Here is a 46,500-nt window from a genome sequence, read left to right as displayed (position 1 = left end):
TCGTCTGGTTTGCGTTTGGTTGTTTTGTTCTGACCTTTCTTTCTTTGTTCACTCTAAAACTAACAACAGAGCCCCCCAACCCCCGCGGGCCCCTCAGGGCCGCGGACACGCGGGCGCCAGCCCGCCAATAATGCTGTAGCCTCCCGGTGTCCCACTGCTGCCTAACTCCGAGGATTGACCCGGGTGGACTCCACCGAGCTTCGCATTGCCGCCGTGGTCCCCTGCCACAATGAAGAGGCCGCGGTCGCCAAGGTCGTCGCCGACCTCAAAGCCGCCGTGCCGGGGATCGTCGTCTACGTCTACGACAACCTGAGCACCGACCGCACCGCCGAATGTGCCCGCGAGGCCGGGGCGATCGTGCGCTACGAGAACACCAAGGGCAAGGGCAATGTCGTGCGCCGCGCCTTCGCCGATATCGAGGCCGACGTCTATCTGATGATCGACGGCGACGATACCTACGAGGCGTCGGCCGCTCCGCTGATGATCAAGACGCTGCTCGAGGGCCCCTACGACCACATTCTCGGCGTGCGCAAGCAGGACGACGCCGATGCCAGCGCCTACCGCAGCGGTCACGAGACCGGCAACAAGGTGCTCAACGGCGTGGTCGGCAAGGTCTTCGGCGAGAACGTCGAAGACATGCTGAGCGGATTCCGGGTGTTCTCGCGCCGGTTCGTGAAGAGCTTCCCCGCCGTGTCGCGGGAATTCGAGATCGAGACCGAGCTGACCGTGCATTCGCTGCACCTGCGCGTTCCGCAGACCTCGGTGTCCGTCGGTTTCCGTGACCGCCCCGCGGGCAGCGAATCCAAGCTGCGCACCTACCGCGACGGCACCAAGATCCTCGCGCTGATCCTCGGCCTTGCCCGCCACGAACGCCCCGTCGCGTTCTACGGCCTCTTCGGCACCCTGGCCTGGCTGATCTCGGTCATCCTGACCGTGCCGATCGTGATCGAGTTCTACAACACCCACGCGGTGCCGCGGTTCCCGACGCTGTTCCTTGCCTTCACACTGCTGCTGCTCGGCAGCCTCGCCTGGACCGCGGGCCTGATCCTCGACGGCATCCGCCGCTCGCGTCATGAGACGGCGCGACTGGTCTACCTGCGTTATTCGGCCGCCGGAGTGAGCGAGGACGTCGCGGCCGGAGAGCGTCGGTGACCACTTCCACCGAGCCGCAGACCACTGTCGAACTCAGCAAGACCCCCGCACGTAAAGATCGAGCGTTGGCGCCGGTGCGCACGCTGACCCAGCGGTTCGGCGCCGCGACGGTCGCGTTCGCGCTGATCGCGACCGTGTTCGGTGCCGTGTTCGCCGTGCTCACCCCCGCCTTCTGGGGCCACGACGAGATCACCCAGTTCGGCCGCGCCTACCAGGTCGCGCACGGCGGGGTGTTCCCGCAGCGCATCGTCGACGATCGCGGTGTGGCCTACGGCGGGCAGATTCCGGTCAGCGTCGACACGCTGATGGGCTACGCGTTCCGCGACTACAACGACAATCCCGACGAGCCCGACGCGATGGTGGCCGACCCCGGCGCCTACGACCGGCTCGGCTCGGCCGAGGTCTCCTCGGCGACGCGGCAGATGTGGTTCACCAACACGGCCGCCTACTCGCCGGTGCCGTATGTGCCCGCGGCCGTTGGTATCCGGCTGGGCGAGGCGCTCGGCCTCGATGTGGGTGGCATGTATTTGCTGTCCCGGTTCGCCGGGCTGGTGGCCTATCTGGCGGTTGTCGGATTCGGGCTCTACGCGCTGCGCGAGCGGCGTAGCCAGTGGCTGGTATTCACCGTCGCGGTGCTGCCGATCGCACTGTTCCAGGCGGGCACCGTCACCGCGGACACGCTCACCAACGCACTCGCCATCATGGTCTCGGCGCTGCTGCTGAAAGCGCTGTTCGTCGGAGATCGATTGCGCCCGGTGGAAACCGCCGCGCTGCTCGCCGCGACGATCGCGCTGCCGCTGAGTAAGCCGACCTATGTGCTGCTGGCGATGCTCGTTGTGGTGGTGCCGGCCGACCGCCTCGGTTTCGCCGGAAAGCTGAAATTCCTCCCGTGGGCATTCGCGGTGACGGGCGGAGTACTTTTTCTCGCCTGGACGAAGATCGCGGCGCCCACCGGCGAGGGCATGGGCCTGATGCGCCCACCGCACCAGTGGGGTCAGGTGCGCCCCGGCGATCAGCTGAAGGGAATCCTCAGCGACCCGGTGCAATTCGTGCACGTCTTCGGCGAGAGCATCGCGCTGCGCGATCATCGCTGGTTCAACCAGTTCTTCGGTGAACTCGGTTTCGCGTATGTGGACGTGCCCGCGATTTCGATGCTGGCGTGCCTGCTCGCCTTCGCGGTGAGTTTCGGCATCATCGACCGAATGAGCACTGCCACAGCCACTTTCCGCCGCACGCTGATCGTGGCACTGACGGTGCTCGCGAGTGTGGCGATGATCTACGTGACGCTGTACATGTCGTTCACGCCGGTCGATTTCTATCTCATCGACGGTGTGCAGGGCCGGTATTTCGTGCCGCTGGCGATCATGGGACTGGCCGTACTCGCCCGGATCGTGCCGCTGCGGCTGACGAATTCCGAGGGCGTAATTCCGACGCGCGGGACGGCGATCACTATCGCTTGCGCGTCTACCTTCGCGTTGATCGCCACCGCGGCAACGTATTACACCGTCGTCTGGGGATAATTCCCCAGACGACGGCGGGGATTACAGCGTCTTTTCGCCCGCGGCCGCGTAGGCGCGTTCGGTATCGGCCTTTTTCGGTCGCCACCAGTTCTCGTTGTCGCGGTACCAGGCGACGGTGTCGGCCAGGCCGGCACGGAAGTCGGCGTAGCGCGGTGACCAGCCCAGTTCCTCGCGCAGCAGGCTCGCATCGATGGCGTAGCGCTGGTCGTGGCCGGGACGGTCCGTCACGTGATCGAAGTCGGTGGGCTCGCGATCGAAAGCTTGCAGGATGAGCTGGACGACGGTCAGGTTATCGAGCTCGCCCTGCGCGCCGATGAGATAGGTCTGGCCGGTGCGGCCGCGCTCGAGAATGTCCCAGACCGCGCGATTGTGGTCGTCGACGTGAATCCAGTCGCGCACCTGATGGCCTGCGCCGTACAGACGCGGGCGCACACCGTCGATCAGATTGGTGATCTGGCGGGGGATGAATTTCTCCACATGCTGATACGGGCCGTAATTGTTCGAGCAGTTCGACAGGGTGGCGCGGACCCCGAAAGACCTGGTCCAGGCACGTACCAGCATGTCGCTGCCCGCTTTGGTCGCCGAATACGGGCTCGACGGGTTGTAGGCGGTGGATTCGGTGAAACCCGGCTCGTCGGGGGTGAGATCGCCGTACACCTCGTCGGTGGAGACGTGGTGGTAGCGCACATCGTGGCGGCGCACCGCTTGCAGCAGCGAGTAGGTGCCGACGATATTGGTCTGCACGAACGGCCATGGCTCGGCCAGGGAGTTGTCATTGTGGGATTCGGCCGCGAAATGCACGACCGCGTCCACCCCGCTGACCAGGTTGTCGACCAGATCGAGATCGGCGATATCGCCGTGCACGAATTCGATCCGGTCCGCGACCGGATCCAGCGATGCCCGGTTGCCCGCGTAAGTGAGCGCGTCGAGCACGGTCACTTGGACATCCGGGCGCGTGGCCACGGTCTGCTGGACGAAATTTGCACCGATGAACCCGGCCCCGCCGGTTACGAGCACTCGCACGCGGTCAACGATACGTGCATTCGGTGAGCCTTCAGAACGAAAGTGCCGCCGTTATGCGTTGCTGGAACGTCACTGACCTGTGACTCGGCATATATTTACACAGTGATCTCCATCACATTACCTGCAGGTAGGTTAAGACTCAGAGTTGGTTTTCCTGAGAAAAACCCCGGTCAACGCTCAGGTTTCTATCAGCGCACTGGCATCGGAGTATCAATGGTGAACAAAACTTGAACTAACAGTCACAGCAGGTTCACCTCTGGTTAGCTGCGGGAGCTTTTGATCTACGAGTCCCCTCCGCACGCTCCAAACTTGAGGTTCAACAAAAATGCTGATGAGGAAATTCGCCGCCACCTCGGCGCTGCTGATCGCTGCCATGGGCGTCACCGCCGGCACCGTCAACGCCGCGCCGGTCGAAGAGGCCGCCCCGATCAACTACACCGCCGAGGTTGTCGACGGTTCCAAGTCCGTCATCACCACCGACGCGGGCACGCTCGTCGCCGAAGACGGCCTGTTCAAGATCAAGGCCCCCAACGGCATCACCGTTGCCTCGACCGCCCTGACCTACCAGCTCGACGACTACCAGCTGCCGATCGCGGCCGAGATCTCGGGCAACACCGCCACGCTGACCCCCGTGGTCGACCCGGCCAAGGCCGTCTACAAGCCCGTCGCCCTGCCCTACGAGAACGTGGCGCCGTGGAAGACCGAGTACGAGCGTGAGCAGGCCGCCTGGAGCCGTCTGACCTCCACCATCTCCATGGGCGCCACTGTCGGCACCCTGGTCGGTGGCCTCACCGGTGCAGCCATCGGCTGCGTCGCCGGTGCGATCGCGGGCACCGTTGTGACCGCTGCGCTGGCCACCCTGTTCGGCGCGGGCCCGGTCGTGGCTTGCATCGCCGGTGCGGGCGCTGTCGGCTTCATCGGTGTGCTGATCGGCCAGATCTTCATCACCGGCCCGGTCGCGCTCGCCGCTGCCGTGCAGTACTTCACCACGATCAACCAGCCCTTCACCCCCCCGGCCAAGTAATTTCGCCGTAGGACAGAAGGAAAGCGGCCCCGGCCCGGAGAAATCCGAGCTGGGGCCGCTTCTTTCGTGTCGGAGGGTGGCTCGGTCGGCCGACCGTGATCAGGACCGCCCGAGCCGTTCTCAGGCCGTACGGGCGCGCTGGGCCGGTTCCACCGCGGCGCGAACGAATTTCGCCACCCGGCCGAGCGCCGAACGACTCTCCGGCATGCTCGGCAGGATGCTCATGAACGCGTGCACCTGCCCACGCCACAGCTCCAGGCTGTTGGGCACGCCCGCCGCGGTGAGGCGATGGACCATCAGTTCACAGTCGTAGCGCAGCAGTTCGTCCTCGGCGGCGATGAGCAGGACCGGGGGCAGCCCGCCCAGATCGGCATTGACCGGCGACAGCGCGGGATCGAGCGGACCTTCGTGCTCGGCACCGAGCCGCACGACCGCCTCCAGACCCGAGAGCGGGATATAAGCATCCCGGCTGACGTTCACATACCCCTGCTTCGCCCGATAGTCCAGATCGAGCAGCGGACTCAGCCCGACGAGGCCGGCAGGCAGCGGCAGACCGATATCCCGAGCCCGCAGCGCGGTCGCGAAGGTAAGGAACCCACCTGCCGAATCACCGGCGAACACGATGCGCGACGGATCGGCGCCGTGGCGCAGCAGCCAGCGGTAGGCGAGCACACAGTCGTCGATCGAGGTGTCGATCGATTCACCGGGCAGCTGCCGGTATTCGACATTGAGGACGGGCAGCCCGGTGCGCCTGGCCAGCCCGGCCACCACCGCGCGGTGCGTCTGCAATCCGCAGACCGCGAATCCGCCACCGTGCATGTACAACACCGCGCCGTGGCGCAGCGCGCGTGAGCCGCCCGCGGGCCGCACCATCTCCATCCGGAACCCGCCGAGCTGGATCTGCTCGCGTTCGATGCCGTGCGGTTCGGGCCGCAGCCGCGACAGCAGGTCGACCGCGACGGCGCCGACCGGAATGGTGGCCCGGTTGATGGGCACGGTGCGCAGCAGCGGTCCGATCAGGCCGAGGCAGGCGCCCATCAGGACACGGGAGGAGGTGCTGGTCCGGCCGGAGTTGACGACTATGCTCGGCTCCGGACTACTCGAGGTGCTGATCGGTGCCACGGGCGCGAGCCCACCCATCACGCCGGTGATCTTCGTGGTTACCATCGCGCACCTACCTCACAGCTGGCGCGTCGACCCCTGACCGGCGTAAACCCCCGGATCGGATGTCGGCGCTGACATCTAACACAGTGATGTTTCACACATCGACGCTCACATAATCAGATGAACGCCATGTCTGTACCGGTTATCGCCCGACACGCCAGGTCACGAAACGTTCGTGACCAATTCGTCGACGTGTCGGAACCTCCCCGTCTCCGCGGAGGACGGGACTGGCAGACTTGCCACCTATGCGCGGAATCATCTTGGCGGGCGGCACCGGCTCACGGTTGCACCCGATCACGCGCGGGGTGAGCAAGCAGCTCGTCCCGGTCTACGACAAACCCATGGTCTACTACCCGCTGTCCACCCTCATGCTGGCAGGGATCGACGACATTCTGGTGATCACCACGCCGGAGGACGCCGACGCGTTTTCCCGGTTGCTCGGCGACGGCAGCCAGTTCGGCGTCTCGATCAGCTACGTGGTGCAGCCCGAACCCGACGGCCTCGCGCGTGCCTTCGTACTCGGGGCCGACCACATCGGCACCGAACCGGCGGCGCTGGTCCTCGGCGACAATATCTTCCACGGACCCGGTCTCGGCACCAGCCTGGAACGCTTCCACGACATCGACGGCGGCGCGGTGTTCGCCTACTGGGTGAAGGACCCGACCGCCTACGGCGTGGTGGAGTTCGACCAGGGCCGCGCGGTCTCCATCGAGGAGAAGCCGAAGGTCCCGCGCTCGAACTACGCCATCCCCGGCCTCTACTTCTATGACAACGACGTGGTCGAGATCGCTCGCGAGCTGCGCCCGTCGGCGCGCGGGGAGTACGAGATCACCGATATCAACCGCGCCTACCTCGAACAGGACCGGCTCAGCGTCGACGTCCTGGCCCGCGGCACCGCCTGGCTCGACACCGGCACCTTCGATTCCCTGCTCGATGCCGCCAATTACGTGCGCACCATCGAGGAACGTCAGGGCCTCAAGATCGGCGTGCCGGAGGAAGTGGCGTGGCGACGCGGGCTGATCTCCGACGAACAGCTGTGCAAGCTCGCCGAACCGATGGTGCGCTCGGGCTACGGCCGCTACCTGCTCGACCTGATCGACCGCGGAAAAGACTGGTAACGCATGGAGTTTCGTGAACTGGCGATCCCCGGCGCCTGGGTGGTGACACCGCGCCTGCTCGGCGACGACCGCGGCATGTTCTGTGAGTCGTTCAAGGCCTCGGAGTTCGAGAAGGCCACCGGGCGCCCGTTCGAGCTGCACCAGGTGAACACCTCGGTCTCGGCGGCCGGGGTGCTGCGCGGGATCCACTACACCGACGATCCGCCCGGTCAGGCCAAGTATGTGACCTGTGTGCGCGGTGCGTTCCTTGACGTGGTGGTCGACCTGCGGCCGGGCTCGCCCACCTTCGGCCGGTGGGACAGCGTCCTGCTCGATGACGTATCGCGCCGCTCGGTGTTCCTGTCCGAGGGCCTCGGCCACGCCATCCTCTCGCTGGAGAACCGCTCGACGGTGACCTACCTGTGCTCGCTCGAGTACTCCCCCGAATTCGACAGGGACATGGACGCTTTCGATCCGCGCCTCGGTATCGCATGGCCGACCGAGGGCCGCGACGGTCGCCCGCTGACCTACGTTCGCTCGGCGAAGGACGAAGCAGCTCCCAAGTTCTCCGCCTGATTCACGTGAAACGCGCAACGGCACCACCTGTATGAGGTGGTGCCGTTGCGCGTTGTCCGATCAGGCGACGGGTTCGAGAACCTTCGCCTCGACAACCGGTGCGTCCACTGCCGGCTTGCGGAACCGGGGCAGGAACACCGTCAGCGCGACCAGTGCGCCGACGATGGTGACGCCCGCCGCGAACTCGAGGCCCGGCCGGTAGGTGTCGAGCATCTGCTGCGGGGTGGCGCCCGCACCGTGCCCACCGGAGGTGACGATGGCGGTGGTCACCGCGAGCACGATGGCCGCGCCGACCTGCATCGAGGTTTGCAGCACGCCTGCCGCCAGACCCTGCTCCTCGTCGTCGATACCGCTGGTTGCCTGCACATTGATGGCCGGGAACCCGACCCAGCCGATGCCGATCAGCAGGATGGCGGGCAGCAGCATGGTCCAGTAGTCGGGCGCGGTGTCCAGGCGCAGGAACAGCAGGTAGCCGATCGCCATCACGCTCATGGTGACCGCGATGACCGGTCCGGTACCGAATCGGTCGATCAGCTTCTCGGAGAAGAAGGCCGACCCGACGACCAGGATGCCGACCGGCAGCAGCGCCATCGCCAGCTTCAGCGCCGACCATTCCAGGGTGTCCTGCATGTACAGGGTCACGATGAACTGCCAGGAGAAGTAGGAACCGGCGACCGCGATGATGGCCAGGCTGGCTCGCACGAGCGAGGCCTTGCGCAGGATGCCGAGGCGAACCAGCGGGTGCTTCACGCGCTGCTCGGTGATGACGAACGCGGCGAACAGGGCGATCACGGCGACGAACGAACCGATGGTGCGACCCGAGGCCCAACCGACTTCCGGCGCGGTGACCACGGTGTAGACCAGCAACAACATGCCCGCCGTCGACAAGAGCGCGCCGAGTAGATCGTGTCCGCCCTCTTCGGCCTTACCGTCCTTGGGCACCAGCGCGAACGCGGCGATCAGCGCGGCGACGGCGATCGGGACGGGCAGCAGGAAGGTCCAGCGCCAGCCGACGCCGGTCATCAGGCCACCGAACAGCAGGCCCATGGAGTAGCCGCCCGCGCCGAAGACGGTGTAGATCGACAGCGCCTTGTTGCGCGCTTTTCCTTCGGCGAAGGTGGTGGTGATGATCGACAGACCGGTCGGCGCGGTGAACGCGGCGGCCAGGCCCTTGATGAAACGGGTGGCGATCAGCAGGGCGGGGTCGCTCACCAACCCGCCGACAAGTGATGCGACGGCGAACACCGCGAGGGCGATGAGGAAGACCTTGCGGCGTCCGAGCAGGTCGGCGGTGCGTCCGCCCAGCAGCAGCAGGCCGCCGTAACCGAGGATGTAGCCGCTGACGAGCCACTGCAGGGTGGAGGTGGACAGATCGAGTTCGGCGCCGATGGACGGCAGCGCGACGCCGATCATCGAAACGTCGAGGCCGTCGAGGAACAGGACGATGCACAGAGTGATCAGCATGCCCCAGAGCCGGAGGGGCCATCTGGTGGGATCGGTCGCCTGATCTGCGGCCGAAAGCGTTGCTGGCGAAGTCATGCGGAGGACATTACATGCGCACGCATTAATTGCCAACACATAAAATGCCGTTGCATGAACATGGGGTAACCACTACTATGGGGCCATGAACCCGGCCGTAACGTCAGCTCGGCGCACCGAAGCGCCCCCCGAGCTGGTCGGTCAGTGGCGTGAACTACTCGGCAGGCATGCCGCCGTGAGTTGCGCGCTGGAGAAGGCGCTCCAAAAGGACCACGAGATCGGCCTCAGCGAATTCGAAACGCTGGACCGACTGGTCGACGCGGCGTGTCAGAAGTACCGCATGACAGAGCTCGCCCAGGACATCTACCTGAGCCAGAGCGCGCTGTCGCGCGCTGTGGCCCGGCTGGAACGCGACGGCCTTGTCGAACGCAGCATGTGCGATCTCGACCGTCGCGCCATCTTCGTCCGACTCACCGACAAGGGCAGGGAGGTCTACGACCGAGCCCTGCCCACCCACCGTTCGGTGCTCGCCGGTTCGTGGGACAGTCCTACAACTTGCCCGTAGCCGCCGCGGTGATATCGGTGAAAGCACCGCGGTAGCGGTCGAATTCGACCGGTTTGTCCAGATAGGTGCTGCCCGCGAGGGTTTCCACGTAGACCACCGGCGGCTCCGGTCGATCCACCGAATCGTCGACCCCGAAATCCAGGATCACGAACCGGCCGGATTCGAGACCGGCGTGATAGCCGCAATCGCCGGGAACCACCTGGATGCGCACCGTTTCACGCTCGGCCAGCTCCCGTAATCGCGCGAGCTGGCCCGCGCGCACGCGGTCGTCACCGATGGAGCGGGTGAGCACCGACGCGGCCAGCACCACGTCCAGCCGCAACGGGGCGTCGGCCCTGGTGATCAGGGCCTGCCTGGCAGCCAAGACCCGCAGCCTGCGCTCCAGCGCTGCCTCGGTGAGCTCGGGAATCGTCTGCTCCAGCAGCGCCTTCGCGTAGTCCTCGGTCTGCAACAGGGCCGGGACCACGCCGTCCTCGTAGAGCGAGAGCCCCGACGCGGCTTCCTCGAGGCCGATGTAGACCTCGAATCCCTCCGCGATCACGTCGCCGTAGCTCGTCCACCAACCCCTTGCTTTGGTTTCGCGAGCCAAGGCGGCCAGCGGTTCGACCAGATCGGCCGGCGCGCCGTACACCTTGCACATGGCCTCGACATCGAGGCTGCGCAACGACGTCTGCCCCGTTTCGATCCGCCAGATCTTCGCTTCCGACCACTCCAGTTGCGCCGCCGCGGTTCTCGTTGTCATCCGCGCACGATTGCGCAGGTCACGCAAGTGCCTGCCCAGCTGCCTGCGCGGCATCGTGGAACCCGTGACGCCCTGTGGTGAAGCCATACTTCCCCCCTGTATCCGAACTCCGGTCTCCGGACAGAACTTTCGGAGACCGCCCTACGCAGCCGACATATCGTCGGATCTGCGTACGGATTGTTTCACAATGAATCGGACACTGCGCAAGACCTATTTTTTCTTGCGGAACCGCCAGAACTGCACCGCTCGAACGTCTTCGGAGAGCTGGTTCACCGGCTCGGCGACATCGGACAGGGCCTGGAACAGGCCATCTGCCAGTTCACTGATGTGTTCCACGCGACCGGCCAACCGGGCGGTGTTGTCGGCGAATTCGAGCATCAGCCGGACCGCGGCGGCGATGGTGAGCCCCAGCGGGACGGCCACCAGCGCGGCGAGCACGCCGAGGACGGCGGAAACCTTCCACATCAGCACCGTGAACGCCACGGGCAGGCCGACGCCGAAGGACGCGACACTCAATACATAGGCCAGCGGCAGCAATGTCCTGGTCGCGGGCCTGCGGAACTGGATATCGAGCAGGGAACGGGCCGCCTCGGCGGCCCACTGTTTGGCGGAACCGGTACTGCGGAACGGCTCTTCGAACCCCGCGTCGCGCGCCAAGTCCGCTTGGTGAGAACCTTCACGTGCTCGACCCGACCGCGTACCGTCGGCCTCTTTCCAAGAGAGCCAACGTGATTCGGCGTCGAATTCCTCGGCATCCTCGTCGTTCGACTCGGGGCTGCCCGGCGCTTCGGTCATAGCCCGAATCCTGCCCGCTTTCGCACCCTGTCGCCAACCCGGGCGGCACCTTACCTGCGATAGCGAAGGTTATCGGACTGAGACGAAGCAGACACTCACGAATATTTTTCGGTAACGGCGTAACGACTCGACTACCCCGCACCGATACGCCCATGAACGCAGGAACAGAGCTCTTCGGGGAATGGAGAACACAGTGCGCACGACGTTTCCGACCACCACTACGGCCGCCGACAAAGGTGCCGCCGCGCAGGAGTACGCCGCGCGTGGATGGACGGTTGCCGAAACAACCAACGGCCTGTGCTTGATCACCGATGACGAAGTCTCGGCCATCGAGATCGCCGGCGAGATGGCTGGTACGGTCCGTCGCTTCCTGCGTGCCAACAACCTGTCCGGCCCCGTGATCGAGATCCCGGGCGCGGAGCGTCGCGAGATCCACCTGGTCACCGGCGTCCGCAAGGCCGCCATGGCGATCGAGGCCATGCGCGAGGCAGGCGTGATCGTGTACACCGACGGTGCCAGCATCCCGCTGCCGCCGACCCAGCTTGCCGCGGGCTGCGCGTCCTGGGGCGTCGCGCCCACCGAGGCTCGCTGGATCCCGCCGGTCGTCGCCCTCGGTGCGGCCGTGCGCTCGGCGATGGCACGCAAGCAGAAGACCGGCAAGCGCGCCACGCTGACCCTGGCCAGCTGATCTGAACCAGCCGACACCCGCGATCCGCGACGCCTCCCCGACGTCGCAGCTCGCGGGTTTTCGGCGTTTCCGGCCATCGCCCGCCCGCGTGGGCGTAAGCATGAGTCATGGCTCCACGTTCGCTGTCCCAACGGTCCGCTTTGCGGACCTGCCCGCTGTGTGAGGCCGTCTGCGGTCTCACCGTCACCCTCGACGACGCCGACCGGGTGCTGTCGGTGCGCGGTGATCGCGACGACCCGTTCAGCAAGGGCTTCCTGTGCCCGAAGGGCGCCAGCTTCGGCAAGCTCGACGACGATCCCGACCTCGTCACCACCCCGCTGATCCGCGACGGTGACGGGTTCCGCGCCGCGGGCTGGGACGAGGCGTTCGACCTGATCGCGGCCGCGTTCGCCGAGATCCCCCGCGGCTCCGCGGCCGTGTACCTGGGCAATCCCAACGCGCACACCGTCGCGGGCGCGCTCTATCTGCCCGTCCTGATCCGCGCGCTGAGCACCCGCCACATCTACACCGCGAGCTCCGCCGATCAGATGCCGAAGCAGGTCGCGGCCGGGCTCATGTTCGGCGACCCGCTGACGGTGCCGGTCCCCGATCTCGACCGCACCGATTACCTGCTGATGCTCGGCGCCAATCCGCTCGAATCCAACGGGTCGCTGTGCACCGCGCCGGACTTCCCCGGCCGATTGAAGGCGCTGCGGGCTCGCGGGGGCAAGTTGGTCGTGGTCGATCCGCGAGAAACCAGAACCGCGGCGCTGGCCGACCAGCACCTGTTCATCCGGCCGGGCGCCGACGCCTACCTGCTGTTCGGGGTGGTGCACACCTTGTTCGACGAGGGTCTGACGGACGTGCGCGTCGACGTCGCCGGGCTCGACGAACTGCGCGCGGCCGCCCTCGACTTCCCGCCCGAGGCGGTGGCCGAGCGCACCGGCATTCCCGCCGACACCATCCGCACGCTGGCCCGCGAACTCGCCGCCGCGCCCACGTCGGCCGTCTACGCGCGGATCGGCACCTGCACCGCCGAGTTCGGCACGCTCACCCAGTGGCTGGTCGACGCGGTGAATGCCCTCACCGGCAACCTCGACTCCCCCGGCGGCGCCATGTTCGCCGACGCGGCGGCGGGCGGGGTGCAGCGCAGCAAGCCCTTCCGGCTCGGCCGATGGACCAGCCGGGTGCGCGAACTGCCAGAGTCCATGGGCGAGCTGCCCGTCGCCACCCTCGCCGACGAGATCGAAACCCCAGGTGAGGGTCAGATCAAGGCGCTGGTGACGGTGGCGGGCAACCCCGTGCTTTCCGCGCCGAGCGGTGCGCGACTGGACAAGGGCTTGGCCGGGCTGGAGTTCATGGTCAGCGTGGACAGGTACGTCAACGAGACCACCAGACACGCGAACGTGATCCTGCCGCCGCCGCGCTCGGTGCAGTCACCGCACTTCGATTTCGCGCTGCTGCAGTTCGCGGTGCGCAACTACGCGCGCTACTCGCCGCCGCTGGTCCCCCTGGGCGAGCGGCCATCGGAATCGGCCGTGGTGGCCCGCCTCGCGGCCGCGGTGAGTGGTCAGCCCCATGCCGGGACGGGCGCGGCGAGCCCGATCGCGATGGTCGACGAACTCGTCATCGCAGGCACACTGCACAAGGCCGACATGAGCGACCGCCGCGACGAGCTGACCGGCGCGGACACCACCGAACAGCGCCTCGACCTGATGCTCAAACTGGGCCCGTACGGTGCGTGGAACGGCGGCGACCTGAGCCTGAAAACCCTCATGGACAACCCGCACGGCCTCGACCTCGGCCCACTGCGACCCCGTCTGCCCGGTGTCCTGCGCACCGCCTCGAAGCGGGTGGAGTTGGCACCGCCGCAACTACTGGCCGACGTCACGCGCCTGCGCGCCGGACTGGCGAACGCCGCGCCCGCGATGGTGCTGATCGGACGACGTCAGCTGCGCTCCAACAACAGCTGGATGCACAACATCGCGGGCCTTGTCGGCGGTTCCAACCGCTGCACGCTGCAGGTCCACCCCGACGACGCGACCCGCCTCGGCCTCGGCGAACAGGCCGAGATCACCTCGGCGGCCGGCTCGCTGACGGTGCCGGTGGAGCTGACGCCGACGATCATGCCCGGCGTGGTGAGCCTGCCGCACGGCTGGGGCCACAGCGCGAGCACCACCCAGTCGGTCGCGCTGGCGCATGCCGGGGTGAATGCCAATGTGCTGACCGATGATTCGGTGGTCGACGAGGTCAGCGGCACCGCCGTGTTCAACGGCGTACCGGTGACGGTAGTTCCGGCCTGATCAGTCCTGACCTGGAAACCGTTGCGCAAACTCGGCTTTCATCCCATTCGCAACAATGGACACGCCCCGATGTCAGTGAGAGTCCCCTAGACTGAGTGAGATTGCGGTCACAGCGGGGGTTTCGTCTAGAAGCCCGCATCAACCGGTACGGCTAGCAGAGGGGGCCCGATGCCCGAAAATTTCGTCGGCAGCGACGGAGAACACGAGCTACAGGACACGTTGGGCACCTCGGACAGGGCCGAGCGCTTCTACGACGACCAGGTGATCGACTATCTGAACCCCACGATGGTGGATTTCGTCGCCCGGATGGACATGGCCTTCATCGCCACCTCCGATTCGCACGGCGAATGTGACTCCAGCTTCCGGGCCGGACCCCCCGGATTTCTGCACGTGATCGACGATCGCACGATTGCGTACCCCGAGTACCGAGGTAACGGGGTGATGGCCAGTCTGGGCAATATCCTCGAGAACCCGCACGTCGGGATCCTGATGATCGACTTCGTTCGCGACCTCATCGGCCTGCACATCAACGGGAAAGCCCGCATGGTCGCCGACGGCGAGCTACGCGACACCGTCACCGACCTGCCGTCGGCCGAGCGGGGTAAATCCTCGCAGGTATGGGTCGTCGTCGATGTCGAAGAGGCCTATATCCACTGCCGCAAGCACATTCCGCAGATGGTGCCGGTCGCGCGGGATCAGCGCGAATGGGGCACCGACAACGTACGAGCCAAAGGTGGCGACTACTTCGGTGTCAAAGCGGGCAAACGAGCCCCGGCCATCGCCGAGGCCAGCTGACCTATTTGATCTTGAAGATCACCACACGCTGCACGATGAAGTTGATGACGGTTGCGGTGCCCTGCGCGATCACGAAGGCGAGGGGCTGGCGCCACCACTCCTCGGGCAGCGAGAAGAAGAGCGCCTGATTGATCCCCCACTGCACCGCGAAGGTCACCGCGTAGAGCGCGACCACGGCGAAGAACCTGGCCCTGCTCGGCGCAGCCTTGAACGTCCAGCGCCGGTTGATCAGGTACGCCGTGGTTGTACCCGCGACGAAACTGATCGCCTTCGCCACGCCGACCGGCCACCCGACCAGATTCAGCAACAGGCTGTAGATGCCGTAGTCGACGATCGCCGACAAACCACCGGTCAGCGTGAACCGCACGATCTGCGTCTTGAGGTCGACATCGGTCCCGCCGGGCTCGTCGACCAGGGGAATTTCGGCGGGTAGCGGCAGATGCGGTTGGGCTTGCACGTGAGCAGCGTACGAGACCGGCGCACTGTCCTGCCACGTATACCCGCCATGCATGTAGCCTCTAAGCCGATGTCTGAGAACATTTCGACCACCAACGATGACGCGTTCGCGCTCCCTACGCGCACCCGCAAGCTCACCGGTTGGGGTCGCACCGCACCCACCTCCGCCGAAGTGCTCTCGACCAGCGATCCGGAACTGATCGCCAAGGCCGTGAGCATGGTCGCGCAGGACAACGACTCCAAGCCGGCGCATCTGCGACGCGGCGTGATCGCGCGTGGCCTCGGCCGCTCGTACGGCGATCACGCCCAGAACGCGGGCGGGCTCGTCATCGACATGCCCGCGCTCAACCGCATCCACCGCATCGACCGCGATTCGCGCCTGGTCGAGGTGGACGGCGGGGTGAGCCTGGACCAGCTGATGAAGGCCGCGCTGCCGTTCGGCCTGTGGGTTCCCGTGCTACCCGGTACTCGCCAGGTGACCATCGGCGGCGCCATCGCCTCCGATATCCACGGCAAGAACCACCACAGCGAGGGCAGCTTCGGCAACCATGTCCGCTCGATCGATCTGCTCACCGCCGACGGTTCGGTGCGCACGATCTCGCCGAGCGCCGATGCCGAGCTGTTCTGGGCGACTGTCGGCGGCAACGGCCTGACCGGCATCATCCTGCGCGCCACGATCGAGATGGCGCCGACGGAGACCGCGTACTTCCTCAACGACGGTGTGAAGACCTCCACGCTGGACGAGACCATCGCGGTCCACAGCGACGGCAGCGAGGCGAACTACACCTACTCGAGCGCGTGGTTCGACGTGATGAACCCGCTGCCCAAGCTGGGTCGCTCCTGCCTGACTCGCGGCCGCCTGGCCACGGTCGACGAGCTGCCGAAGAAGCTGCAGAAGAATCCGCTGAAGTTCGACGCGCCGCAGCTGCTGACGGTGCCGAACATCTTCCCCAGCTGGTCGGCCAACCGGCTCTCGCTCGGCGCGGTCGGCGAGGCGTACTACGCCATGGGCGGCACCTACACCGGCAAGATCCAGAATCTGACGCAGTTCTACCACCCGCTCGACATGATCTCCGAGTGGAACCGGGCCTACGGACCCGCCGGTTTCCTGCAGTACCAGTTCGTGGTGCCGACCGAGGCCGTCGAAGAGTTCAAGCGGATCATCATCGACATCCAGGCGTCCGGGCACATCTCGGCGCTCAACGTGTTCAAGCTGTTCGGTGAGGGCAACGCGGCACCGCTGAGCTTCCCGATGCCCGGCTGGAACATCTGCGTCGACTTCCCGATCCGGCGCGGCCTCAACGAGCTGGTCACCGATCTGGACCGGCGCGTGATGGAGTTCGGCGGACGGCTCTACACCGCGAAGGACTCGCGCACCTCCGCCGAGGCGTTCCACAAGATGTACCCGCGGATCGACGAGTGGATCAAGGTCCGCCGCACCGTCGACCCGAATGGCGTTTTCATGTCCGATATGGCCAGGAGGCTGGAGCTCCAGTGATCAACGCAGTTGGCAACCCGCAGACCATCCTGCTCTTCGGTGGCACCTCCGAGATCGGTCTCGCGATCTGCGCCGAGTACCTGCGCAAGAGCCCGGCCCGGATCATCCTGGCGAACCTGCCCGGCGATCCGCTGCTCGAGAACGCCGTCACCACGCTGAAGGCCGCCGGTGCGACCCAGGTCGACGTCATCGACTTCGACGCGCTCGACACCGACGCGCACCCGAAGGTCGTCGATTCGGCGTTCGCCGCCGGTGACGTGGATGTCGCGATCGTGGCGTTCGGTGTGCTCGGCGATGCCGAGGAGCTGTGGCAGAACCAGCGCAAGGCGGTGATGACCGTCGGCATCAACTACACCGCCGGTGTGTCGGTCGGCGTGCTGGTCGGCGACAAGTTCAAGGCACAGGGCCACGGCCGGATCATCGTGATGTCCTCGGTGGCCGGTGAGCGCGTTCGCCGCTCCAACTTCGTCTACGGCTCGACCAAGGCGGGCCTCGACGGCTTCTACCTCGGTCTCGGCGAAGCGCTGCGCCCGTTCGGCCCGCGCGTCACCGTCATCCGCCCGATGCAGGTCCGCACCTCGGCGACCAAGGCCCACTGGGAAGCCACCGGCGCCAAGGAAGCCCCGCTCACCGTCGACCCGGAAGACGTCGCCAAGCTCGCCGTCAACGCCTCGGAGAAGGGCACCGAGATCGTCTGGGCGCCCGGCGAGGCCCGCTTCCTGATGTCGGCCCTGCGCCACGTGCCGCGCCCGATCTTCCGCAAGCTCCCGATCTGATCGACTGCGTTCAGGACTGCCGCATCATCCCCGGATGGTGCGGCAGTTCTGCTTTGCGGCTCCACTAGGCTGGCTCGGACCGTGGAGCACAGTGGAGCCGGAGGATTGCGCGCCGATGACGACCAATGACGAGGTGCGGGCCGGGCGCAGGATCTGGACCGGGGTCGGCGAGGGGGCCGCAGCCGCGGTGGTGGCGCTCGTTGTGGCCGCGGTGGGACTGTTCGCGTTCTCGGCGGTGCAGTGGCCTGCGTTCAACTCCTCCAACGTGACTCGGGCTCTGACCACTGTGGGACAGGTCGCTTCGGTCGCGCTGCTGGTGGTCTCGGTGCTGCTGATTCGGCTGCGGAAGTGGCCGCTGGTGGCGAAACTGCTTTCCTGGGTGGGCATTTCGAGTTTCGTGACGGTCACGCTCGGGATGCCCCTAGCAGCGACGAAGCTGTATCTGTTCGGTGTTTCGGTGGATCAGGAATTCCGGACCGAATATCTGACCCGGCTCACCGACAGCGCCGCGCTGCGCGATATGACCTATGTGGATCTGCCGCCGTTCTACCCAGCCGGGTGGTTCTGGATCGGCGGGCGCGTGGGGAACGTGCTCGGGATGGACGGCTGGGAAGTGTTCAAGCCGTACGCGATCGGGCTGCTCGCCATTGCCGCCGCGGTGGCGCTGGTGTTGTGGATGCAGTTGGTGCGGGCCGATATGGCGGTGGGCGCGGCCGCCGCGGTGACTGCCATGACGTTGGCTTATGCCTCGCCCGAGGCTTATGGCGCGGTGCTCGTGGTGTTCATTCCGCCGGTGCTCGTGCTGGCGTGGGGTGCGTTGCATCGGCGCTCCGGTGGCTGGGGCGCGGTGCTCGGGACCGGGGTGTTCCTCGGGGTGGCCGCGTGTTTCTACACGTTGTACCTGGCTATCGCGGCGTTCACCGTGGTGTTGATGGCGATCGTCGCGGCGGGTTTCGCTGTCTACACACAGCGGGCCGATGGGCGCCGTCGTCGCCGCGCGCGGCCCGGCTCGGTGACAGAGTCGCGGCCATCCGGTGATGCCGATTCATCTCCCGCGGCATCAGCCGCCCAGACCGCCGCGGCGAGCCCTTCGTCCGAGACAGCCGATACCTCGGCTCCGGCATGGCGGGCCGCAATCGCACCGCTGACGAGACTGGTGGCGATCGGCGGTATCGCCATCGTGCTCGCGCTGGTGGTGTGGACGCCGTATCTGCTGAAGATGCTGTCGGGAGCGAAAATCCCTTCCGGCAGCGCTTTCCACTATCTGCCGGAGTCGGGTGCACAGCTGGCGTTCCCGATGCTGGAGTTCTCCCTGCGCGGAGCGCTGTGCATGATCGGTGTGCTGTGGCTCGTGGTTCGCGTCGGGTCATCGAGGCGCGCACAAGCATTGGGGATCGGCGTCGTGTCGATCTATCTGTGGACGCTGCTCTCGATGACAGCGACCGCGGCGGGCACCACCCTGCTGTCCTTCCGGCTGGAGCCGGTCCTGCTCGCATTGCTCGCCGCCGCAGGCGTTTTCGGCTTCGTCGAAGGCGCGAGGGCCATCTACCAGGCCATGAACGAGCCCGCCCCGTTGCGCACCGCGGCCGCCGCGATCGCCGTCCTCGGCGCTATGGCCTTCGCCCAGACGATCCCCACCGTGCTCACTCACGAGATCGACACCGCCTACACCGACACCGACGGCAACGGCGAACGAGCCGACCAGCGCAAACCCTCCGCCGTCTCCTACTACCGCGAGATCGACGCGGCGCTGTTGGCTCAAACCGGCCGCCCTCGGGACGAATCCGTCGTCCTCACCGCGGACACCAGCTTCCTGGCCTTCTACCCCTACTTCGGCTTCCAGGCCCTCACCTCCCACTACGCGAATCCCTTGGCCGACTTCAAGGCCCGCGCCGCCACCATCGCCGGCTGGAGCAAACTCCCCGACTCCCCCGCCCTCGTCGAAGCTCTGTCGAAGTCCCCCTGGCGGGCCCCCGACGCCTTCCTCTTCCGCAACGACGGCGACAACTACACCCTCCGCCTGGCCGAAGACGTCTACCCCAACGACCCGAACGTCAAGCGCTACACAGTCTCTTTCCCCAAGTCCCTCTTCACCGACCCCACCTTCACCCCCACCGAAATCGGCCCCTTCACCCTGATCACAGTGCGCCGCTGATGTATTGGAATCCGATGCCGGTCGTTGCCGTCGCCGAAGGCGCGACATTCGACAACTCGAAGACAACTCGACTCGAGGCACCTGCCACGTTCCTCCTCGGTCGCTGGGAGAACAAGGATTGGCGCAATGTGCCCGGCCCCTTCTATGGCGCAGGCACTGACACCTGCTGGAGCGGGCGCTGTTATGCGCCCGACCACATCACGTACGAGGACGACACCTACGGCGAGATCGTGTACCGACAGCCGACCAACCCGGCCGAAACATTCGCACTGCTGACCGGGATGTGGTCGGATCCCTTCTCCGGCTTCGGCGGCGACGGCGACGCGCACTGGACACTTCCACTGATCCGCGAATGGTGGTCCGACCGTGCACGTCTCACCGATTGGATCGACAAGGCGCTGCGCGGCTTCACTAGCGACGGCAACCCGGAGCAAGACGCTGCCCAGAGTCTCCGCGACTACGAGTCGCACCTGAGCAACGGCCTCGAAACCTACCTCGTCGAATACGCCTTCTGGGTCGACAATGGCCGCCCCGCCGCCCGAAACGAGACCCGCCCGAGCTTGAATCGCTGAGTGGTCTCAACCTCCCCTTCAACGCGGAAGTGCACATCGTCGCCCGCGTGCAGTCCCAGTGCATCGCGCACAGCAAGGGGAATTGTGACCCGACCGTTCGAGGTCATCCGAGCAAACGCGTCCACGCGATCTCCTCACTCGAGCCTTGCACAGATAGACCGCTGCCGTTTGTTCAGACGAGTTGCGGCCGAGGTAGTCGAGGATCAACCCGGCGCCACCAGAACTGGTCGTGCATCTACGCACCCCGGCCCCCGCCGCTACACCGAATCGGTCGCCCATTGGACGGATGGATCGTTTCCGATCCGTGCCGGAACCGGGTGTTTAACCCACTGGACGGCACTACACTGACGAGTGCGGCACGGTCTCCGCCGGCGGATCACACAACCCCCCGGCGGCTGGCGTAGGAATCAGATCCTGCACGTCACGGGTCCCGGCGACCCGCTACCGGAGGAGGACGTATGTCCGATCCGTTGCACACGAGGGTGTGCCTCACCGGCCTGAACTGTTCCTGCCCGAGCATCAGCGTTTTCCTGGTCCCCGAGCCCCTGGTTCTGGGCGGGCAGATGATGCACCTGCTCGAACAGGCACCGGTCGCCGGGCGAATACCCCAACCCACCCGCGACACCGAGCTGATCGACCTGATCCAGGCCGTGCGCACGCCGCTGGACACGCGTGGGCTCGCTCGCGCGCAGCAGGTCGCGTTCTCGGGCCCGCGTCACGATCCGCCGGTCGCGCGGGAGGTGCTGCACGACCATCTCATCGAAGAACCGGCGCCGTGGGGGCTCGACGTGGACGATCCGGCCGAGCTGATCCGGCTGGCGATGCTGCCCGAGCGCCGGATCGGAGTGCGCCGGATCGACGATTTCCAGGCGCACGCGATCCGTCAGGCGATGGAGGCGGTCTACCGGCATTTCGAGATCGACCAGCGCATACCGCTGATTTATCACGGCTTCGCCGACCCACGCGACGGCTGGTTCGCCCTGCGCGCGTCGGCGGCGTAACTGGCACGTGTGTCGATCGACACCCGGTAGCCACTGGTGTGCGGGAGAGCGATAGACCACAATATGTCCGGTCAGTGTCAACAAACCGCGCGGTCGGTGTCGCGGGGCGAGTACGCTGCGAAATGTTGGAAGTTCGGCCGACCGAAATCAGTTTTTGGTAGCGCTGATCGGTAGGGATGCAGAGGTATAGCTATGACGCTCAGCCGACCGGAGCGGATCGATCTTTTGTTGACACGCCCGCAACGCGCGGGTCGTGACCCGGAGCCGCGCGAGCAGCTCGGATCGCTCGGCGAAATCGAGCGGGTGGTCATCGACGCCACCATCGCCCTGCTCGCGCCGGGCCAGAAATTCGCACTCCTGTGGTCACTGCAGGTCGGCGAGCAAGCCGTCGCCGGGGTGCAGATCAAAGAACGCGACGGAACGGTCACCAACCTGATGCCGCCCACCGAGGTGCTCGAGTACCTCACCGATCACAAGCGCATGTCCTACGACCCGGACACCGGCGCCTGGCTCAGCGCCGAGATCTTCATCGCCGGCCCCACCCGGTACAAGACCAACTACTCCACCGTCGCCGTCGCGGACTGGATGCCGGAGGTCTCGGCCGACGACCTCGCCGCCGAATTCGCCGCCTTCCCGCGCCCCGACTCCGAGATCCCCGACTGGGCCCGCTCCCAGCTCGACTGGGCCGCCCGCCGCACCGGCTGAGGCCTGCACCGCTGAGGAACGCCGTCGCGTCCGCGCCCATTTGGAGCGGCGCCGACCGGCGCACAGGTTCGATGGCTAGCATCAGTCCCCGTGCGACCGGACCGATCTGAACGAGCGTTCACCCGATACCGCCTGATCGCCCTTGTCTGTGGGCTGCTCGGGTTCGTGCTTGCCCTGCTCACACCGCTGTTGCCGGTGCGCCAGGACCGCGCGAGCCTGGACTGGCCGCAAGCGGGCGCGACCAGCGTCGAGGCACCGCTGGTGTCGTATGTGCCGCAGCGCCTCGACGCGCAGCTGCCGTGCACGATGCTGAGTGGGCTGCCCGGTCCCGGCGCGGAGAACCCGACCACGACCAGCCTGTTGACGACGATTCCGGCCGCCTCCGGCAAAGCCGACCGCGGGCTGAGCGTCACCGTGCGCGACGGCGTGGTGGGGGTACAGGCGCGCGATGTGCCGATGCTGTCGGCACCGATCGCGGAGATCGGCGGGTGTGAGCGGATCAGCATCGTCTCGACGATCGAGGCGACCACGGTCGAGTTCGTCGGGGCGGCGCGCCAGGACGGCACCCCGTTCCGCAACACCGTCACCGTCGACAAGCGCCCACAGATCGTCGGCGTCTACACCGACCTCGACGCGGCGGCCCTGACCGGCGCCCGGCTGCACGCCGATATCGACTCCCGTTTCACCTCGACGCCCACGACGCTGAAACTGGCGGCGATGATCGGCGCGGGCGTCTTCACCCTCCTCGCGCTGATCGCGCTGCACCTGCTCGACACCGCCGACGGCCGCCGCGCCCGCCGATTCCTGCCCCGGCACTGGTGGCGGATCACCCCGACCGATGTGGTGGTGGTCGTGACGCTGCTCGGCTGGCATGTGATCGGCGCCAACACCTCCGACGACGGCTACATCCTCAATATGGCGCGCGCGTCGGGCCCGTCGGGCTACATGGCCAACTACTACCGCTGGTTCGGCGTGCCGGAGGCACCGTTCGGCTGGTCCTACGAACTGCTCGCCTGGATGACGAAGGTCTCCGACGCCAGCCCGTGGATGCGCCTGCCCGCGCTCGCCGCCGGGCTGGTCTGCTGGGCGGTGATCAGCCGAGAAGTGCTGCCCCGCCTGGGTGCTCGTGTGCGCCGCGACAAGGTGGCGCTGTGGACGGCGGGCCTGGTGTTCCTGGCCTTCTGGCTCCCCTACGACAACGGCCTTCGCCCCGAACCGCTGATCGCGGCGGGCGCCCTGCTCACCTGGTGCCTCATCGAACGCGCCATCGCCACCGCACGACTGCTGCCCGCCGCCTTGGCGATCCTGGTCGCCGCGTTCTCGCTGGCGGCGGGCCCGACCGGCCTGATCTGTATCGCCGCCCTGATCGCGGGCACCCGGCCGGTCATGCAGATCATCATCAAGCGCGCCCAGGGTCTGCGCCCGCGCCGAATCGCCGCCGACAGCGAGTTCGACGCCGCAGATGACCAACCGTCGACCGATGCGACCAGTGCCGCGAAACCGGGCGACACCGCTGACACGAACAGCTCGGCAAGCACGAACAAGACGACCGGCTCAGCGGATCGACTCTCGCTGGGCACCAAGATCTTCCGGTACGCAGCACTGCTGGCCCCCGGTGTCGCGGCGGGCACGCTGGTGCTCATCATCGTCTTCGCCGATCAGACGCTGGCCACCGTCATGGAAGCCACCCGGGTCCGCACGCTCGTCGGCCCGAACGTCGCCTGGTTCGACGAACGCACCCGCTGGGACTCGCTGTTCATGCTCTCCCCCGACGGCTCACTTGCCCGCCGTTTCGGCGTCCTGGTGATGCTGCTGTGCCTGCTCGTCTGCATCCTGCAGGTCCTGCGCAAGGGCCGCATCCCCGGCACCTCACGCGGGCCCTCGGTGCGCATCCTCGGCATCGTCTTCGCCGCTCTCCTGCTGATGATGTGGACGCCGACCAAGTGGACCCACCACTTCGGTGTCTACGCGGGCCTGGCGGGTTCGCTGGCGGCCTTGGCGGCGGTGGCGGTCGGCACCAACGGAATTCGCGCTCCACGCAATCGCTCGCTGTTCGCGGCGGCCGTCCTGTTCCTGCTCGCGATGACCTTCACCGGCTCCAACGGCTGGTGGTACGTGTCCAGCTACGGCGTGCCGTTCTGGGACAAGGCGCCGATGGTGGCGGGCAAGGGCGTTTCGACCCTGTTCCTCGGCCTCAGCATCCTCGCCCTGCTCGTCGCGCTGTATTTCCACCTGCGCGCGCCCTACCGAACCCCCTCCGACACAGGTCGTTTCGACCGCTTCGCGACCATGCCGCTGACCATCGCGGCGGCACTGCTGGTCCTGTTCGAGGTGGCGTCGATGGCCAAGGGTGCCATCACCCAGTACCCCGCCTACTCCATCGCGAAGTCGAATATCAATTCGCTGCAAGGCAATACGTGCGGCCTCGCCAATGACGTGCTGGTGGAATCGAATACGGCCGATTCACTGCTCACCCCCTACACCGGCGACCCCGCCGACGGGCTGAACGCCGAATCCACCGGCTTCACCCCGGACGGCGTAGCCGACGACCTCACCGCCGACGCCGACGAAACCGTGGTCGGCGGCGCCAACTCGGTCGACACCGATTCCGCCAACAAGACCACCAAGACCACGGGTGCGGGCACCGGCGGTGGCACCAGCGCCGAACCCGGCATCAACGGCAGCACCGTCGCCCTCCCGTTCGGCCTCGACCCCGCCCGCACCCCGGTCCTCGGCTCCTTCCAGGACGGCGTGCAGCAGCAGGCGAAGCTGACCTCGCAGTGGTATCGCGTCGACCTCGACGACAGCGTGCGCGACGATCCCGCCTATCAGGCCCTCGTGGTCACCGCGGCCGGGCGGATCCGCTACGTCGACACCGACGGTGTCGTGCACTACGGCCAGGATCTGCGCCTGGAATACGGCACCCGCGACGCCGACGGCTCCATGGAGATGACCGGCTCGATCGCGCCGATGGATATCGGGCCCGCCCCGTCGTGGCGCAACCTGCGCGTGCCGATCGATCAGCTGCCCGTCGGTGTGAACGCGGTGCGCCTGGTCGCCACCGACAACGACATCACCGGCAAGCAGTGGCTCGCGGTCACCCCGCCGCGCCTGCCGAAGCTGTCCACCCTCGACTCGGTGGTCGGCCGGACCGATCCGGTGCTGCTCGACTGGCACGTCGGCCTCGCGTTCCCCTGCCAGCGCCCGTTCGAGCACCACGACGGCGTCGCGGAGGCCCCGCAGTGGCGCATCCTGCCCGACCGGGTCGGTTCGGACGCGTCCAACGCGTGGCAGGACGACATCGGCGGCGGCCCGCTCGGGTGGACAAATCTGCTCCTGAAGGCCGAAACTGTGCCCACCTATCTCGACCATGATCTCGGCCGCGACTGGGGCTCGCTGGAGCGGTTCACGCCGTATCAGCCCGCTCCGCCCGCCGAGATCGCGGTGACGGTGATCGATCAGTCGGGTCGAGCGAAGGAACCGGCAATTCGGGCACAGTGACGTGCGTTACAGACACTGGCAGCGTAAGGGCAGTGACCAGGCACTGGCGCTTGCCGCATACGAAACGCTCAGTGCCCGTTAGGGTTTCGATAAGATGAAGCAACTGTAAATGACAGCGTAAAGGTCCTGTGCCTGCACGTTTGAGCACGTACGCTGGTGGGTATGACAGGAGCCTTCGATGACATGGATCTACGAGATCTCGTCGAGTTGCTCAGCAACGACGAGAAACAAGAACTACGACCGGCCGTAATGCGGGTACTGGAAAGACTGCCTTCACAAGAGGTATTACGCCGCGACCTGAACCGTCGCATGCTCAACGTCTGACTCCTGTCCCCCATCCAACCGAAAAGGCGCGGACCACACTATGTGATCCGCGCCTTTTACTGTCCGGCCGAGGTCAGAACACCCGCAGCGGGCCCGGGCTCCACAGCCCGTCACGCGGCGCGGTGCCGGTCTCGAGCTCGGCGGGGGTCGCCTGCGCGTACTGGTCGTAGCGTTCCAGCGAGCCCCAGTCGCGGGCCCAGTCGTCCTTCAGGTAGGTCGGGATGGTGACCCGGCTCGCCAGCATCTGCGACATGCCGAGCGGACCACCGAACTCCTGCGCCTGCCAGGTATCGGTCGACGAGATCGCCAGCGGACGGTCCGGCAGGATCCGGTAGTTCGGCACCTCGGCCACGCCGTTCTTGTGCGCGAACGGACGCTGGCACGGGAACTGCAGGCCGACGGCCCAGTCCAGCAGCACCGGCTGATCGCGGCCGATGAACGTGTCGAGGCTCTGCAACCTGGGCACCCGCGGCGGGGTGAACGCCAGCCACTGATCGCCGATCAGGATCGGGTCGTTGACCATCACGCGCACCGCGTTCACCTCGGCCGGGAGGTCGGCCAGCGGCACGCGCAGGTTGCGCCACGACGGCGCGGGGCCGATATCGCGCGGCTGGTAGGCGCCGAGCGTGGTGACGCTGCCATCGGGGTTGCGGGTGCCGTATTCGACGAACAGCGCCTGGCCGTACTTGTCGGAGCCGGAGTCGTCCTTGGAGGCGATGCGACCGGCCGCGCTGATCACGACCAGCGGTGAGTCGTCGGAGCGGGCGGGCAGACCGTACCAGGCCGATTCCAGGTGGGCGGGCTGCTGCATACCCTCCTGGTAGGAGCCGAGAATCGGGGTCTGCGCGGGATCGAGGCCGAACGGCAGCGCCACGGTGGAGCCGTTCACGCCGAGTGCGCCCTCACCACCTCCGGTGCCCGCGCTCTCGCCTTCGGCGAAGGCCGCACCGACCGACTGGTTGCTGGTGTTACCGGTTCCGGGCTTCACCTCGACCGCGTCGGCCGACAGGTCGCCCGGCACGCCGTTGGGGGTGAACCCGACCGAGCCGGTGCCGGCCAGGGGGTCGTTGGGGTCGGTGAACGGACGGGCCGGGTCGACGATCGGGTCGAGCCTGCCGCCGTTCGGGTCGGATTCGACCAGCACATCGTTGGCCAGGCCACACGAGTTGTCACTGAGCGCGTCGATGTTGGAGCGGCCGAGCGAGTAGCCGGGGTACTGCTGCGTCGCGCCCTTGACCAGCGATGCCACCTCGAACAGCACCATCAACCCGACCACGATGGTCAGCGGGATGGCGGCGAACTTGCGAATCCTGTTGCCGCGCTTCGTTTTCACCGACGGCACCGGCTTCACATAGTCCTCGCGCAGCGCGTACCAGCCGACCAGTGCCAATGCCACGCCGAACAGGATGAGCATCACCGTGTTCGAGTGGATGCCGCGCAGCGAGATGGTCTTGTCGAACCACGGCACGCCGTAGCTGGACACGTACCAGTAGCCGTTGATGCCGGAGAACGACAGCGCGAGCACGAACAGCAATCCGGCCAGGAAGATCGCCCGGTTCTTGCGTGAACGCAGCGCGCTCTGCGACACCGCCACCGCGGTCACCGCCGCGAGCCCACCCGCGATGCCCGCGTAGGCACCGAAGTGGTGGGTCCACTTGGTGGGGTTGAACATCATGAAGAAGATCGTGCCGAAGACGATGCCCATCAGCCGCCAGGTCGGACCCGACGCGATGCCAGGCACCTGACGGCGGCGCAGCAGCACCAGCAGCGTCGTGAACAGGCACAGCAGCATCACCAGGAAGGCGAAACGGCGAGCCAGCGAGCCGTCGACGGTCTCGACGAACATGTAGTAGTAGCGCAGGTAGTCCTCGTACCAGGCCAGGTTGGGGCCGGTGGCCTGACGGACCCGGTTGGCTTCCTGGATACCGGCGAAGGTCTGGTCGCCGTAGACGACCGTGAGCACGAGCACGCCCGCCGAAGCGATCGGAGCCAGCAGCGGGAGCGTGCCGAACTCGCGATGACGGCGCACGATGATCCGCACCAGCGGCCGGATACCGGCGAGCAGCGCGGCCACACACATCAAACCGGTGGGCGCGGCGGCGAGGGTGAAGGCCGCGATCAGCACCGCGATGCCCGCGGGCAGCAGGCGGCCGGTGGCGATGGCGCGTTCGATGGAAACCCAGGTGAGCAGCGCGCCGAGGGCGACGATCGGCTCCGAGCGCAGGCCGTTGTCGAACGGCAGCCAGAACGCCAGGAACACCAGACCACCGGTCCACAGCGCCACCTGACTGCGCTTCACGGCATTGCCGAGGCGCGGTACCACCTCGCGGCTGATCACCATCCAGCACAGGATCGCGCAGATCAGCGCGGGCACGCGCACCCACGGGCTGGCCGTGGAGATCTCGGCGAACACCTGGATGACGTAGTAGTACCAGCCGAACGGTGCCTCTGGGACGCCGTACCAGCGGAAGTAGTTGGCCATATAGCCCGCGTCGGGGGCCACGCGCACCATCGACAGGATGTAGCCGTCGTCGGAGGTATTGGCGCCGACGAAATGCCAGACCAGCAGCGTGCCGATCACCGCGCCGTCGGCCCAGGTCGGCTTGAGCCAGTTGCGCGGCAGGAAGCGGCGATGTCCGCGCCCGTCACTGCCGTCGAGGCGGCCGAGCGCGGCGAGCGCCAGCAGCGTGCACAGCACCGCCGCGATGATCGCGACCAGCTTGATCAGCGACGGGCTCGACGAGAACCGGGTGTCGATCGTCGAGGTCAGCGAAAGGCCCTGCGGCACCGCGCCTTCGAGATCGGTGAACACGCCCACGATCTGCGGCCGCAGGTCACCGGCGAGCTGGCCCTGCACGGGCACCTGCACGGTTTCCACCGCACCCGGCTGACCGGCGATCGGCCGCTCGACCTGCTTGGTCAGCCCCGCGAACTCCGCGGTCGTGCGGTTCTGATCGGAACTGATGACGATCGCCGAACACCCGTCCATCGCCGACCGGTCCGCCGAGGCGACCACCGCGTTGCGATCGACCACATCGACCGCGGTAGCGGAGACGCGCACGAACAGCGCCTCCAAGGCCGCGCGATCGCCCTGCGGGGGCGCGGTCGCCAGCAGCATGCCGCCCTGCTCGGGCAGCGACGACACGGCACTACACGGGATCGACACATTCAGGTCGATCGGCACCTGGGACATCAGCGGCGCCTGGACGTTCGCGAGCGTGCCGTTCTGCGGCCAGTTCAGCTGGGCGGTGGTCTGAGTGACCGGAAGAAACGGCGTGGCCACCGCGAACACGGCACCGAGAATCCCGGCGACCATCGCGATCCATCGCGCGATCCGGAAGTCCTTCGCGGTGGCCACGGGTTCGGCAGGAGGCTTGGTGAGAACAGCTGTTGCGGCGTCTGGCACGGTTCGACATGCTATCTGTCCCCCGGTACTTGTGAGGGGTCGCACGCCTTAGTCACGCACTTCCCTAGACTCGACTCCATGACCAAGGTGAATCTCGAAACCAATTACGGACCGATCGTGCTCGAGTTGGACGACCAGGCCGCGCCGAACACGGTCGCCAACTTCGTGAACTACGTGAACTCGGGCCATTACGCCGGCACCGTGTTCCACCGCGTCATCCCCGGTTTCATGGTGCAGGGCGGCGGCTTCGAGCCCGGCCTGAAGCAGAAGCCGACTCAGGCGCCGATTCAGAACGAGGCCACCAACGGCCTGAAGAACGACAAGTACACCGTCGCGATGGCCCGCACCAACGACCCCCACTCGGCCACCGCCCAGTTCTTCATCAACATCTCCGACAATGCCTTCCTCAACCACTCCGCTCCCCAGGGCCAGGGCTGGGGCTACGCCGTCTTCGGCAAGGTCACCGACGGCTTCGAGGTAGTCGACAAGATCGCCGCCGTCACCACCGGCAGCGCGGGCCCCCACCAGGACGTCCCCGTCGACGACGTCATCATCGAATCCGCTTCTGTCGCTTAATTCTTCGACGCAGCGTGCCGGGCCGCTACCGAATTCATTGGTGGCGGCCCGTTTTTCGATCAGCTCCCAGAATGCGACTCCGGCTGTCGAGTCGTCCCCGATGCGATCGTGAAGGTGTCGCGGGGCACGCGGTACGGTGTCTCGACTGATCAAAGTTCTTGGGGGAATACGTGAAAGACCTTCTTTACTCGGTGCTGGGCATAGTGTTCGGCGCCTTCCTCGTTTTCGGCGGAATCGCCACACTCAACAGCGGTGCCGATTGCGGCGGCACGACCATGTCGGCGGGCGAGACCTGCGTGACGAGCAGCAAGGGCTCATCGGTGGAGCGGGATGCCGCCGGGCAACAAGCCCAGAACAAGCGCACCGGGTGGATGCTGATCGGCGGCGGCGCGCTGATGAGCGTCGGCTCCGCGTTCTGGCTGCGGAGCAATCTCCGGTCGCGCCGGGCTCGCCGCGCCGCTACCGCGCCGCAAGGCTTCCCGCCGGTCGGTGGACCGCAGCCCGCCCCTAATGGGCTGCCACAGATGCAGGGCCAGTGGCAGCAGGCCGCACCCGCTCCGTATGGGTCGCCGCAAGCCCAGGGCCAGTGGCCGCAGGGAGCTCCCGGATACGGCGCACCCGCTTATGCGCCGCACGCACAGCATCAACCGCAGGCAGGCCCCGGGTACAACGCAAACCCGAACTACCGGCGGTAGTGGGTCAACCACGCGCTCTGACGGAAACTGCCCGTCGCCAATGCTCGGCTCAGATTCGTTGCGAACCCGAATCACCCAGCTGAGCTCGCGTACTCCTTCGGGCTTTCAAGTCGCACGATTAGACTTGGTCCAGCGGGTTCGCCGACCGCTCGAAGATGTCAGGAAGGAGCGCCATGACTGCCATCGCCCCCGCGTGGATGCACGAGCAGATCACGGCGGCGGAGTACGACACCTGGTCCGACGAGCAGTGTGCGGGCATCGAGATCGTGGACGGGATGGTTGTTGTGAGCCCCAGTGCGTCCAAGCGGCATAACCGGTTGGCCCGGATCCTGGCCAACGCGCTCGACGTCGCGGCCGGACCGGACTGGAACGCCGACACCGACTTCGATGTCCGACTCCAAGATGTGCCGCTCACCAATCGGCGACCCGATGTCGTTGTCTATCGCGCCGACACGATCGATCTCACGCCGACCCGCCCCGAACACGTGTTGCTGGTCGTCGAGGTCGTCTCGCCCGGCTCGGAGACCACCGACCGGATCGTCAAAGTGGACCAATACGCTAAGGCGGGCATCGCCTTCTACTGGCGGATCGAGCAGGCGGCGAACGGTGTCCCGCTGATCTATACCTACATCCTCGACCCGGCGACCGGGTCATACCGGACCGGAGACATGTTCACCGGAACGGTCGAGGTGTCGGCTCCCTTCCCCGTGGAGATCGACCTCGGCAAGATCTGATCCCCGCATACCCGAACGGGCCGCCTCGGAGAGCTTCCGGGGCGGCCCGTTCGGGGTCTGGCTACAGCGGCAGGACGTGGTGCTTGCGTGGGTTGCGCTGGATCTTCTTGTCCTGGAGCAGTTTCAGGGCTCGGCGGAGTTCGAGGCGGGTGGTGGCCGGTTCGATGATGGCGTCGATGAAGCCGCGTTCGGCTGCTACCCAGGGGGTGGCTACGTTGGCGTTGTAGAAATCGATCAGGTTCTGGCGGATCGCGGCGCGCTGGTCTTCGGGGGCGGCGGCGATCTGGGCGGCGCCCAGGAGGCTGACGGCGCCCTCGGCGCCCATGACCGCGATGCGGGCGGTGGGCCAGGCGAGGTTGATGTCGGCGCCGAGCTGCTTGGAGCCCATGACCGCGTAGCCGCCGCCGTAGGACTTGCGGACCACCAGGGTGATCTTGGGGACCGAGGCCTCGACGTAGGAGAACAGGAAGCGGCCGCCGCGCTTGATGACGCCGACCTTTTCCTGCTCGACGCCGGGCAGGAAGCCGGGGGTGTCGACGACGAAGACCAGCGGGATCTCGAACGCGTCGCACAGGCGCACGAAGTGCGAGGCCTTGTCGGAGGCGCGGGCGTCGAGCGCACCGGCCGCCGACATGGGCTGGTTGGCGACGACGCCGACGGTGCGGCCGTCGATGCGGGCGTAACCGGTGATGATGTTCTGGCCGGTGTCGGCGCTGATCTCCTTGAACTCACCGTCGTCGAAGATGCGCAGCAGGATGTCGTACATGTCGTAGCCGGCATTGTCGGAGTCGGGCATGAACGTGTTCAGCTCGCGGTCGGAGTCGGTGATCTCCGGTTCCAGACCGGGGTTCACCACCGGCGGCAGTTCCTGGCAGCTGCTCGGCATGTAGCCCAGGTACTCGCGCACCCAGGTGAAGGCCGCCTCCTCGTCCTTGGCGACGTGGTGGATGTTGCCGTACTGGGCCTGCGTGCGCGCACCGCCGAGCTCCTCGAGGCTCACGTCCTCGCCGGTGACCTCTTTGATGATCTTCGGGCCGGTGACGAACATGTGCGCGGACTCGGTGGCGACCACCACATCGGTGCAGATCGGCTCGTACACCGCGCCACCGGCGCAGTTACCGAGGATCACCGAGACCAGCGGAACCATGCCCGACAGCGGCTCGAGATTGGTCGCCATCCAGGCGTACCAGGCCAGCGAGCTGATCGCTTCCTGCACGCGCGCGCCACCGGAATCGTTGATGCCGACCAGCGGGATGCCGACCTTGGACGCGTACTGCATCAAGCCGCACAGCTTGCGACCGAACGCCTCGCCGACCGAACCGCCGTAGACGGTCTGATCGTGGGAGAACACCGCCACCGGGCGACCCTCGACCTTGCCGTGGCCGACCACGACACCGTCACCGTAGAGAGCGGTCGCGTCGCCGGGCTTGCGCACCAGCGCGCCGATCTCGACGAAGGTGCCGGGATCGAGCAGCTGGTTGATCCGGTCGCGGGCGCTGGGAATGCCCTTGTGCGCCCGCTTCGCGATGCCCTTCGCGCCCGCTGGTTCCTTGGCGAGCTCGAGCCGCTCGTGTAGATCGGCAAGCTTTTCGGCGGTCGTGCTCACTTACTATTCTCCCTTTGCGGAAATCGCGGCCAGCTTGGCGGCGAGGTCGGCACCGATCTGGCCGATCCGCGGTTCGTCGACAATCTGTAGGTGGTCGCCGGGGATGCGGACCACCTCGAGGTTCGGAATGTACTCGTCCCAACCACCGTTGGGCTTGCGGTCCGCGAAACGCGGCTCGAGCTGGATCATGCCGTCGTGGTAGCGATCGGCCAGGTAGAGCACGGCCTCACCGTCGTACTGGGTCGGCTTCGCCTTCGCGAGGTGGCGGCTCTCGATCCACGAGGTGCGCTGATGTTCGAGCACACCGCCGGGGATTTTCGCACCGGTCAGCTTCACCAGGCTGGCGACGATGTCGTACTGCTCCTCGTCGCCTGCCTGGGCGAGTTCCTGCAGCTGCTCGTCGGGCAGTTCGCCCTCGACGCCGTAGGTGGTCTTGGCGAACTGCTGGTAGCGCTGAATGCGGCGCACCCGCTCCTCAGGGCTGTTGTCCTCGCCCTTGACCGGAAGTGCCAGGTCGATAAGACCGACAACGCGCACGTCGGCGCCTTCTTCGCGAAGGAGCTGAGCGACCTGCAGCGACAGCACCGCACCGAGCGACCAGCCGTACAGCACGTACGGGCCGTTGCCCTGGAGCTTGCGCAGTTCGGGCAGGTACTGGCGGGCGCGTTCCTCGATATCGCCCTCGACCCGCTCGAATCCGTACATCGGGGTATCCGCGGCGAGACGCTTCAACAGCGGCTCGTACACGAGGGTGTTGCCACCCGAGGGATGGAACACGAAGACCGGCACGGCGTCGGAGCCCTCGGCACGCGCCCGCAGCGGACGCACGAAGCCGTCGACATCGGCGCCACTGTCCTGCAGATTGCGCACGATCTCGGCGAGCTGCTCGATCGACTCGCAATCGAGCACGTCGTCGACGGTGACCTCTGCCTTGACCCGCTCGGTAAGGCGGGCCGCCATCTTCTCGGCGACCTCCTCTTCGAGGATCGGCAGCGTGTTGTAGACACCACCGGGCGAGGTGCCGGTGACGACGGCCCAGGTGGCGTAGGTCAGGCGCTCAGCCGCGTCACGCGGCGGAACGTTGTCCTCGTCGGCGCTCGCATCGGCGAAGTAATCGATGTCGGCGATTGCCGATTCGGCGGGCGCCTGCTCCGAAACCGATTCGGCAGCAGCAGACGCACTGGCGTCGGCAGCATCCGAAACCGATTCGGCAGCAGCAGGTTCCGACGACTGCTCGGCTTCGGCCTGCTTCGCCACCGCCAGCGGATCCTCACCCGCGGCGATCGCGGCCCGAGCAGCCTCGACGAAGTTGGCGTCGACACCGAGCTCGACATCTTCACCGGCGGCCTTGGCGGCAGCCTGCTTCTCCGCCATCGCCGCGACCTCGTCGCGATGCTCGATCGCGTAGCGCAGCACCTTCGACACCTCGTTGAGGCTGGCGTCGCGCACGGCCGAGATCTGCAGCTGCGGGATGTCGAATTCGTATTCGACGCGGTTCTTGATGCGCATCGCCATCAGCGAGTCGAGGCCGAGTTCCATCAGCGGGATCTCCATCGGGAGGTCCTCGACGGCGTAGCCCATGGATTCGGCGACGATGACACAGAGTCGTTGTTCGATGGTCTCGCCGCTGTCGGGGCTCCAGCGGTCGCCGGTGGCGATGGCGATCTCGGCGGCGGTGGGTTCCGCTGCCGCGGCCGGAACCGCCACGGCGGGAACCGGTTCGGGCAGCGCGGCACCGGAGGTGACGACCGCGTCGAACAGCAGGGTGAACCCGGCGCCGGACTTGGCGTGCACCTGGACCGACGCACCACCGAGGTGCGGCGTCAACGTGGTGGTCAGCGTGCCCGCGGTGGGCAGCGCGGCATGCGCATGTGAAACAGAGACCGAGACATTGGAAAAGACCTGTGCGGCAGCGGCTTTCACCAGCACAGCGAGGTCGGTGACCGAGGAGGCCTGGATCTCCCAGGCGTGGCGGCCGTCCGGCATCGCAACGTGCGCGCCGGGCACACGGGAGTTGCCACCCGAGGACATCGAGACCTTGGGCCAGTACTCCTTGCGCACGAACGCGGTGCGCGGCACATCGGCGTAATCACCTTCGGGCAGCAGCGAACTCAGGTTCACGGCGTGGCCGTGCACGTAGAGCTGCGCGAGCGCCCCGATCACACCGGCGGACTCGTCTTCCTTGCGCTTGAGCGTCGGGATGAGCTGCGCGTCGTGCACGCCCGCCGCGAAGGTGGTGCCGAGAACCTGCATCAGCGCAACAGAATTGGGCGCCAGCTCCAGGAACGTGGTGTGCCCGGAGTCGACGGCGGCCTTCACCGCGTTGGTGAACCACACGCTGTGGCGCAGGTTCTTCACCCAGTACGGCTCGTCGTGGATCGGGTCGGTACCGGGCCGGAAGTACAGGCCCTCGTGCACCGTGGAGTACAGGCCGATCTTCAGCGAGGTCGGCTCGATGCCCGCCAGTTCCGCGGCGAGTTCGCCGAGCAGCGGGTCCATCTGGGAGGTGTGGCCCGCGCCGCGGGTCGGGAGGATGCGGGCGAACTTGCCCATCGCCTCGACCTCGGCGACGATCTGCTCGACCTGGTCGCGCGGACCGCCGATGACGGTGTTGGTCGGCGCGGCGTACACCGCGCACTCCACATCGGGGTACTTCGGCAGCAGCAGCGCCACATCGTGGGCGCTGAGTTCGACCAGTGCCATATTGCGCACTTCGTCGTCGGTGAGCATCTGCTCGCCCTCGCCCATCAGGCGCGAGCGGGCGCAGATCACGCGCACCGCGTCTTCGATCGACAGGCCACCGGCGATGTAGGAACCGGCCACCTCACCCATCGAATGACCGACCACCGCAGCCGGTTCCGCGCCGTGGGCACGCAACAACGCGGCGAGGCCGAGCTGGATGGTGAAGATACCGACCTGGCAGGTGCCGACGTCGTAGTCCTGCTCGTCGTCGAGGAACATCTCGCGGATCGAGTAACCCGCCTCGTCCTGCACCAGCTCGTCGACCTCGTCGACGGTCTTGCGGAAGATCGCGTTCTCGCCGTAGAGCTGCTTGGCCATCTTGCGGTGCTGGGAACCGAAACCGGAGAACACCCAGATCGGCCCGTTGGACGCGGGCGAATCGGCGGTGAACACACCGGCGCCCGGCTTGCCCTCGGCGATAGCGCGCAGGCCGGCGACGGCCTCTTCACGCGTCTTGGCCACCACCACACCACGCGAACGCTGGTGGCTGCGCTTGGCCAGCGAACGGGCGACATCGGTCAGCGCGACATCGGAGCCCGCGCCTTCCAGCCAGTCGGCCAGCTCGGCGGCGGCGCGCTTACGACGCGACGGCAGGTAGGCGGAAACGGCCAGGACCACGGGCAGCGGCTCGTCGCGCTCGCCGTCCCATTCGACGAACGGCTGCACCGGCTCGACCGCGGCCTCGGTGATCGCGATGGCCTCGGCGACCACACCGGTGGTCTCCTCGCCCTCGATCTCCTCGGCGGCGACCTGCTCGGCGGTCACGTCCTCGACAACCGGGGCCGTGGGCACGTACTCCTGCAGCACCACGTGCGCGTTGGTGCCACCGAAACCGAAGCCGGAGATGCCGACGGTGGCGACGCCGCTGTAGCGCGGGTACTCGGTCGCCTCGTCGACGACCTTGAGGTTGGCCTGCTCGAACGGGATGTACGGGCTCGGGCCCGCGTAGTTGATGCTCGGCGGAATCACGTTGTGCTGGAACGACATCAGCACCTTGGCCAGGCTCGCCACACCGGCGCCGGATTCGAGGTGACCGAAGTTGGACTTGGCCGAACCGAGCAGAGCGGGCTTGTCGGCATCGCGGCCACGGCCGATGACGCGACCGAGCGCTTCGGCCTCGATCGGGTCGCCGATGGGGGTGCCGGTGCCGTGCGCCTCGATGTAGTCGACCGTGGAAGGGACGATGCCCGCGTCACGGTAGGCGGCGCGCAGGACGTCGGCCTGTGCCTCGGGGTTGGGCGCGAACAGGCCGTTGGAGCGGCCGTCGGAGTTCACCGCGGAACCCTTGATGACGCCCAGGATGTTGTCGCAGTCGCGCTCGGCGTCGGCCAGGCGCTTGAGCACGACCATGCCCGCGCCCTCGGAGCGCACCATGCCGTCGGCGTCGGAAGAGAACGCCTTGATGTGCCCGTCCTTGGCGACGGCGCCGTTCTGATCGAAACCGAGGGTGATGACCGGGGCCAGGATCATGTTTACGCCACCGGCGAGCGCCACCTCGGCCTCACCGGTACGCAGCGCGCGCACGGCCTGGTGCACGGCCACGATGGTCGACGAGCAGGCGGTGTCGACCGTGACCGACGGGCCACGGAAGTCGTAGAAGTAGGAGACGCGGTTGGCGATGATGCCGGTCGAGCCACCGAGCAGCGCGTAGCCCCTCGACGAGGCGGGCGCGTCGGGATCGGTGTCGCCGAGACCGAGCGAGGCGATCATCTGGAAATCGTTGGTGGACGAGCCGACGTATACGCCGACCTGACCGCCCTTGAGGTCGCTGGCCGGGATGCGCGCGTGCTCGAGCGCTTCCCAGGTGAGCTCCATCATCAGTCGCTGCTGCGGGTCGACCTGCTCGACCTCGATCGGCGACATCGCGAAGAATTCGGCGTCGAAACCCTTGATGACGTCCTGGTCCAGGTAGCCGCCGAGGGTGTTGGCCTGGTCGATGGACTTGGCCACGGACGGATCGGCCAGGAACTCCGACCAGCGACCTTCGGGCAGCTCACGGATCGCGTCACCGCGCCCGATGATGAACTCCCAGGTCGACTCGGGCGTGGTGCCCGCACCCGGCAGACGCGTGGACAGGCCGACCACCGCGACGTCGTGCGCCTCGGACGGCGCGAACGCGGCGGTGTACTCCGACGAGTCCTCCGGCTCGGGCTCAGGCTCACCGTTGACGATGATCTCGGCCAGCGACGCGATCGTCGGATGCTGGTAGATCACCGTCGGGGCAAGCGCCACCCCGGTGTGGTCCTCGATGTCACCACCGAGGGCGAGGGCATCGCGCGAGGCGAGCCCGAACTCCTCCATCGGCCGGTCGACGGTGATCGCGTCGACAGACTGCCCGGTCGCATCGGCGACCCAGCGGCGCAGCCAGTCACGCAGCTCGGCCACCGAGAGATCGTTCGTCTCGGCGGGGACGTCAGGGTTCGGGGTGGGCGTGCCCTCGTTGTCAGCCATCAATTCCTCAAGCTACCTGTCTGCGTACAGGGCGCGCCGTGGAATGACGCCCGGCCTGCGTGGCACACCGGGCGTCACCTCCGTGTCGGACGTGCCGATTACTCTTCCGGTGCATCGGGGAAAGCCTGCTGGGTGTAACCACCGCGCAGCGTTCCCTCGAGGTAGGCGGCCTTGCAGGCGCGCCGGGCGATCTTGCCGCTGGAGGTTCGCGGGATGGAACCGGCGGGCACGAGCAGGATGTCACGAGCGGTCACGCCGTGGCGTACCGACACCGCGGCACGCACCGCGTCGGCGATCGGGCCGGGGTCGGCCTTACCGGCGCCGGGGCCACGTTCGGCCACGACCACCAGTTGCTCGGACGCGTCGTCGACGTCGAACTTCAGGCCGGAGTGGCTGTCGGCGGCGAAGACCTCGGCGGGCAGCTGGTTGGCGGGCACCGCGAAGGCCGCGACGAAACCGGGGCGCAGCGCCTTGGAGGCCTCCTGTGCGGAGTACTCCAGGTCCTGCGGGTAGTGGTTGCGTCCGTCGACGATCACCAGGTCCTTGACGCGACCGGTGATGTAGAGCTCGCCCTCGAAGTACACGCCGAAGTCGCCGGTGCGCATCCAGTCGGCATCGGGATCGGTGCCGTCGGTGTGACCGCCCGCGACGGGCTCGGTGACCTTGTTGCGGAACGCCTTGGTGGACTCGGCGGGGCGACCCCAGTAACCGATGCCCATGTTGTTGCCGTGCAGCCAGATCTCGCCGACCTGGCCGTCGGGCAGCTCGCGACCCTGCGCGGTGTCCGCCGATTCCGGATCCACGATCGCGGCCCACTGCGACAGCCCGACGTAACCACACGACACCTGCGCGATGGCGGTCTCGTCGGACTGGTCGACGCGCACCATGCGGCCCGCGTTGAGCTCGTTGCGATCGACGTAGACGTACTTGGCCTCGTCCTCGGCGCGAGTGGCCGAGACGAACAGCGTCGCCTCCGCCATGCCGTAGCACGGCTTGATCGCGGTCTTGGGCAGGCCGAACGGCGCGAACGCCTCGTTGAACTTCTTCATCGAGGAGACCGTCACCGGCTCGGATCCGTTGATCAGGCCGATCACATTCGACAGGTCGAGCGTCTCACCCGCCTTGGGCACACCACGCGCGGCGGCGTGCTCGAACGCGAAGTTCGGCGCGGCCGCGAACGTGCCCGCACCGTCGGAGACCGCGGCCAGTTCGTTGATCCAGCGCGAGGGACGGCGCACGAACGCACTCGGCGACATGATGGTGATGAACTTGCCGCCGACCGCGGGCAGGATCACCGTGAGCAGGCCCATGTCGTGGAACAGCGGGAGCCAGGTGACACCACGCGAGTTCTCGTTCATGTTCAGCGACTTGATCATCTGCAGCAGGTTGGTGCCGACCGCGCGGTGGGTGATCTCCACACCGGCGGGCACCCGGGTGGAACCCGAGGTGTACTGCAGGTAGGCGATGTCGTCGATCGCGGTGTCGGGGCGCACCCAGGAGTCACCGAGGGTGTCCGGGATGGCGTCGACGGCGATGATGCGCGGTCGCTGCGCGGCGGGCAGCGAGCGGAAGAACTGGCGCACACCGGCGGCCGAGGAGGTCGCGGTGAGGATCGCCGACGGCTCGCAGTCGCCGAGGACGGCGTGCAGGCGGTCGGTGTGACCCGGCTCGTCGGGATCGAACAGCGGCACCGAGATGGTGCCCGCGTAGATCGCGGCGAAGAAGGAGATCACGTAATCCAGGCCCTGCGGCGCGAGGATCGCGACCCGGTCGCCCGGATTGGTCACCTGTTGCAGGCGAGCAGCCACCGCGCGCAGCCGTACTCCGAACTCCTGCCAGGTCAGCTCGTGCACCTCGCCGTCGCGTTCCCGCGAATAGTCGATGTAGCGGTACGCGAGCGTATTCGCATCGTTACGGGTGTGCTTCTCGACGTGATCGACCAGGGTCCGACCCTCGGGAATGTTGATATTCCCGGTTTCGTCCAGGTAGTCGTCGAAAGTCTGTTCCATTCCTTCTTCTCCTTGCGAGGACGCGATGACAAGCTCTGCGGCCTCGACTCGCTATATCGCCACCGGCCGTCGAGCTCACACGAACGTGCGTCGACAGCCTGCGGATTTTCGAGCGGTCTGCGCGGTGACCGCTATCGGCTAGATGTTCTCAAACCAGAGTCATGTTACAGAGAACCCCCGCTCAGTCCTCCCGCAGCAGCGGAATGACAGGCGCGAAAGCGTCCATCTGGGTGGGGAAGATGCCCACATACGACATCGAAGTGAGTTGCCGCACACGCCTGACCTGTTCGGCGATTTCCTCGAACGTGCCGATCGCGATGTAGGGCGAGCTCAGGATCTCCTCGACGGTCAGTTCGACGTCGACTTCGAGGTCGGGATGCAGGCCACGTTCGATCGCGCGCAGCGCCATCTCGGCAGTCTTCTCCCGGTCGTCGGTGATGACGATAGCGGTGATGGCCCAGTTCAGCTCGATGTCGGCGAACCGGTCACCGGCAGCGGCCTTGACGATGTTGACCTTCTCGATCGTCTTCTCGAGCGTGATGCCGGAGAGCAGGCCCTTGCCGTTCTTGGTGGTCTGCGGGACGACCGAGACGATGTCGGCGTGCTTGGCCGCCAGTGCCAGCATCTTCGGACCGCCACCACCGGTGCACAGCGGCGGGCGCGGGCCCTGCCGCGGGCGCGGGGTGCCCTTGATGCCACGCACCTGGTAGTGCTTGCCCTCGAAATTGCACTCCTGGCCGCGCAGCAGCGTGTCCAGGATGGTCAGCGACTCGTCGAGCTTCTCCAGCCGGACGCCGGGACGCTCGAACGGGATGCCCGCGTTGTCGAACTCTTCCTTGATCCAGCCCGCGCCGACGCCGACCTCGAGGCGCCCCTTGGACAGGACGTCGAGGGTGGCCAATTCCTTGGCGACCACGACCGGATGGCGTAAACCGTTGGCCAGCACCGAGGTGCCGAGGCGGATCTTGGAGGTGGCCTGCGTGAGTGCGCCCAGCGCGGCGATCGGGCCGATCTGATCGCCCAGGTGATCGGGAACGAAGAAGGTGTCGTAACCCATCTCTTCGGCTTCCTGCGCCGTCTGAACGAACTTGCGCGCGCCACCCTCCTGCTTGTTGCCCTCTCCGGCCGCTCCGAAGCGGAACGGACGCAGCGGCGTACCCAGCGCGGTCAACTCACCGACGGGTGCGGCAGCTTCGGTCATGAACTCTTCGCTCCTGGCTGGTGTGTACTCGGGCGCAATTCCCAGCGCACTTTACAGCGTGCGAGCGATCCGGCGTGCGGATGTCACAGCGAGGCATGAACCATGGCAATCATGCCCCCGCTGTGACTGTGACAACTCCGTCAGGAATGTGGCGGATGTGGTGCGTTCTCGATGAGCGCGGCGGCCCAATTGACCGTCCACTGGGTGGCCGTTGTGCCGTCGCTGTCCACCGCGTTGAAGGCGTACAGCGCGTGCACCGGATTGCCCGCCGAGCGGATCAGCGCCGCGAGGCTGCCCAGCGCGTTGGCCGGATTGAGCGCCTGGCGTGGTGCGTCGCAGATCATATCGCCGGGCGCGCAGATGGAGTTCACCTTGGGTGCCAGCGTGCCGAATCCGCCAGGGCGGGGACCGGTCATGCTGATGCCGGGCACGTTGACGCCCTTGAGCGCCACCTCGGCACCCTCACCCGTCGGCGGGGGGTCACCGATCTCGGTGGGCTGACCTGGACCGGTCGCGGTGCGGCGGCCGTCGGCGATCACTGTCACGCCGAGCACGTTGGCTTCCGGGATCGGGCCGTTGCCCGCGCCGATCTGGGCGGCTACGTCACCGGCGATCACCGCGCCCTGGGAGAAGCCCGAGATGACGAAGTTCGTCAACGGGCATTCCTTGTGGCGCTGAGCCAGGACATCGGTCGCTCGCGCGGTGCCCTCGGTGCGGCTGTTGTTGTAGGAAGCCTGGCCGTCGGGCGGGAACGCGATCGGGTTCGAGAACTGGGCCACGTACGGGACCGTGTACACCTCGAGCCGGTTGTCCGGGAACTGCGCGCGCAGCGGCCCGGAAACGCTGAGCATCAGCGAGATCGGGTTCGCGTGCGGGTTGTACGGATCGTCGAAGCTCGACGACTCCCAGGTGCCCGGAATCGAGAGCAGCATCACATCGGGGCAATCCGCCGACTGCGACGTGGGCGGCGGCGGGCCGGGCGGCGTCGGCGGCGGCTCTTTCAACCTGCCCGCGAGCAGGTACCAGAGCAGCACGATGACGATGATCGCCAGGACGAGCAGCGCCAGCACGGTGAAGCACCCCGCAGGCCAGAACCTGCGGGAGCGTCGCGTCGGTCGGGGCGTCACTAGCAGTAGGTCGAGTTCGCGGCAGCGATGTAGATCTGTGCTGCCTTGTTGACGTCCATCTTCGACGCGTCGAATGCCGGGTCGGTGCCCGCCATCGCGGCGACGAAGGTGGCGATATCGGCGTCACTGGCGCCGGTGCCCTTGGTGGAGCAGATGTAGGTCGCGGTCGTCAACGCGGTCGTCTGGTCGCCCGGGGTGATGCCGTTCTTGGCCAGCTCGTCGAGGAAGGCCTTGTCCTTGCCGGTCGCAGGCGCGGCGGCGCTGGTCTGCGGGAGGGGCGTCGGCTCCTCGGCGGACGGGCTCGGCTCCGGCGCGGTGCTCGACGGGGCCTCGGCGGGCGGCTCGATGACCACGGGCGGCGTCGTCGTCGACTTCGCGGCGGCGCTGCTGGAGAGGGTGGGCGTCTGCGACGCGGTCGAGTCGTTGCCGCCACAGGCGGACAACAGGGCGACGGCAGCCAGGGCCGCGACCGATCCGGCTACCTTGCCAGGGATCCGATGCATGAAGATGTCTTTCCTCGATCGTTCGTCAGGGAAGCGGTCGCAGACCAGGCTAGCCGGACAACCGGCGCTGCCGGGCACTGCGCGGCGAAGCTCAGAGAGTTCTCAGCCCGAGCTCACACCCCGTGAACTTCGGATTTGCCATCTCGCACCACGATGAACCCGGTCTGAAAGTTCTGCTGGATTCCGCCCGGAACTGCGAACTCGTCGCTCACCGGATAGCCGAGCCTGCCGTTCTCGAACCCCTGCGCGCCCCAGGCGTCGGCGAGCGCGCCGTTGCGCACCGACCAGGCACCGGAGAGCGGGCTCCAGTAGATGTTGCCGCCCTCGAACCGGCTGTAGCGCCCGAGATCCTTCAGCGGCGCCTCCTCGGCGACCGGGAAACCGAGCGGGCTGTTCTCGAAGCCGAGCTGGCTGTACTTGTCGAGGACGAAGCCGTGCACCCGGTGTGCGCCGGTGGCCGGGCTGTAGAACATCGGACCGTGTTCGAAGGCCTGTACCGAGCCGTCACGGCTGGGTGTGGGTGCCTCGGCGGCCACCGGATAGCCGGCGGGACCGCCCTCGAAGCCCTGCTTGCCCCACTCCTCGAGGAACGCGCCGCGCATCACCTGCGCGCCGGTCTGCGGGGTCCAGTAGATCGAGCCGCCTTCGAAGGTCTGCATGCGGCCGCGCCCGTCGGGCAGGCCGAGCTCGCCGCCGGTGGGCATGCCGAGCGGCGAGAACGCGCCGCCGATACCGGCGTAGGTGCCACCGATGCGCCCGCCCACCGCGTGCGTGCCCGCCGCGGCGGAATGGAACACCCGGCCGTTCGGGAAGTCCTGCACCATTCCGGTGCCCGCCGGGTACTCCGCGGTCAGGCAGTTGCCCAGCCAGTTCGCCGCTTGCGCGACCCCGGCGATCGCACCGCCGAGCGTGCAGGTCGAGCCGCCTGGATCGGTACCGAGCGCCGCGGCCGCCTGCGACCACGACTGACGCATCTCGAAATCCCAGTAGGGCCACGTGTGGGTGCCCGCGGGACGGTAGTTCGCCTGCACCGGAATCGCCAGCTTCTCGAGCTTGGCGACGAAGTTCTGGGTCGACAGGCGCGAAAGGATCTCCAGGCCGGTGCCCGCCCAGTTCTCGCTCATCAACGGCACGTCACCGAGCTGATCATGCGAGCCGGCCAGACCGCTGCCGCTGGAGACGTACATGCTGACGCCTTTGAGCTCGTCGGCCAGCTGATACGGGTCGTGCGCGTCCCACTCGGGACTGCCGGGCGGACCCCACATCGCGCCCGCGTCGAAGCCGCCCGCGTCCTTGTTGGCGAAGGTGATCGCCTGCGGCATGCCGAGTGTCGTCGTGGTGAGCAGGCCCGAGTAGGAGGCCACGTATTTCATCAGCCCGGGGTTGCGGCCCGCGAGGTTCATCGCCGCGGTGCCGCCCATCGAAAGTCCCTGTACCCCACGCACATCCGTGGTTCGCCAGTCACGCTCGAGAATCGGCGGGAGCTCCTTGGTCAGGAATGTCTCCCACTTGTAGGTGAAGCCGTTGTCGGGCGCGAGCCAGTCCGAATACCAGCTCGACTGGCCGCCGACCGGCAGCACCACGTTGACGTTCTTGTCGGCGTAGAAGCCCTCGGCGTCGGCGTCTTTGGTCCAGCCGTTCTCGTCGTCCTGCGCACGCAGACCGTCGAGCATGAGCATCATCGGGAACTTCGCCTCGGGTGCCACATTCCAGTCCCGCGCCAACAGCATCTGTACCTGGATCGGGGTCTTCATCGCGGCCGAGTACACCCACAGCGCCACCCGCCGATCCGAGAGCCAGTCCACCCGCTGCACCCCGGACACCGCCGGTTGCGCCTGCGCGGGAACGGTGACGGCTGGTGCGAGCAGGGCCGCCGTCATGGCCGCGATGCCGAGGATCCGCCGCATCGGCGCTGAGACACTCTTTACCGTCATCACACGCGACCCTCCATCATCCCGGAAATGGGGACACAGCCTCACCGTCGGTTGTACCGCAACAGGCAGCGATAACTGGGGAGGACACGCGAGCGTCGGACACAGCAAAAAGACCGGCCCACCCTGGGGGTGAGCCGGTCTTCGAGTTGTTGCTGAGCGGAAACTACTAGGCGCCCAGTGCATTCAGGATGTGCGGACGTGCCTTCCACAGCTCGTCTTCCCAGTACTTCCACGAGTGGGTACCGGAGGCGCCGATGTCGTAGACGGCATTGATGCCCAGGGTGTTGAGGCGACGCTGGAAGGCCAGCGTGCTCACGAACGAGATGGCCTCGATGGCCATCGCGTTACCGGTGTTGTAGACACCGCCGAGACCGGCAGGCTTGTCGTGCTGGGCGGGCAGGCCGTTGGCCGAGGAGATGAACATCGGCAGGCCGCGCAGCTCGGGCGCGAACACCATCGGGTCCATCCGCAGCCACGCCGAGCTCCACGGAGCGGCCATGGCGTCGACGTTGAAACGGCCCGCGTCGAGCATCATCACGCGGATGGCCTCACGCATGCCGGGGGCGCCCCAGTTCAGCGGGCCCGAGAGCGAGGACGCGTGCTTGAACTGATCGCGGTTCAGCGCGGCGAGGCGCAGCGCGGCCGGGCCCGACATCGACAGGCCGAGCACAGCGTTGTTCTTGCGGGACACGCCGTAGCCCTCGAGGAAGGCGGGGAGCTCTTCGGTCAGGAAGGTCTCCCACTTGTAGGTGGTCTTCTGGCCGTTGGTGTTGCTCGCGGCGGTCCAGTCGGCGTACCAGCTGGACTGGCCACCCACCGGCATCACCAGGGTGACGTTGTCGCCAGCGAACTGCTGCATCGCGTTGGTCTCGAACGACCAGGCGTTGCGGTCGTCACGGGCGCGAAGGCCGTCGAGCAGGTAGAGCGCGGCGTTACCGCCGTTGCGCGCCCACTGCACCTGGACCTTCACCGGGCCCATCTTCGAGGGCACCATGAGTTCTTCGTAGCCACCGGCCGGTGCGCGCAACGCAGGTGCCGACACCGGTGCGGCGAGCGCGGTCGGGGCCGCTCCCGCGGCGATCGGCAGCACAAGGGCTGCAGCGCCGACAGCTAGAATTCGATTACGCCAACCACGAGATGCCGGCGCGACGGCCTTGCCGAAACGCATGTGAATTCCGCTCTCTTTCTGCTGTTATGGCATGCCAGACGCGTCTGCCGCTCCCCGACACGGCCCCGACAGCCCGGTCGATCAGACGGATGAAACAACGATCTGGTCACACTTACGCTCGCTGGAGGATATTCCACCCACCAATTAACCGCAAGGGCAGCGACATTGGCGGCTGGCGCCGCTGGATTTTCGGCCCTGTGGGCCTCGAATCCGAGGGGCGATACTGCGCCTACGGCGTTCCGTCTCGCCCCTCGGATCCGAGGCGGCCGAAAATCCGTGGTCGCTGAGTTATGTGGGTGGCGCGGTCGGCTTATGGACACATTGTTCCGTCGCTTCAGTGGCCGGGACAGACAGAACCGGGGGGGGGGCCCGGCGGGGCGGGGGGCGGGGGGGGGGGCCAAAAATAAGTGGTGTGCGCACAAAAATTTGAAAAAAAAACGGAAAAACAGGCGGGGGCC

Annotated in this window: 36 protein-coding genes; 20 read left to right on the top strand and 16 right to left on the bottom strand. The window is 66.9% G+C overall.

Annotated elements, in window-relative coordinates:
- The first annotated feature begins 183 nt into the window (after positions 1-183).
- Both ACFWPX_RS10855 and ACFWPX_RS10850 read left to right on the top strand, forming a co-directional pair.
- A complete protein-coding gene (locus ACFWPX_RS10855; RefSeq protein ID WP_378920123.1) occupies positions 184-1,152 on the top strand; it encodes a glycosyltransferase family 2 protein in 969 nt (322 codons plus the stop codon).
- On the top strand, positions 1,149-2,672 hold the full coding sequence (locus ACFWPX_RS10850; RefSeq protein ID WP_378927204.1) for a DUF2142 domain-containing protein: 1,524 nt from the start codon (positions 1,149-1,151) through the stop codon (positions 2,670-2,672). Before ACFWPX_RS10855 ends, ACFWPX_RS10850 begins: the two co-directional genes overlap by 4 nt.
- A 21-nt stretch (positions 2,673-2,693) precedes the next feature.
- Here the strand turns inward: ACFWPX_RS10850 and rfbB are convergent, their stop codons facing one another.
- On the bottom strand, positions 2,694-3,695 hold the full coding sequence (rfbB, locus tag ACFWPX_RS10845) for a dTDP-glucose 4,6-dehydratase (RefSeq protein ID WP_378842837.1): 1,002 nt from the start codon (positions 3,693-3,695) through the stop codon (positions 2,694-2,696).
- Positions 3,696-4,020: 325 nt separating this feature from the next.
- On the opposite strand from rfbB, the gene ACFWPX_RS10840 reads away from it, so the two are divergent.
- A complete protein-coding gene (locus ACFWPX_RS10840) occupies positions 4,021-4,719 on the top strand; it encodes a hypothetical protein (protein ID WP_378927202.1) in 699 nt (232 codons plus the stop codon).
- Positions 4,720-4,839: 120 nt separating this feature from the next.
- On the opposite strand, the gene ACFWPX_RS10835 is transcribed toward ACFWPX_RS10840, so the two are convergent.
- Complete coding sequence (locus ACFWPX_RS10835; protein WP_378927201.1) at positions 4,840-5,886, bottom strand: alpha/beta hydrolase; 1,047 nt, start codon at positions 5,884-5,886, stop codon at positions 4,840-4,842.
- Between the two features lie 242 nt (positions 5,887-6,128).
- Here ACFWPX_RS10835 and rfbA point away from each other — a divergent pair, with 242 nt between their 5' ends.
- Entirely contained in the window at positions 6,129-7,001 is an 873-nt protein-coding gene (gene rfbA, locus ACFWPX_RS10830) for a glucose-1-phosphate thymidylyltransferase RfbA (protein WP_378920115.1), read from the top strand.
- Positions 7,002-7,004: 3 nt separating this feature from the next.
- The gene (locus ACFWPX_RS10825; protein WP_378920113.1) at positions 7,005-7,556 is read left to right on the top strand and encodes a dTDP-4-dehydrorhamnose 3,5-epimerase family protein; all 552 of its coding nucleotides are present in this window, start codon (positions 7,005-7,007) and stop codon (positions 7,554-7,556) included.
- Between the two features lie 60 nt (positions 7,557-7,616).
- On the opposite strand, the gene ACFWPX_RS10820 is transcribed toward ACFWPX_RS10825, so the two are convergent.
- Positions 7,617-9,095 (bottom strand): MFS transporter, encoded by a 1,479-nt coding sequence (locus ACFWPX_RS10820; protein ID WP_378927200.1) that lies wholly within the window; start codon positions 9,093-9,095, stop codon positions 7,617-7,619.
- An 85-nt stretch (positions 9,096-9,180) separates the two neighbouring features.
- Between ACFWPX_RS10820 and ACFWPX_RS10815 the strand changes: the two genes are divergently transcribed.
- Positions 9,181-9,600 carry a MarR family winged helix-turn-helix transcriptional regulator gene (locus ACFWPX_RS10815; RefSeq protein ID WP_378927199.1) on the top strand — a complete coding sequence of 140 codons (420 nt, stop codon included), beginning with the start codon at positions 9,181-9,183 and terminating at the stop codon, positions 9,598-9,600.
- Here the strand turns inward: ACFWPX_RS10815 and ACFWPX_RS10810 are convergent.
- Positions 9,584-10,429: a helix-turn-helix domain-containing protein gene (locus tag ACFWPX_RS10810; RefSeq protein ID WP_378927197.1), complete on the bottom strand. Its 846-nt coding sequence runs from the start codon at positions 10,427-10,429 to the stop codon at positions 9,584-9,586. The two genes, ACFWPX_RS10815 and ACFWPX_RS10810, sit on opposite strands and share 17 nt — an antisense overlap.
- A gap of 123 nt (positions 10,430-10,552) precedes the next feature.
- The gene (locus ACFWPX_RS10805; protein ID WP_378920105.1) at positions 10,553-11,137 is read right to left on the bottom strand and encodes a DUF4282 domain-containing protein; all 585 of its coding nucleotides are present in this window, start codon (positions 11,135-11,137) and stop codon (positions 10,553-10,555) included.
- 193 nt (positions 11,138-11,330) lie between these two features.
- Here ACFWPX_RS10805 and ACFWPX_RS10800 point away from each other — a divergent pair, with 193 nt between their 5' ends.
- From ACFWPX_RS10800 to ACFWPX_RS10790, 3 genes are all read left to right on the top strand, one after another.
- Complete coding sequence (locus tag ACFWPX_RS10800; protein ID WP_378920103.1) at positions 11,331-11,825, top strand: hypothetical protein; 495 nt, start codon at positions 11,331-11,333, stop codon at positions 11,823-11,825.
- A gap of 107 nt (positions 11,826-11,932) precedes the next feature.
- Complete coding sequence (locus tag ACFWPX_RS10795) at positions 11,933-14,107, top strand: molybdopterin oxidoreductase family protein (protein ID WP_378927196.1); 2,175 nt, start codon at positions 11,933-11,935, stop codon at positions 14,105-14,107.
- Positions 14,108-14,275: 168 nt separating this feature from the next.
- A complete protein-coding gene (locus tag ACFWPX_RS10790) occupies positions 14,276-14,902 on the top strand; it encodes a pyridoxamine 5'-phosphate oxidase family protein (protein WP_378927195.1) in 627 nt (208 codons plus the stop codon).
- 1 nt (position 14,903) lies between these two features.
- Here ACFWPX_RS10790 and ACFWPX_RS10785 read toward each other — a convergent pair whose 3' ends face one another.
- Positions 14,904-15,359, bottom strand: a complete 456-nt coding sequence (locus tag ACFWPX_RS10785) for a GtrA family protein (RefSeq protein WP_378920097.1) — start codon at positions 15,357-15,359, stop codon at positions 14,904-14,906.
- Positions 15,360-15,428: 69 nt separating this feature from the next.
- Between ACFWPX_RS10785 and ACFWPX_RS10780 the strand changes: the two genes are divergently transcribed.
- The 4 genes from ACFWPX_RS10780 to ACFWPX_RS10765 all read left to right on the top strand — a co-directional run bounded on the left by ACFWPX_RS10780 (position 15,429) and on the right by ACFWPX_RS10765 (position 20,359).
- Positions 15,429-16,856 (top strand): FAD-binding protein, encoded by a 1,428-nt coding sequence (locus tag ACFWPX_RS10780; RefSeq protein ID WP_378927194.1) that lies wholly within the window; start codon positions 15,429-15,431, stop codon positions 16,854-16,856.
- Positions 16,853-17,632: a decaprenylphospho-beta-D-erythro-pentofuranosid-2-ulose 2-reductase gene (locus ACFWPX_RS10775; RefSeq protein WP_378920093.1), complete on the top strand. Its 780-nt coding sequence runs from the start codon at positions 16,853-16,855 to the stop codon at positions 17,630-17,632. Before ACFWPX_RS10780 ends, ACFWPX_RS10775 begins: the two co-directional genes overlap by 4 nt.
- Positions 17,633-17,747: 115 nt before the next feature.
- On the top strand, positions 17,748-19,787 hold the full coding sequence (locus tag ACFWPX_RS10770; protein ID WP_378927193.1) for a galactan 5-O-arabinofuranosyltransferase: 2,040 nt from the start codon (positions 17,748-17,750) through the stop codon (positions 19,785-19,787).
- A 14-nt stretch (positions 19,788-19,801) separates the two neighbouring features.
- The gene (locus ACFWPX_RS10765; protein ID WP_378927192.1) at positions 19,802-20,359 is read left to right on the top strand and encodes a ferredoxin; all 558 of its coding nucleotides are present in this window, start codon (positions 19,802-19,804) and stop codon (positions 20,357-20,359) included.
- On the opposite strand, the gene ACFWPX_RS10760 is transcribed toward ACFWPX_RS10765, so the two are convergent.
- Positions 20,278-20,466, bottom strand: a complete 189-nt coding sequence (locus ACFWPX_RS10760; RefSeq protein ID WP_378927231.1) for an AbrB/MazE/SpoVT family DNA-binding domain-containing protein — start codon at positions 20,464-20,466, stop codon at positions 20,278-20,280. The two genes, ACFWPX_RS10765 and ACFWPX_RS10760, sit on opposite strands and share 82 nt — an antisense overlap.
- Positions 20,467-20,817: 351 nt before the next feature.
- Here ACFWPX_RS10760 and ACFWPX_RS10755 point away from each other — a divergent pair, with 351 nt between their 5' ends.
- From ACFWPX_RS10755 to ACFWPX_RS10740, 4 genes are all read left to right on the top strand, one after another.
- Positions 20,818-21,360 carry a hypothetical protein gene (locus tag ACFWPX_RS10755; protein WP_378920085.1) on the top strand — a complete coding sequence of 181 codons (543 nt, stop codon included), beginning with the start codon at positions 20,818-20,820 and terminating at the stop codon, positions 21,358-21,360.
- A 192-nt stretch (positions 21,361-21,552) separates the two neighbouring features.
- A complete protein-coding gene (locus ACFWPX_RS10750) occupies positions 21,553-22,065 on the top strand; it encodes a hypothetical protein (RefSeq protein WP_378927191.1) in 513 nt (170 codons plus the stop codon).
- 90 nt (positions 22,066-22,155) lie between these two features.
- Positions 22,156-25,566 (top strand): arabinosyltransferase domain-containing protein, encoded by a 3,411-nt coding sequence (locus ACFWPX_RS10745; RefSeq protein WP_378927189.1) that lies wholly within the window; start codon positions 22,156-22,158, stop codon positions 25,564-25,566.
- Between the two features lie 183 nt (positions 25,567-25,749).
- On the top strand, positions 25,750-25,890 hold the full coding sequence (locus ACFWPX_RS10740; protein ID WP_165610232.1) for a hypothetical protein: 141 nt from the start codon (positions 25,750-25,752) through the stop codon (positions 25,888-25,890).
- A gap of 73 nt (positions 25,891-25,963) precedes the next feature.
- Here ACFWPX_RS10740 and ACFWPX_RS10735 read toward each other — a convergent pair whose 3' ends face one another.
- Positions 25,964-29,296: an arabinosyltransferase domain-containing protein gene (locus tag ACFWPX_RS10735; RefSeq protein WP_378927188.1), complete on the bottom strand. Its 3,333-nt coding sequence runs from the start codon at positions 29,294-29,296 to the stop codon at positions 25,964-25,966.
- Positions 29,297-29,374: 78 nt separating this feature from the next.
- Here ACFWPX_RS10735 and ACFWPX_RS10730 point away from each other — a divergent pair, with 78 nt between their 5' ends.
- From ACFWPX_RS10730 to ACFWPX_RS10720, 3 genes are all read left to right on the top strand, one after another.
- Positions 29,375-29,872 (top strand): peptidylprolyl isomerase, encoded by a 498-nt coding sequence (locus ACFWPX_RS10730; RefSeq protein WP_056822265.1) that lies wholly within the window; start codon positions 29,375-29,377, stop codon positions 29,870-29,872.
- A 170-nt stretch (positions 29,873-30,042) separates the two neighbouring features.
- Positions 30,043-30,567 carry a hypothetical protein gene (locus ACFWPX_RS10725; protein WP_378927187.1) on the top strand — a complete coding sequence of 175 codons (525 nt, stop codon included), beginning with the start codon at positions 30,043-30,045 and terminating at the stop codon, positions 30,565-30,567.
- A gap of 173 nt (positions 30,568-30,740) precedes the next feature.
- On the top strand, positions 30,741-31,301 hold the full coding sequence (locus ACFWPX_RS10720; RefSeq protein ID WP_378920071.1) for a Uma2 family endonuclease: 561 nt from the start codon (positions 30,741-30,743) through the stop codon (positions 31,299-31,301).
- Between the two features lie 61 nt (positions 31,302-31,362).
- Here ACFWPX_RS10720 and ACFWPX_RS10715 read toward each other — a convergent pair whose 3' ends face one another.
- The 8 genes from ACFWPX_RS10715 to ACFWPX_RS10680 form a co-directional block, all read right to left on the bottom strand.
- Positions 31,363-32,907 carry an acyl-CoA carboxylase subunit beta gene (locus ACFWPX_RS10715; protein WP_378927186.1) on the bottom strand — a complete coding sequence of 515 codons (1,545 nt, stop codon included), beginning with the start codon at positions 32,905-32,907 and terminating at the stop codon, positions 31,363-31,365.
- Between the two features lie 3 nt (positions 32,908-32,910).
- Entirely contained in the window at positions 32,911-38,100 is a 5,190-nt protein-coding gene (pks13, locus tag ACFWPX_RS10710) for a polyketide synthase Pks13 (RefSeq protein WP_378927185.1), read from the bottom strand.
- A gap of 98 nt (positions 38,101-38,198) precedes the next feature.
- Positions 38,199-40,109, bottom strand: coding sequence for a long-chain-fatty-acid--AMP ligase FadD32 (gene fadD32, locus ACFWPX_RS10705; protein WP_378920065.1), 1,911 nt, complete (start codon positions 40,107-40,109; stop codon positions 38,199-38,201).
- 181 nt (positions 40,110-40,290) lie between these two features.
- Positions 40,291-41,310: an LLM class F420-dependent oxidoreductase gene (locus ACFWPX_RS10700; protein WP_378927184.1), complete on the bottom strand. Its 1,020-nt coding sequence runs from the start codon at positions 41,308-41,310 to the stop codon at positions 40,291-40,293.
- A 140-nt stretch (positions 41,311-41,450) separates the two neighbouring features.
- Positions 41,451-42,443, bottom strand: coding sequence for a cutinase family protein (locus tag ACFWPX_RS10695; RefSeq protein ID WP_378927230.1), 993 nt, complete (start codon positions 42,441-42,443; stop codon positions 41,451-41,453).
- A complete protein-coding gene (locus tag ACFWPX_RS10690; protein WP_378920061.1) occupies positions 42,437-42,940 on the bottom strand; it encodes a DUF732 domain-containing protein in 504 nt (167 codons plus the stop codon). Before ACFWPX_RS10690 ends, ACFWPX_RS10695 begins: the two co-directional genes overlap by 7 nt.
- Positions 42,941-43,053: 113 nt before the next feature.
- A complete protein-coding gene (locus tag ACFWPX_RS10685) occupies positions 43,054-44,874 on the bottom strand; it encodes an alpha/beta hydrolase-fold protein (RefSeq protein ID WP_378927183.1) in 1,821 nt (606 codons plus the stop codon).
- A 166-nt stretch (positions 44,875-45,040) separates the two neighbouring features.
- Positions 45,041-46,042, bottom strand: coding sequence for an alpha/beta hydrolase (locus ACFWPX_RS10680; protein WP_378920057.1), 1,002 nt, complete (start codon positions 46,040-46,042; stop codon positions 45,041-45,043).
- Positions 46,043-46,500: the final 458 nt, after the last annotated feature.

The sequence above is a fragment of the Nocardia sp. NPDC058518 genome (assembly GCF_042719655.1).
Taxonomy (GTDB): Bacteria; Actinomycetota; Actinomycetes; order Mycobacteriales; family Mycobacteriaceae; genus Nocardia.
The sequence above is the reverse complement of the archived record's forward strand: the minus strand, read 5'-3'. Positions and strand labels throughout refer to the sequence as shown.

Excerpts from the sequence above, each read along its gene's own strand:
- ACFWPX_RS10815 (WP_378927199.1), top strand. The coding sequence starts at position 9,181 with ATGAACCCGGCCGTAACGTCAGCTCGGCGCACCGAAGCGCCCCCCGAG.
- fadD32 (WP_378920065.1), bottom strand. The coding sequence starts at position 40,109 with ATGGAACAGACTTTCGACGACTACCTGGACGAAACCGGGAATATCAAC.
- ACFWPX_RS10760 (WP_378927231.1), bottom strand. The coding sequence starts at position 20,466 with ATGACCTCGAACGGTCGGGTCACAATTCCCCTTGCTGTGCGCGATGCA.
- ACFWPX_RS10795 (WP_378927196.1), top strand. The coding sequence starts at position 11,933 with ATGGCTCCACGTTCGCTGTCCCAACGGTCCGCTTTGCGGACCTGCCCG.
- ACFWPX_RS10770 (WP_378927193.1), top strand. The coding sequence starts at position 17,748 with ATGACGACCAATGACGAGGTGCGGGCCGGGCGCAGGATCTGGACCGGG.
- ACFWPX_RS10730 (WP_056822265.1), top strand. The coding sequence starts at position 29,375 with ATGACCAAGGTGAATCTCGAAACCAATTACGGACCGATCGTGCTCGAG.
- ACFWPX_RS10825 (WP_378920113.1), top strand. The coding sequence starts at position 7,005 with ATGGAGTTTCGTGAACTGGCGATCCCCGGCGCCTGGGTGGTGACACCG.
- ACFWPX_RS10690 (WP_378920061.1), bottom strand. The coding sequence starts at position 42,940 with ATGCATCGGATCCCTGGCAAGGTAGCCGGATCGGTCGCGGCCCTGGCT.
- ACFWPX_RS10840 (WP_378927202.1), top strand. The coding sequence starts at position 4,021 with ATGCTGATGAGGAAATTCGCCGCCACCTCGGCGCTGCTGATCGCTGCC.
- ACFWPX_RS10780 (WP_378927194.1), top strand. The coding sequence starts at position 15,429 with ATGTCTGAGAACATTTCGACCACCAACGATGACGCGTTCGCGCTCCCT.
- ACFWPX_RS10790 (WP_378927195.1), top strand. The coding sequence starts at position 14,276 with ATGCCCGAAAATTTCGTCGGCAGCGACGGAGAACACGAGCTACAGGAC.
- ACFWPX_RS10835 (WP_378927201.1), bottom strand. The coding sequence starts at position 5,886 with ATGGTAACCACGAAGATCACCGGCGTGATGGGTGGGCTCGCGCCCGTG.
- ACFWPX_RS10685 (WP_378927183.1), bottom strand. The coding sequence starts at position 44,874 with ATGACGGTAAAGAGTGTCTCAGCGCCGATGCGGCGGATCCTCGGCATC.
- pks13 (WP_378927185.1), bottom strand. The coding sequence starts at position 38,100 with ATGGCTGACAACGAGGGCACGCCCACCCCGAACCCTGACGTCCCCGCC.
- ACFWPX_RS10755 (WP_378920085.1), top strand. The coding sequence starts at position 20,818 with ATGTCCGATCCGTTGCACACGAGGGTGTGCCTCACCGGCCTGAACTGT.
- ACFWPX_RS10820 (WP_378927200.1), bottom strand. The coding sequence starts at position 9,095 with ATGACTTCGCCAGCAACGCTTTCGGCCGCAGATCAGGCGACCGATCCC.
- ACFWPX_RS10805 (WP_378920105.1), bottom strand. The coding sequence starts at position 11,137 with ATGACCGAAGCGCCGGGCAGCCCCGAGTCGAACGACGAGGATGCCGAG.
- rfbA (WP_378920115.1), top strand. The coding sequence starts at position 6,129 with ATGCGCGGAATCATCTTGGCGGGCGGCACCGGCTCACGGTTGCACCCG.
- ACFWPX_RS10720 (WP_378920071.1), top strand. The coding sequence starts at position 30,741 with ATGACTGCCATCGCCCCCGCGTGGATGCACGAGCAGATCACGGCGGCG.
- ACFWPX_RS10765 (WP_378927192.1), top strand. The coding sequence starts at position 19,802 with ATGCCGGTCGTTGCCGTCGCCGAAGGCGCGACATTCGACAACTCGAAG.
- ACFWPX_RS10740 (WP_165610232.1), top strand. The coding sequence starts at position 25,750 with ATGGATCTACGAGATCTCGTCGAGTTGCTCAGCAACGACGAGAAACAA.
- ACFWPX_RS10680 (WP_378920057.1), bottom strand. The coding sequence starts at position 46,042 with ATGCGTTTCGGCAAGGCCGTCGCGCCGGCATCTCGTGGTTGGCGTAAT.
- ACFWPX_RS10810 (WP_378927197.1), bottom strand. The coding sequence starts at position 10,429 with ATGGCTTCACCACAGGGCGTCACGGGTTCCACGATGCCGCGCAGGCAG.
- ACFWPX_RS10700 (WP_378927184.1), bottom strand. The coding sequence starts at position 41,310 with ATGACCGAAGCTGCCGCACCCGTCGGTGAGTTGACCGCGCTGGGTACG.
- ACFWPX_RS10750 (WP_378927191.1), top strand. The coding sequence starts at position 21,553 with ATGACGCTCAGCCGACCGGAGCGGATCGATCTTTTGTTGACACGCCCG.